General features: G+C 67.7%; 44 protein-coding genes (2 of these 44 only partly in view). 36 read left to right on the top strand and 8 right to left on the bottom strand.

Annotation, left to right across the window (positions count from 1 at the left end; translation table 11 throughout):
* The 3 genes from AC0VYM_RS24670 to AC0VYM_RS24660 all read left to right on the top strand — a co-directional run.
* On the top strand, positions 1-304 hold the 3' end of the coding sequence (locus AC0VYM_RS24670; RefSeq protein ID WP_475456031.1) for a hypothetical protein. Its footprint begins 761 nt before the window's first position; the window shows 304 of its 1,065 coding nt (coding positions 762-1,065); its start codon lies beyond the left edge, outside the window; the stop codon is at positions 302-304.
* A gap of 163 nt (positions 305-467) precedes the next feature.
* Positions 468-1,097 carry a hypothetical protein gene (locus tag AC0VYM_RS24665; RefSeq protein ID WP_475456029.1) on the top strand — a complete coding sequence of 210 codons (630 nt, stop codon included), beginning with the start codon at positions 468-470 and terminating at the stop codon, positions 1,095-1,097.
* Positions 1,098-1,871 (top strand): lysostaphin resistance A-like protein, encoded by a 774-nt coding sequence (locus AC0VYM_RS24660; RefSeq protein WP_475456027.1) that lies wholly within the window; start codon positions 1,098-1,100, stop codon positions 1,869-1,871. It abuts the gene before it with no gap.
* On the opposite strand, the gene AC0VYM_RS24655 is transcribed toward AC0VYM_RS24660, so the two are convergent.
* Positions 1,841-2,965: a DUF418 domain-containing protein gene (locus AC0VYM_RS24655; protein WP_475456025.1), complete on the bottom strand. Its 1,125-nt coding sequence runs from the start codon at positions 2,963-2,965 to the stop codon at positions 1,841-1,843. The two genes, AC0VYM_RS24660 and AC0VYM_RS24655, sit on opposite strands and share 31 nt — an antisense overlap.
* A 200-nt stretch (positions 2,966-3,165) precedes the next feature.
* Here AC0VYM_RS24655 and AC0VYM_RS24650 point away from each other — a divergent pair, with 200 nt between their 5' ends.
* The 3 genes from AC0VYM_RS24650 to AC0VYM_RS24640 all read left to right on the top strand — a co-directional run bounded on the left by AC0VYM_RS24650 (position 3,166) and on the right by AC0VYM_RS24640 (position 6,408).
* On the top strand, positions 3,166-3,774 hold the full coding sequence (locus AC0VYM_RS24650; protein ID WP_475456023.1) for a hypothetical protein: 609 nt from the start codon (positions 3,166-3,168) through the stop codon (positions 3,772-3,774).
* 360 nt (positions 3,775-4,134) lie between these two features.
* The gene (locus AC0VYM_RS24645) at positions 4,135-6,141 is read left to right on the top strand and encodes a hypothetical protein (protein WP_475456021.1); all 2,007 of its coding nucleotides are present in this window, start codon (positions 4,135-4,137) and stop codon (positions 6,139-6,141) included.
* A gap of 63 nt (positions 6,142-6,204) precedes the next feature.
* The gene (locus AC0VYM_RS24640; protein WP_475456019.1) at positions 6,205-6,408 is read left to right on the top strand and encodes a hypothetical protein; all 204 of its coding nucleotides are present in this window, start codon (positions 6,205-6,207) and stop codon (positions 6,406-6,408) included.
* Positions 6,409-6,516: 108 nt separating this feature from the next.
* Here the strand turns inward: AC0VYM_RS24640 and AC0VYM_RS24635 are convergent, their stop codons facing one another.
* Positions 6,517-6,798: a hypothetical protein gene (locus tag AC0VYM_RS24635; protein ID WP_475456017.1), complete on the bottom strand. Its 282-nt coding sequence runs from the start codon at positions 6,796-6,798 to the stop codon at positions 6,517-6,519.
* Positions 6,799-6,932: 134 nt separating this feature from the next.
* Between AC0VYM_RS24635 and AC0VYM_RS24630 the strand changes: the two genes are divergently transcribed.
* The 16 genes from AC0VYM_RS24630 (at position 6,933) to AC0VYM_RS24555 (ending at position 32,657) form a co-directional block, all read left to right on the top strand.
* Complete coding sequence (locus tag AC0VYM_RS24630) at positions 6,933-7,739, top strand: MerR family transcriptional regulator (RefSeq protein ID WP_475456015.1); 807 nt, start codon at positions 6,933-6,935, stop codon at positions 7,737-7,739.
* Positions 7,740-8,561: 822 nt separating this feature from the next.
* Positions 8,562-9,428: a hypothetical protein gene (locus AC0VYM_RS24625; RefSeq protein WP_475456013.1), complete on the top strand. Its 867-nt coding sequence runs from the start codon at positions 8,562-8,564 to the stop codon at positions 9,426-9,428.
* Between the two features lie 66 nt (positions 9,429-9,494).
* The gene (locus tag AC0VYM_RS24620; RefSeq protein WP_475456012.1) at positions 9,495-11,879 is read left to right on the top strand and encodes a hypothetical protein; all 2,385 of its coding nucleotides are present in this window, start codon (positions 9,495-9,497) and stop codon (positions 11,877-11,879) included.
* A gap of 39 nt (positions 11,880-11,918) precedes the next feature.
* Positions 11,919-14,993 carry a hypothetical protein gene (locus AC0VYM_RS24615; RefSeq protein WP_475456010.1) on the top strand — a complete coding sequence of 1,025 codons (3,075 nt, stop codon included), beginning with the start codon at positions 11,919-11,921 and terminating at the stop codon, positions 14,991-14,993.
* Between the two features lie 316 nt (positions 14,994-15,309).
* Complete coding sequence (locus AC0VYM_RS24610) at positions 15,310-15,612, top strand: hypothetical protein (protein ID WP_475456008.1); 303 nt, start codon at positions 15,310-15,312, stop codon at positions 15,610-15,612.
* A 168-nt stretch (positions 15,613-15,780) separates the two neighbouring features.
* Positions 15,781-17,082, top strand: coding sequence for a hypothetical protein (locus AC0VYM_RS24605; RefSeq protein ID WP_475456006.1), 1,302 nt, complete (start codon positions 15,781-15,783; stop codon positions 17,080-17,082).
* A gap of 366 nt (positions 17,083-17,448) precedes the next feature.
* Positions 17,449-19,011 (top strand): phage tail tip lysozyme, encoded by a 1,563-nt coding sequence (locus AC0VYM_RS24600; protein WP_475456004.1) that lies wholly within the window; start codon positions 17,449-17,451, stop codon positions 19,009-19,011.
* Positions 19,012-19,068: 57 nt separating this feature from the next.
* Positions 19,069-20,094: a hypothetical protein gene (locus AC0VYM_RS24595; protein WP_475456002.1), complete on the top strand. Its 1,026-nt coding sequence runs from the start codon at positions 19,069-19,071 to the stop codon at positions 20,092-20,094.
* Complete coding sequence (locus AC0VYM_RS24590) at positions 20,094-20,744, top strand: hypothetical protein (protein ID WP_475456001.1); 651 nt, start codon at positions 20,094-20,096, stop codon at positions 20,742-20,744. The genes AC0VYM_RS24595 and AC0VYM_RS24590 overlap by 1 nt, the downstream gene beginning before the upstream one ends.
* Before the next feature lie 132 nt (positions 20,745-20,876).
* The gene (locus tag AC0VYM_RS24585; RefSeq protein WP_475455999.1) at positions 20,877-21,860 is read left to right on the top strand and encodes a hypothetical protein; all 984 of its coding nucleotides are present in this window, start codon (positions 20,877-20,879) and stop codon (positions 21,858-21,860) included.
* On the top strand, positions 21,857-22,528 hold the full coding sequence (locus tag AC0VYM_RS24580; RefSeq protein WP_475455997.1) for a hypothetical protein: 672 nt from the start codon (positions 21,857-21,859) through the stop codon (positions 22,526-22,528). Before AC0VYM_RS24585 ends, AC0VYM_RS24580 begins: the two co-directional genes overlap by 4 nt.
* A gap of 51 nt (positions 22,529-22,579) precedes the next feature.
* Positions 22,580-23,080: a hypothetical protein gene (locus AC0VYM_RS24575; protein ID WP_475455995.1), complete on the top strand. Its 501-nt coding sequence runs from the start codon at positions 22,580-22,582 to the stop codon at positions 23,078-23,080.
* A 28-nt stretch (positions 23,081-23,108) separates the two neighbouring features.
* A complete protein-coding gene (locus AC0VYM_RS24570) occupies positions 23,109-24,038 on the top strand; it encodes an AAA family ATPase (RefSeq protein ID WP_475455993.1) in 930 nt (309 codons plus the stop codon).
* Between the two features lie 316 nt (positions 24,039-24,354).
* Positions 24,355-26,139, top strand: a complete 1,785-nt coding sequence (locus AC0VYM_RS24565) for an AAA family ATPase (RefSeq protein WP_475455991.1) — start codon at positions 24,355-24,357, stop codon at positions 26,137-26,139.
* Between the two features lie 155 nt (positions 26,140-26,294).
* Positions 26,295-28,622: a hypothetical protein gene (locus AC0VYM_RS24560; protein WP_475455989.1), complete on the top strand. Its 2,328-nt coding sequence runs from the start codon at positions 26,295-26,297 to the stop codon at positions 28,620-28,622.
* A 30-nt stretch (positions 28,623-28,652) separates the two neighbouring features.
* Positions 28,653-32,657 carry a type IV secretory system conjugative DNA transfer family protein gene (locus tag AC0VYM_RS24555; protein WP_475455987.1) on the top strand — a complete coding sequence of 1,335 codons (4,005 nt, stop codon included), beginning with the start codon at positions 28,653-28,655 and terminating at the stop codon, positions 32,655-32,657.
* Between the two features lie 71 nt (positions 32,658-32,728).
* On the opposite strand, the gene AC0VYM_RS24550 is transcribed toward AC0VYM_RS24555, so the two are convergent.
* A complete protein-coding gene (locus tag AC0VYM_RS24550) occupies positions 32,729-33,244 on the bottom strand; it encodes a VOC family protein (protein WP_475455985.1) in 516 nt (171 codons plus the stop codon).
* A gap of 509 nt (positions 33,245-33,753) precedes the next feature.
* Here AC0VYM_RS24550 and AC0VYM_RS24545 point away from each other — a divergent pair.
* Genes AC0VYM_RS24545 through AC0VYM_RS24530 form a run of 4 tightly spaced genes read left to right on the top strand, consistent with a single transcriptional unit; the run spans position 33,754 to position 38,752 of the window.
* Positions 33,754-36,096 (top strand): type IV secretion system protein, encoded by a 2,343-nt coding sequence (locus AC0VYM_RS24545; protein ID WP_475455983.1) that lies wholly within the window; start codon positions 33,754-33,756, stop codon positions 36,094-36,096.
* 37 nt (positions 36,097-36,133) lie between these two features.
* The gene (locus tag AC0VYM_RS24540; RefSeq protein WP_475455981.1) at positions 36,134-36,802 is read left to right on the top strand and encodes a hypothetical protein; all 669 of its coding nucleotides are present in this window, start codon (positions 36,134-36,136) and stop codon (positions 36,800-36,802) included.
* 4 nt (positions 36,803-36,806) lie between these two features.
* Entirely contained in the window at positions 36,807-37,979 is a 1,173-nt protein-coding gene (locus tag AC0VYM_RS24535; protein ID WP_475455979.1) for a C40 family peptidase, read from the top strand.
* A gap of 2 nt (positions 37,980-37,981) precedes the next feature.
* Complete coding sequence (locus AC0VYM_RS24530; RefSeq protein WP_475455977.1) at positions 37,982-38,752, top strand: hypothetical protein; 771 nt, start codon at positions 37,982-37,984, stop codon at positions 38,750-38,752.
* Positions 38,753-38,802: 50 nt separating this feature from the next.
* Here AC0VYM_RS24530 and AC0VYM_RS24525 read toward each other — a convergent pair whose 3' ends face one another.
* On the bottom strand, positions 38,803-39,354 hold the full coding sequence (locus tag AC0VYM_RS24525; protein WP_475455975.1) for a thymidine kinase: 552 nt from the start codon (positions 39,352-39,354) through the stop codon (positions 38,803-38,805).
* 523 nt (positions 39,355-39,877) lie between these two features.
* On the opposite strand from AC0VYM_RS24525, the gene AC0VYM_RS24520 reads away from it, so the two are divergent.
* A complete protein-coding gene (locus AC0VYM_RS24520) occupies positions 39,878-40,690 on the top strand; it encodes an ion transporter (protein WP_475455973.1) in 813 nt (270 codons plus the stop codon).
* 15 nt (positions 40,691-40,705) lie between these two features.
* Here the strand turns inward: AC0VYM_RS24520 and helR are convergent, their stop codons facing one another.
* Positions 40,706-42,859, bottom strand: coding sequence for an RNA polymerase recycling motor ATPase HelR (gene helR / locus AC0VYM_RS24515; RefSeq protein WP_475463206.1), 2,154 nt, complete (start codon positions 42,857-42,859; stop codon positions 40,706-40,708).
* Between the two features lie 483 nt (positions 42,860-43,342).
* On the opposite strand from helR, the gene AC0VYM_RS24510 reads away from it, so the two are divergent.
* Both AC0VYM_RS24510 and AC0VYM_RS24505 read left to right on the top strand, forming a co-directional pair.
* On the top strand, positions 43,343-43,657 hold the full coding sequence (locus AC0VYM_RS24510) for a hypothetical protein (RefSeq protein WP_352388647.1): 315 nt from the start codon (positions 43,343-43,345) through the stop codon (positions 43,655-43,657).
* A 60-nt stretch (positions 43,658-43,717) separates the two neighbouring features.
* On the top strand, positions 43,718-44,017 hold the full coding sequence (locus AC0VYM_RS24505) for a putative quinol monooxygenase (protein ID WP_475455971.1): 300 nt from the start codon (positions 43,718-43,720) through the stop codon (positions 44,015-44,017).
* 6 nt (positions 44,018-44,023) lie between these two features.
* Here the strand turns inward: AC0VYM_RS24505 and AC0VYM_RS24500 are convergent, their stop codons facing one another.
* The 3 genes from AC0VYM_RS24500 to AC0VYM_RS24490 form a co-directional block, all read right to left on the bottom strand.
* Positions 44,024-46,381 (bottom strand): tetratricopeptide repeat protein, encoded by a 2,358-nt coding sequence (locus AC0VYM_RS24500; protein WP_475455969.1) that lies wholly within the window; start codon positions 46,379-46,381, stop codon positions 44,024-44,026.
* A 246-nt stretch (positions 46,382-46,627) separates the two neighbouring features.
* The gene (locus tag AC0VYM_RS24495) at positions 46,628-47,749 is read right to left on the bottom strand and encodes a hypothetical protein (RefSeq protein ID WP_475455967.1); all 1,122 of its coding nucleotides are present in this window, start codon (positions 47,747-47,749) and stop codon (positions 46,628-46,630) included.
* Positions 47,750-47,855: 106 nt separating this feature from the next.
* On the bottom strand, positions 47,856-49,037 hold the full coding sequence (locus AC0VYM_RS24490) for a DUF695 domain-containing protein (RefSeq protein ID WP_475455965.1): 1,182 nt from the start codon (positions 49,035-49,037) through the stop codon (positions 47,856-47,858).
* Between the two features lie 129 nt (positions 49,038-49,166).
* On the opposite strand from AC0VYM_RS24490, the gene mnmA reads away from it, so the two are divergent.
* The 7 genes from mnmA to gatC form a co-directional block, all read left to right on the top strand.
* Positions 49,167-50,267, top strand: coding sequence for a tRNA 2-thiouridine(34) synthase MnmA (gene mnmA, locus AC0VYM_RS24485; protein WP_475455963.1), 1,101 nt, complete (start codon positions 49,167-49,169; stop codon positions 50,265-50,267).
* 131 nt (positions 50,268-50,398) lie between these two features.
* Positions 50,399-50,944, top strand: coding sequence for a DedA family protein (locus tag AC0VYM_RS24480; RefSeq protein ID WP_475455961.1), 546 nt, complete (start codon positions 50,399-50,401; stop codon positions 50,942-50,944).
* Positions 50,945-51,027: 83 nt separating this feature from the next.
* Positions 51,028-51,678, top strand: coding sequence for an HAD family hydrolase (locus tag AC0VYM_RS24475; protein WP_475455959.1), 651 nt, complete (start codon positions 51,028-51,030; stop codon positions 51,676-51,678).
* Positions 51,679-51,725: 47 nt separating this feature from the next.
* Positions 51,726-52,811, top strand: a complete 1,086-nt coding sequence (locus AC0VYM_RS24470) for a methionine synthase (RefSeq protein WP_475455957.1) — start codon at positions 51,726-51,728, stop codon at positions 52,809-52,811.
* Between the two features lie 94 nt (positions 52,812-52,905).
* Complete coding sequence (ligA, locus tag AC0VYM_RS24465) at positions 52,906-55,113, top strand: NAD-dependent DNA ligase LigA (RefSeq protein WP_475455955.1); 2,208 nt, start codon at positions 52,906-52,908, stop codon at positions 55,111-55,113.
* A gap of 211 nt (positions 55,114-55,324) precedes the next feature.
* The gene (locus tag AC0VYM_RS24460; protein WP_475455953.1) at positions 55,325-57,361 is read left to right on the top strand and encodes a putative bifunctional diguanylate cyclase/phosphodiesterase; all 2,037 of its coding nucleotides are present in this window, start codon (positions 55,325-55,327) and stop codon (positions 57,359-57,361) included.
* Positions 57,362-57,586: 225 nt separating this feature from the next.
* A protein-coding gene (gatC, locus tag AC0VYM_RS24455; protein WP_191274162.1) for an Asp-tRNA(Asn)/Glu-tRNA(Gln) amidotransferase subunit GatC crosses the window boundary here: on the top strand, positions 57,587-57,671 show its 5' end (the start). The gene runs 215 nt beyond the window's last position; 85 of the gene's 300 nt are visible here — the first part of the coding sequence; its start codon is at positions 57,587-57,589; its stop codon lies off the right edge, out of view.

Below are 57,671 nucleotides of genomic sequence, written 5' to 3'. Positions count from 1 at the left end.
CGTCGCTGTGGAGGCGCACATCCGCGCCCGGGTGGACCAGATCGTCGCGTACGGGCGCCTGGTGGACGATTCGGTCCTGGCCCACCGCGAGTGGGAACAGTGCCAGGAGGCGCTGGCCGCCATGGACGCCTACGCGGACCTGAGAGCCGAGGCCTCCCTGATGTCCGTCCCCTCCCCGGAGGTCGCGGAACTCACCGACACCGCCGAGGTGGCCCGCCGGGTGCGCGACGACAGCGTGGCCCGGGTCCACGCCGCCGCCACCGACCTCGCCGAGCTGCCCGAGCGCCAACCGGGACCGAAGTAGGCGCCGAACAGGCCTCGCGGGCTAGGCTGGTGCTCCCGTCTGCCGCCTGCTTCCCCTCGCCCTCCCCGGCACCGGTGATCGCGCGACGCCCGTCCTGCGTACGCGGAGGCAGCAGGTCCGGCCGACCGGCGCGAACCATCCTCGGACTGCACGGGAACGACTCATGAGCGACACCAGTAGCGGCACCACCGAAACCGAAGAACCCCGCGTGGAACGGACCGTGGCCTTCGTCGCGGACCCCGGGGCGACGACCTTCCTGCTGCGCGCGACCGTCGCCCGCCTGGTGGAGAGCCTGGGTGTCCAACGCGGACTGGTGGACCTGACCACGCTGCCCGGGGTCGCCGTCGCCCTGGCCCTCGAAGGCGAGGGCGTGCCCTACGACCTGCTCGACTTCGGTCAGCTGACCCCGGGCGGGGACCCGAACACCGAGCCCGTTCCGGTACCCGGGGAGGACGTCACCATGGCGGAGGCCCCGCGCCTGCGCGAGGCGGCGGCCGGAACCGTCAGGGTCGAACCCGACCGGATCGGTGCGCTCGACGCCAACCTCATGCTCATCCCGACGGTCCGCGAGGACGGGGCACCGCAGGCCGAGTTCGGCATCGGGACGCTGCCCGGTCTCGTGCTCGACCAGGCCGAACAGCTGGGGCTCCGCATCCTCGTGATGTGCCCTCCCGAACAGGGCGTGCGGCGGTACCAGGACGGCTCCTGGGTGCGTCAGATCATGCACGTGACCACCGAGCGGGAGGCCGCCGAGGCCAACCGGCGGCCCCAGGACGAAGCGGAGAACGCCTAGGTGGACGCTCCGAGTGTGCGCACCGAACAGTCGTCCTCCTGGTGGGCGATCGGCGCCCAGTGCGCAGCCGGGCTCGCCCTGTACGTCGCCGTCTCGCTCTCGGTGGCGCTTCTCTCAGGCTCTGCGGTCCTCGGCGCCGTCGTCTCCGGTCTACTGACTCTGGGCGCGGTCGTGGCCTGGCGGCGATGGCAGCGCGGCACCTGGGCACCGGGCCCGCTGTCCGCCCGTGCGCAGGATCCCGGGTTCTGGGGGCTGGTCCTCTTCGGCCTGGTGCTGTGCTTCTTCGGAGGCCAGTCGTTGGCCCTCTGGCTCCACGACCGGTACGGCTCCTCGGGCTTCGACTCCGTCCAGGGCGCCCAGAACGCGGTTCCGGTGCTGCTCCTGCTGTTCGCCATGGTCGTGGCGGCCCCGGCGGGGGAGGAGGCGCTCATGCGCGGCCTGGTCTACCCGCTGCTGCGCCGCCGCTGGCCGGTGGTCGTCTCGGCCCTGGTCAGCTCGCTGGTCTTCGCCGTCCTGCACGGCAACCTGGTGCAGATCGCGGTGGCGCTGCCGCTGGGAGTGCTGCTGGCCTTCGTCTACGAGCACGTGAACCGGCTCTGGCCGGTCGTCGTGCTGCACGCGCTGTTCAACCTCGCCTCGGCCCTGGTGCCGGTGTCCCTGATCGAGGTGCTGGCAACCCCGGCCGTGTTCTCGATCGCACTGTCCGGCGCCGCGGCCGTGCTGGCGGCGGTGCACCCGGGGCGTCAGCCGCGCGGGCTCGGGGTCACTAGCTGACGGAGCAGCCGCTCGGCGGGCCCGCGCACCCCGTGGCGTTCCGCCACCCGGCAGAGCAGCACCGTGACCGACCAGACGACGACCGCGACCACCAGCTGCCAGACCAGTGCCAGCGAGTCCGCCCCGCCCAGACGCAGCACTCCGGCAGTGGACGCCATGAGCACGGTCTGCGCCAGGTAGGCCGACAGGGCACGCTTCCCGGTGGCCGTCAGCGCCCGCCCGAGGAGGCCCGCCCCCACCGTGCGGCAGGAGGCGACCAGGGCGATGACGGCCAGACACGCGGCGCCCGCCAGGACCCCGGCCAGCCCCTGGTGCCAGGCGACCAGCACACGGGCCAGGATTCCGGTGCCGCCCGTGCCCGCCCAGAGCAGCGGGGTGACGGCGACGGGCACGACGAGCCCGACCAGAACCAGCACGGCCAGCCGTGGCCGGTACCGGTCAGGTCGCTCGATCGGACCGCGCCCGGCCAACCAGGCGCCGAGCAGGACACTCGGCAACACCATGGAGGTGAGCACCGTCGCCGGTGCCACGATGATCCACAGCGCGAGGTTGGTGGCGACCCCGAGCAGCCCGTCCTCGAACAGGAGCTGCGCGGCTGCACCGTACCCGCGCGACAGGGCCGCCTCCGGGCCGACCACCAGCAGGAAGACCGTGGAGAGCGCACAGACGACGGTGCCCAGCACCAGGGCCACCCGCCAGCGGCGGGCCGTGACGATCCCGGCGACCAGGATCGTGACGATCCCGTAGACCCCCAGGATGTCCTGTGCGAAGACCAGGGCGTGCGCCCCGCCGAACACCACCAGCCACATCCCCCGCCTGCGCAACAGCGAGACCGTCCTCCGTTCCGCCCCCTCCCGGTCGAGCCCGGAGTCCAGTCCGGCCCGAACCGACCGGCGCGCCAGCATGGCCAGGCCGAAACCGAGCAACAGCGAGAAAAGCGGATAGACCCGTGCGTCCACCAGCAGGAACAGCATCCCGGAGGCGACCTGCTCAACCGTCGTCGACGATCCGATGCCCTGCCGGAACCAGTAATGGGTGTTGGCCACCGCGATGAGCAGCAGCATCATCCCCCGCGCCAGATCCGGAACCAGCAACCGGGAAGCGGAGTGCGCCGTTGTGCCCGGAGCTGGGCTTTCCACCGATCCGACAGTGCGCATGCCGGGAAACTAGCAGCAGGGACATTCCCCAGGAACTACCGCTGTGCTTGGTCCGGGATTCCGGATTTCACCGGGGTGCGGTAAAACAGAGGGTGTTTGACCCCTGTTGTGCACCCGATTCTGAGGAGATCACCCCCGTGACCAGCATTAATCCTCCCGTGCGGCTGGCCGCTGCGAGTGCGATCTCCGTGTTCGCGCTGACCGCGTGCTCCTCCACTCAGGCGTTCGACTTCACTGCTGAGTCGTTCGAGCCGTCCGAGAGCATTGAGTTCCGAGTGCCTGAGGAGCTCCTTGAGAAGGCCACGGAGTACGCGGAGCGTCGCGTGCTCGATTCCGTCATCCTGACCTCTGTTGAGGCCGAAGACACGTCGAAGTGTGCTGTGCAGTACCAGTTCAACTTCGTCGATGGTGGGCTTGAGCGCCTTTTGGGTGCTTCCGAGAGCTTCGATGGGAGCGGCACGCCGACTCAGTTCGCGTTCAGGAGCTTGACGGGAGAGTCGGAGAAAGATGCTGCCCTGGAGGAAGATTTCTCTTCGGCGGTGGTGGAAATGGATTGTGCGACCTCGCCCTCCGACGATGACAATACCGTGAATGTGTCCTTCTTCCCGCTCACTGAAGACGAGTCCGACACATCAGCCAATTTCGCCAGGGTCGAAGTAGCTGCCATGCAGAGTGGTGAGCTCTTCGTGCACGAAATCTATACCAGCGGCTGGGAGCTAGACAGCAACGGCAACTGGGTTAGTTAGCGAGTAAAGTGCCTGTCTCGGTCTGCGTGCTCCTCACCAAGTTGACCATCATGTCTCAGATTAGTTTTCTCTGGGCGCTATGATTTCAGTGGCATGATTTGATGCGGTGACCGCGCTGTGTCTGATGTGTGAGAGGGTTCCGAGAGTGCACGATGTTCAGGTGTGTGGGATGCCTTTCGGGTGAGCCTTTGGTGCGGATAAGGCGAGTAGTGAATATAGGAAGAGCTCTCTCATGTTTACTCTTTGTTGCGAATGGGGAACTGTGGAACCATCGCACGATGGACCCGCTGAGTTGCACCAGGCAAAGGCTTCGTGGCGGCCCCTGCTGAGCCGAACGGCTGTGAATGAAAGGAGTGGACCGTGGTGAAGAAGCGGAGCCTGAACGCCCCCACACATGAGGGGCGAAGCGCGCCGGACTCGAGCGGGGGGCGGGGGCGCATCGCTGATATCGGTCAGCGAATAGGGGAGGCGAACCAACTACGTAGGGCGCGCAGGGAATACGACCGTGACCTGAAGGCCGGGCGGAAACAAGACAGGCGCGACGCCGCCGGTAGAAATGGTGATCCGCGTGCCAGGCTCAGACTCGAGGCGGAGCGTGAGCGGCGGCGGTTCGTCAGATCCCTGCGTAATTCGGGTATCGCCGCAGAGGGAATGAATCCGACCAAGCAGCGCAGGGAACTCAGGAACCTGCACCAGACCTTCGTGGGAAGGATGGTGCGCCGGTGCATGGCTCCGTTCCGCCGGGTCGTCAGCGCGAAGAACATGCTCGGAGTCATGGGCATTCGCGCCGCGATGTGGTTGGTCTCACCGAAGTTTCGGCCACATGTGGACAACTTCGCCAACCAGATGGTCCAAGCCATCCAGGAGGATCTCAACGGGCAGGGGCAGCGCCAGGCCGCGAACCCCGGTGGGGCGCCTCGGGCTGATCGTGGTCGTGGAGCCGAACATGGCGTGGGGAACACCCAGGAACGTGAGGGCCCGGGAGCAGGACGGATCAGCCAGGAACAGGCCGCTGTGGCCGGAGGAGCGCTCGGGGTCGGCCAACCTCGTGGGAGCAGGATCAGCCGGTTCCAGAACCTTCTGCGGGAGACCCTGGCACGAGGACAGCGTACGCCCGAGCCGTTCACCGAAGACAGCGCCGCGCTGGCACGGGTGGGCATCACCCAGAACGCCTACGACGAGATGCGCAGGCCCGGTGCTGACCAGGAGAAGGTCAGGGAGAACTACGAGAACGCCCTGGGAGCACTCGACGAGCGAGTGAGTGCCAGTGGGTTGGATCGCGCCGCGGTGGACCGCAACATGCGCGTCATCGTCGGTGAGCTGATGGAACGAGACCCTGAGCAGGCAGCCGTCTTCGCTGAGACAGGACACGGACGGCTCGTCAAGTCCACTCCGCAGACGGTGGTCATCCCGGGCACCACCCGGACCAAGCAGCTCTGGAACGGCGACTACGTCGACGCGTACGGTGGTTCCGAGACTTTCGACGGTCCGTTCACCCTGCGTGAGCCGATGAGTCCCAACGAGCACTGGTCCGCGGCCGCCGAGACCATATACGGCGAGCTCGCCAGCGCGAGGACTCCGGAAGAGTTCGGCGAGACCATGAGGCAGTACATCATCGGATCCGCGGCCCGTGAGTACCCGGAAATGGTCGGGATGACGGATGATCCGGAGGCACGCAGCCGGATGAACCGCTCCCGGGCGATGTTCGCCTCCATGAGCGATGACGGGCTCAGCGACCAGGACCAGAAGCTGGTGTACGCGGGCGCGCTCTCCGAAGCCACGAGGACCCTCGAGAACACGCACCCAGAGAGGGTGGCTGAGTGGCGTCGGAGCCTGGGTCCCGAGTGGGAGCAGCAGACCCAGCGCCTCATCGAGGAGTATCGGGACTTCGGCGAGAAGGCGCAGAGCGAACGAGAACAGCAACAGCAAGCACAGGACCGGAGCGAACCGGACTGGGAGGCCGCCCCGGGGTCCGACCTGGACAACGAGGCTGTTCCTGAGGCCACTACCGCCCCCGAAGCCCCCGATGCCGCCAGCGACCTGCCTGTGCCTGACCAACGCACGTCGTTGGACGAGGATGAACGCGACGACTCCACGGTGCCAATCGGAGACAGCCCTGAGGTTTCCGGCCCAACGGACAGGGCGGAGCCGACCAGCGGAGCGGACTCGCTCGACGACGGACGGGGCTCCGAAATGCCGGATCGGAAGACCGTGGTTTCGGGACACGGGCAACCGAACGCGACACAGGCGGCGTTGAGCGAGCGCCTGCGTAGCTTGGCCGCCACAGGTCCACAGACCTGGCCGACTGGCTCGGGCCAGCAGGGTCCAATGGTGGATTCGCCCCAGAACGACGGGCCGTCCCGGTAGAAGCCACCCGCCAGTGGCCGTGCGGTTCCGGATGGGTAGACAGTGACGACGGAAGGTGGAGAGATGGAAGAGCCGAAGGAACAGAAGGAATCCATCGTGGACGCGCTCAACTTCAAGGGGCTGCTCGGCGTCGTTCCCGGTGAGGACGACGAGCGGTGGGCGGAGTTGCAGCGGCAGGCAGATGAGCGCATCGCTCGAGGTGGGGGCATCGGTTGGGACGCGAAGCGGTCAGCCGAGACCGACGGGTTTCCGGATCAGAAGAAATGACACCCGCCATCGGTGATCTCGGGCCTGGAATCCGCTGAGGCAGGAGAATTCGTGCAGGGGGTGCGCGGGGGTGTTCCGACCGCGCACCCCCTTCGTGCGGGGAACGGTCTAGTTCTCGTCGAAGATGAAGAGCAGCAACAGCAGGTGGGGGATGATGATCGCGGCAACGGCCAGCAGTTGACCTCCCCAGTCGATCCCCAGGGGCTCGTTGATCATCGCGATCAGACGGTCGAAGACGGGGCCCGCGACTTCCACCACCGGGTCAGTCAGGCCGGACTGGAACACCAGCCAGAACAGACCCCACAGCATCACCACGGCGACGACCGCACCGATGAGACGGCGCAGATTGACCGAACGCCGACCGTGCGGGTTGGCTCCGTTCAGGGACATGGATTTCTCCTCGTTCGCTATCCGATGCGGACGCCACCCTATGGCCCTTTGTATAGGAAGAACCAGAACTATGGTCCTTCGCCCCAAGGGTCCGGATAACCTGAATTCATGGGGAAGTGTTCGGTGACCAGACGATGAGTGAAAACGCCATGGGGGATCGGGCCATGACGGTGGGAGCGGTGGCCTCCCTCGTCGGAGTCACCGTCCGTACGCTGCACCACTGGGACGAGATCGGGTTGGCCGTGCCGAGCGAGCGGAGTACCGCCGATTACCGGCTCTACACGGCCCCGGACATCGCGCGCATCCACCGGGTGCTGGTCTACCGGGAGCTCGGGGTCTCCCTGGAGGAGATCGCCCAGTTGCTGGAGGCGGACGCCGAGGAGGCCACGGAGACCCTGCTCCAGCAGCGGGACCGGTTGCGTGAACGCATCCGCAAACTGGATCGGATGGCGGACGCCCTGGACCGGATGGCCGAGGCTCGGAGGGAGGGGGTCCTGCTGTCAGCGGAGGAGCAGGTCGCCATCTTCGGTGCGGACTGGCAGCCCTCCTGGGCCGTGCAGGCCCGTGAGCGCTGGGGTGACACTCGACAGTGGGCGCAGTTCGCCGAGCGCGCGGCGGAGCGGACCGCCGAGGACTGGCGACAGATCGCGAAGGAGGTCGCGGCTCTCAACGCCGATCTGGTCGAGGCGTTGCGGGCCGGGTCAGAGCCGGGGAGCCAGGAGGCGAACGACCTGGCCGAACGGCATCGAGGATCGATCGGCGTCTACTTCGACTGCACGCACTCCATGCAGGTCATCCTCGGCCAGACGAACGTGGACGATCCCGGGTTCCGCGCGCACTACGACGGTCTCGCACCCGGTCTGGCGGTCTGGCTGCGCGACGCCATCAACGCCAACGCTCGAGCCCACTGCGTCGATCCGGAGAAGGTCGTGTGGGAGTGAACCGGAGCGGAGGCGTGCAGGGCGGGCCGTGCCCTGATCCGAGTTCTGATTACCACTCATTCGGGTTTTCTGTGAAGTGCGCCACATGGCCGCTTTCGGTCATGTGCTCCTCTCTGTCTCCCGCCTTCCCTCGTTGAGCCTGTGACCTTGGGAAATGCCCAGGGGTGCTGTGTGAACCCCTCTTTTTGGCTGGAACAGACATCCGCAAGGGGAGATTGACCCTGTCAAAATGAGAACTGCGGATACTCGCAGCGCAACTCACACCACGCAAGGCGATCCAGCCGTGTGGGCACGAGAGCGGAGAAGCAGACCCGTGAAGTTCGAGTTCACCCCACAAGCGGAGTGGGACTCACCCCCGAACATGATCCTGTCCCCCAGTGTGAACGGTCGAGGGAGTGGCCCTCTCTCTCCCAGAGCTGTTCGCTTCGACTGGCGAGTGAATCGACACACGGGCGTACGCGGACTCCGACTGGGCGAACCCCCTGGTGAGACGTGTCCCGTACGCCGATGTCCCACTTTCCGAAGTCCGCTTCTTCGCTCCTGCTTACGTCCCTGAGTAGGAATGAGGACCCTCGTCCCGAAGCCGGTGGTGACGGCCGCCAGCGATCGGAACGTCGTTCCCTGACGAGACACTGTCTCCCAGGCCACCGACCACGTGGCCGGTCCGCGGAGGACCACCCCCAGTTCTCCGAGGGCATCCGGGGCAGTGCTCTACTCACGCAGGTGACTCGGGGGCGAGCGCCCCGACGGACGAACCGCGGGGACCCGGCCCCCGCAGTGACAAGGTGATGCCCGGATTCGAGCGGAAACGGAGTGTGTGTCGTGGCGAAGAGCGTCTTCAAGATCCCCACCAGCCTGAACCGGTCCTTCCTGGACCACGAGATCGCTCTGGCCGGTGGCGGGTTCCAGATGCGCCCGGTGCCGACAAAGGTGATCCTGTTCTGGCTGGTCTCCGTCATGCTCCTGTTCTGGGTCTGCACATCCACGTTCGTGTCCAGTGCCAACGGGGGGCTCATCTTCCTGGTGGTCGTCTGGTGGCTGACCGCGACCGCCTTCTTCGGTCAGTACTCCAACACCAAGGAAATGCGGTTCGCGTCCCTCCCCGCCCTCCTGGAGTACGTACCCCGCCCCTCACGCCGCGTCGTCACCCGGCGGGGCTCCGACCCCACCCCCTTCTCCTCGGTGACGGGCCTCAAGAAGGTCGACGAGACCGGCTACATCGAATGGGCGGACGGCGCCGTCGGCCAGGCCTACTTGGTGGTCGGTTCCGCCTCGGTACTGGTCTTCGAAGAGGACAAGAAGGCGATCCTCCACCGGGTCGACTCGTTCTGGCGCAAGGTCGACACCGACGTCGACTACATCTGGATCACCACCAAGGAACCCCAGCGGGTCTACCGCCAGCTCGGCAACCTGGAGCTGCTCAACCAGGCCCTGGAGATCCGTGACCCGGAACTGTTCGAGCTGCTCGACGAGCGTTACTCGATCCTCAAGGACTACGTGGGCGGACAGTTCAGCTCCATCCACCAGTACCTGGTCCTCAAGGCCGACAACCTGGAAGCGCTACGCCGGGCGCACACCCTGGTGCGGGCCGAGGTGGAGGGATCCAGCCTGATGATCAAGCAGGCCTCCATGCTGGGCGCCGACGACCTCTACGAAATGCTGCGGACCATCTACACCGCCGAGCGGTGAATCGGGACCGGACATGACGTTGCGCAGAGCACTGGCTGACGAACGCGGAGAGAGTGAAGGACGCGGATGAGCACCGGAGCACAATTTCCAGGTAGTGCGGCCGGGACCTCGCACGGGCATCTGCCGGGTGCGCTCTCGGCCGGTGACGCACCCGACCAGACCGCCCCCGAAGAGCAGGACGGTCAGTCGACGGGTGCGAAGGCTCCGTCCTTCAGCGAACTGTTCCCCGAGCTGGCTGGTCGGGGCCAGGACAACGACGAACAGTCCGGCACCGTTGGTGGTGAGGACGAGGGCATGAGCGCCAAGGAGCGCCGTGCCGCCAAGAAGAAGGCGGAGCAGCTCTCCGGTACCTTCGACGACTACCCCCACCTGCTCGCGATCAAGCCCAGGGAACGCTACGTCTTCCGTAGCGACTACTTCCATGTGGACGACCGTTACGCGTGCGTCCTCGGCTTCTTCCACGACGACGGGGCGCGCGACGACTTCGGCGCGTTCTGGGGGATCAACCGCATCCCCAGCGGGCTGCCAGACGGCGTCACCGTGGTGGTGCTCGAACAGATCCGCCGTATGGGCGAGAAGTGGATCGAGGAGAAGATCAAGACGGTCGAGAAGCTCGACCGTATGGAGGAGGGCGAGCAGGCCCAGTCCGGCACCATGACCTCGCGGCGCAAGTCCGCGAAGATCAGCGACGACATGGAGATCGTCGCCGGTGAGATCCAGGACGGCTCCAGCTACCTGCACGTGCACAACCGACTGCTGGTCCGGGGGCCGAGCCTGGAGGTCCTCGACGAGGCGGTCGAGCGGATCAGCCGCCTCTACATCGACCGCTTCGGCACCGTCAAGGTGGCCGCCTACCCCGGCGAGCAGCGCCAGGAGCTGACCAACCTCTTCGGTAAGAACGCCCGTAAACGGGGGAAGGGCTTCCACTTCACCAGCGTGGAGTTCGCCGGGTCGCACTCTCTGGTCACCAACGGCCTCAACGATCCGGCCGGCGAGTACGTCGGGTCCATGGTCGGTGACGTCAACAACTCCGCAGTGCTCTTCGACGTCAACGATTACGAGCACCACGTGGTCGTGGCCGACAACGGCGTCAACCCGGTGCTGAACCGGGCCCACATCCCCGACATGTGGGGCTCGAAGATCTCCCAGTCGGCCCTGCTGTCCAACGCCCGCGTCGTCCACATCATCCTGAACGGGGCGCGTATGGACGACCTGGGCCCCCGCCTGGACAGGCTCACCGCCCGGCTGGACATGAACTCGGGCGACATCAACATGTTCGAGATGTTCGGCAAGACCGAGGACGAACTGGGGATCTTCCCGGCCCACCTGGAGAAGGTCGTCCTCATGGCCGAACAGGCCTACGAGACGACCGACTCGGACCGCTCCATCATCCGGGGGTCGCTCAAGGAGACGCTCACCCAGTTCTACATCGACAAGGGCATGTGGACGCGCAACGCCAAGCACAACCGGGACCGGTTGCGCGTGGTCGGCATCCCGCACACGCAGGTGCCGCGTCTCCAGGACATCGTCACCTACTTCGACACCCAGTACCGGGCGTTGTCCAACTCCAGCGCCCGCGACGACGAGATGCTGCACGCCTACAACATCCTGCGTCTGGTCTTCAAGGACCTGCTGGACAACAACGGCGACCTGTTCAACACCCACACCAACGACGAGATCGACGGGGTGGCCGACGCCCGCCGGGTGCTCTACGACTTCTCCCGGCTGCTCAAGCGCGGCAAGGGTGTGGCGATGGCCCAGCTGGTCAACGTCATCGGGTTCGCCGTGGACAACCTCACCCTGGGCGACACCGTGATCCTGCACGGCGCCGAGAGCATCGACGACCGCATCAAGTCGTACCTCAACGAACAGTTCACCCACCTGTTCCTGCGCGGCGGCCGGGTGGTCTACCTGTACAACGACGTCGACAGGATGCTCGCCGACTCGGAGTTCAACCGCTTCGACGCCGCCGACTGGACGATCCTGGGCACGATGCGTGACGCGACCGTCACCAAGTACCAGCGCCAGCTGCACCAGGACATCCCGCCCGACCTGGAACGGTTGGTGACCACACGCGGTGAGAACCTCGCCTACCTACGCCGTGGCCACACCAACGTCGTCTTCCACATGGACCTGCCACTGGGAGTCAACCCGGCCCGTGCCGAACGGCGGGCCCAGATCCTGGGCGCGGCCCAGCGTGAGCACGACGACCGGGTCAGCCCGGACGAGACCTCGGCGGTCGCGGCAGCCCACGGCGACATGGCGGAGGAACGGGCCCGGCGTGTGGCCGAGCAAGGGGCCGAGGCACAGCTGGACGCCGGACTCACCGAACGTATGAAGCCGCGTCGCGGGAAGCGGACCACCAAACCGGTTCAGACCTCAGTTCAGGGCAAACCTGAACGGTCCACGAGCCCGTCGGACGAGGGCAGCCCCGGGAAGCAGGGCCGATAGATGGAGGTGCGAGAGCAAGAACAGCAGGAGGAACCAAACGTGAGTTCCTACAGGTCGCGGAACCTGCTTTCTGGCAGGTTCCGGAACGGGAGCTTGGTACGCCTGTCGGTGTGGGCGCTGCTCCTTGCCTTCCCCCTGGCCCTGCTACTGGGGGGGATGAACCCCGCACACTCGGATGAGGAGGACGACAACCTCGACAGCCTGTCGTTCTACCGGCTCTCCTCGTCGATGACGGCCCTGTTCTCCACCGCGCAGGAACCGGGCAACGACGACGTCAGTCTCGATGTCAAGGACTGGCCGACTGTCGTCAACAACCCGGCCAACGCGGGGGCGATGCTGGGATACCCCGACGAGCAGTACAACGTCATCAGGGGATGGTTCGACTCCCGGAACGCCCAGTCCTCCAACGAGGTCGGCTATGGAGCTCTGGTCGGTACGAGCGATTCAGGGTTCCCGGGGGAGACCGGGGCACGGGACTTCGCCCTGTACGGCGCCACGCTCAACGGCTTGGGGCTGGACTCCACCAGCACTGGGCTCACTCTCGGCTTCTTCTCCTGGATCTCGGGCGGGATCGTCTTCATCCTGTTCGTGGTCGCCGCCGGCATCGATTCGCTGTGGGCGTTCATCATTGACGCGCTCATCTGGGTCAACCCCTTCAGAATGCTCTATGGCGCGGTCGTGTCCCTTTCCGGGAGGGACTTCGCCCTCGGCATGACCGGTGGTGAGGGCGCAATGACCGGGTTCGGCGACAACGAAGCCCTTCCGGAGCCGCTGCGGTCAGTCGTGAAGCTGGTGGGTGCCGCGTTTGAAAAGCTGGCCATGCTGTCGTGGACCGTGATGCTCCCGCTTTTCGTCGGGATATTCATCTTCGGCCTCATCATGTTCAAGAACATGGACCGGGGTTCGGCACTAAAGAAGATCCTCATTCGGTTTGTCTTCATCGTCATCGGTATTCCCCTGCTCGGCTCCATGTACAGCCAGGTGCTCAACACCATGAAGGAGGCGACTGAAGGGGGAAACTCGGCCGCTTCCCAGGTGGTGCTCTCCACCTATGTCGACTTCGAGGGCTGGGCCACGAGGAACCGGCTGGCAGTGCCCGACGAGGCGAACATCCGGTGGAGCCAGCGGCACAACGCCCCCACCGGGAGGTCCCAGGCCGACGTGCAGAAATCCGCGCTGGCGATTAACTCCCAGGTCATGGGTTTTGACACCGGCAACATGCACAACCCGTTGGGGGGCGAGCGCAGTGCCCTGTTGGAGAACCCCGATGCGACGTTCGACCAGTCGTCCCACTTCTCCTCCATCACGCGCATGCTGGGTCGGTACATGGACGTTAGACACGTCAATGCGTCCTCGTTCGAGTCCGGGTCCAAGTCGACACTGACCGGTGCCCAAGTTGGGGAGGCGCCCGCTTGGTTCGACAACTACATCGGGGACCCAGCCGAGCTACTAGGAGAAGAGGCAAAAGAGGCAACCGAGAACCCGCTGCTCCACGTGAGATCGGGCGCGGGGCTGACCGCCAGCCCGGATGACCCAGACGACAAGAGGACTGCGGTCACGTTCACCAGTTCGGGGCAGACGACGATCACCTGCGGTCGCAAGATCACGGAAGGTGACGAGGGAAGCCCCACTGCCTGCAATCTCGCGCCGTTGGCGATGTACAACTACCTCAACGCCGAGTTCGGGCCGACCTCCTACAAGGCCTACTCGTCGGGTAAGTCCGGCAGTGAGGCGACCCGGTCCATCCACAACTCGGTGAACCTGGTGGGCACCGGGATGATGAGCTCCGTCTACTGGTTCAACGCTGTCGTGCTGCTGGGCGCGTTCGTCGTCATCGGGATCGGTTACGCCGTCGGGATGGTGGTCGCCAACATCCGGCGCACCTTCCAGATGATCATGGCGATCCCGTTCGCGATGCTGGGTGCGATTCAGGGGATCGCCAAGGTCATCGTCTACACGGTCGCGATGCTCATGGAGATCCTGGTCACGATCTTTCTCTACAAGATGGTGCTGGCTTTCCTGCTCGCCATTCCCAGCTTTATCTCCGCCCCCTTCAACCAGGCCGTCTCGGGTAGTGAGGGACAGGACGAGGACCGGTCGGTCATCGTGGAGTTCCTGGTCAACACGGGCCTGCTCCACATGCTGGTCATCGTGGTGTCGATCATCCTGGTCATCGCCTTCACGGTCATGGCGATGCGTCTTCGCAAGAGCCTGGTCAAGGCAATCGAAGACGCCGTCACCAAGATGATCGAGAAGTTCACCGATTCCAGGGTTCAACCCGGCGGGGGTATGAGGTCGAGCCCGCCCGGTGGCGGTGGAAGGACCTCTGCCCTGGGCGCTACTGGCAGCAAGGCGATGAGCGCAGCCAAGGGTGGCAGGAGCCCCAAGGGTGGCGCGAACGCCGGTGGAACCAACAGCGGTGGCCCGGAGGGAGCCTCCGCCGCCTCGTCGAGCAGTAACGAGACCAAGGTGAGCGGGGACGTGGACACCGACGGTCAGTTGGAGGGGCCCGGGGCGGGAGGCGCGGGCGCGGGACTTGCCCCGAGTGCGCAGGACCAGAACGCCGCAGGAGAGTCCGACCTAGGCAAACGCGTCGAGAAGGACGGTCTGTCCGATGAGCCCGGGGAAGCCTTCGTTGACTCCTTCAAACAGTCCGCCTCCGACTACGCGGAGTCCGACAAGGAGCGGTTGAAGGCGGCCACGGGCACTGCGGGCGCCGTGGGTCACGCCGGAGTCGCAGTCGGCCGTGCCGCGGCCCAGGACTACACCGGGGCGGCGGAATCGGCGGGCAAGGCGGTGGAGAAGGGAGGCCAGGCCCAGGCGAGCGCCGGACGGGCTGGTCAGGCCTCGGAACGGGCGCGCAAGTCCTCACTCGACAACCCGCAGACCAGTGCCAAACACGACCGGAGGATCCAGCAGGGTCAGCAGGCCGAGCAGGCTGGCCGCATCGTGTCCAACGTCGCCGGGATGGCGGGGAGTACCGGTGGCGGAGGAAGTAAGGGTCCGCAACCGCAGAAGACCCCGAAGAAGCCGCCCAACTCGGGTGGGGCCAACTCCGCCGACCGAGCGGCGAAGCAGGCCCGTAACCAGAGGAGAGGGCCGAAGCGATCGTGATCTTGGCAAACGAAAAAACCTTTGACGACTGTTGTGATAGACGGAGGTGAAGTTGCTTGTCTCCGGTTCGACTGATTGGTGAGAGGCAATACCTTCGTGTTCGCGATTCCCCCTTCCGACGATCTAAAAATGTGATGGACGAAGTTGCCGCCCCCAAGACGTGGCAGTTAGAATCAGCTCCGGAGCGTCCGCATTTTTGTGTGCGGAACCCCCAGGTACTGGCACCCTCACCCGCCCCCAGGCCTGTTGATCTTTCTGCCGTCAGACCCCCGATAAGTCGAACCAGGCCCGGACCAGAGGACAAGGACAAGCGACAATGAACCTGAGTGACCTCCCTTCCGCATCGTGGGACCTTCTCTCGTTTCTTGACAACGCCACCAGTTACGTGAAGGGGGCGGGCGGCTCCCTCCTCGCCCTGATGGGTACGGCCGGAGTCGTCTGGGGCGGCGTTCTGCTCATCAAGAAGCTCATGGCCTCTCAGCAGGACCAGACCAGCTGGGTCAAGATCCTCGCGCTGATCCTCATCGGGGGTGCCCTCATGGTCGGTGGTTTCAGCCTGATCTCCCAGATCGCCGCAGGCGGACAGACGACCATCGAGGACCTGGGCGGCGGCGGGTGATCCTTGCGGCGCTCGGTGGACCGAGACGAGGAGCCACCGCACCATCGTCCTGGAACATGGTTGTGCATCGGTAGGTACCAATGGGGGTCGGCGGCGCGAAAGGCCGCCGACCCTTTGCGCATTCCGCAGTTCAGTACATGATTGAGCCACACGGCAGGAGCACGTCACGTGAGTTTGAAAGAAACGATCACGACGTACGCGAAGAAGATGAAACTGGGCCCCCACCACGCCATCGAGCGCTTCGGGATCATGACCACCTGTTTCTCCGTGACGTTCGCACTGCTCCTGGTCGGAACCATCGCCTCCGCCACGGTCAACAACCGGGCCAAACTGAGCGAGACAGCGCTGTACACCACCTCGTTCACAACGTCCAGGACCGATCTGACCGGCAGTGTCGAGGGGATCTACACCAACAGCGACGGGGACCGCGCCCTGGTCCTCATGAGGTTCCGTGACGCCAACTCCGGATCGTTCTCCGCTGACGCCGCGAACTACCAGGCCTTTCTCACCGGCTCCAACGAACAACTCGCCACCGAGTCCCTCAGCACGAACATCACCGGTTCCATCATCCTTTTCGGGTCCACCGGTTATCTGGGAGTCGTTCTCGATTCCGACGCGCCCTTCGCCCAACAGATCATGAACCTGACCCTCCGCGCCAACAGCGAACTGGTGTACGCGGAGGAGTCGAGCCGGGAGTTGCGTGAGGATCTACGCGATGACGGAAGCTTCGCCGAGTTTGATCAGTGGCGGGTGTTCATCAATCCAGGGGCCACCGGCACCGAAGAGGTGACCTCACTGGACGGCAATCGCGTCGACCCCGTGGCCATCTACTACGAACTGGTGGTGGCCGATCAGGAGCAGGAGATCCGCAAGGAAATGGACGAACAGCTCCTGCAGATGCGGGCCCTCCTCAGCCGTATCGATGAATACGACGGTGAGATGAGTCGGATCAACGTGGACGGCGTGTTCATCGAGCCGCCCGAGGTCCCGGTACAGATCGCCGGTGACAGCGTCACAGGTGAGGCTGCGGAGGGGGACACGGAGGCGACCCTCGAGTTGGAGACCGAGTGGGTGGACCCGCGCGGTTTCGACTTCAACTGGCGTTCGGGTTCCGTCCACGAGGGCTATCTGGACGCGATCATGCCCCCGGGTGAAACCTCCTACGTCACCTTTCTTGGCGATAAGGCGCGGCCGGAGGAGGAAGACAGTTCCATGATCTCCGCGAACGAGCTGGAATGGATTCTGACTGACGGGAATGACCTGAAGGAATACGGTAGTTCGGACCAGCTGATGAAGCCCCTGCGCGACATCATGAACAACACGACGCAGGCTTACCAGGATTACCAGCGGCTGAAGAGCTCCTATCAGGTCGAGTCCCACGGCAGTCTCCTGGAGCTGGAAGTGATGTTGCGCGGCGTCGACTCGTCCGGGTCGGTCAACGCGGATGAAGAGGTCCTGCTCACGTACTGACGTCGGCCAGCGGCACGGACGGATCCCGAGAACCAGACGGTCCCTGAAGGAAAAGGAGAGGTCTTCATGACTGGAGTCGGTGGTGGGGCCGGGGGGCCGAAGCCCCCGGAGCCGGGCGGGTCGGGCAAGCTCCCTGGTACTGGGGCGAGCGGCGCTGTCCCGGGCGGTGAGGACGCCAAGAAGGGGATCCCGGACCCCAGTGACGTCGGCAAGGGTGTCCCGGGCTTAGGTGGGCCCGGAGCAGGCGGAGCTGGAGGCGACGAAGCGGCCAAGGGCCTGGGTGGGGCCGGGGGGCCGGGCGGAGCCGGTGGTCCGGGCGGATCGGGTGGGCCAGGTGGGCCGACGCTGGGGGCAGCCGGTACCTCCATGGCTCCCAAGGACGGCGCCAAGGACAGCATGGCCGGGGCCGGCAAGGGCGCCGGGGTAGCCATGGCCGTGCCCGCGGTCGGTGTCGGGGCCCAGCTCATGGTCCTGATGATGTTCCTCAAGTGGCTCAAGCAGATGATGGCCGCGGCGCTGGCCATGCTGATGAACATGCTGCAGATGCTCTTGCAGCTCGTCATCATGGTCGCCAAGTTCGCGGCTGGAGTCGCCCTGATGATCGGTGGCGCGATCGCCCTGGCCCTGGGCGGGGGCGTGGTGGCCGGGGCGGCCATCGGGATCGGTGCGCTGTTCGTGGCCGTCGCCGTCGTCGCCGCGGTCGCGGTGGGGGCCGCCACCTCGGGTACCACCGCCGCCCAGCACGAGGCACCGCTGGACGACTGCCGTCCCCAGGCCGAAGCGATCGTCCGCGAGATCGATGACAACGCCGATTCCGGTGAAAACAGCCAGCAGAAGGAAGAGGTAGCCCAACAGGTGTACTCCGTTCTTTCTGTCAGTGGTATGCCGGATGAGAACATTGCTGGAATTCTCGGGAATTTCGAAAAGGAATCGAGAATGGATCCGACGATGATTGAGTTGGTCGGCGGAAAAGGTTATGAAATCGACGACGTAAAGCGGAATGCCGAAGAGAAGGGTTTCAAGTTCTCCGAGCTTGAAAATGGGGAATATGATCACATCCAACACGGAGTTGTCCTGTTGGGTATCGGCCTGGGGCAGTGGAGTAACGGTCGCAACACCAACCTGTTGGACTATGCCGATGGGATTGGTGGCGAGTGGCATGAGATCGAAACCCAGATGGGCTTCTTGATATCTGGTGACTCGGATGCCTACACCAACGTCGTGGAAGGCCTCATCAACGATGACTCCCCTTCAGTCGGCGGGGCCACCCGGACCTGGCTGGAGAAATGGGAGATTCCAGCGAAGATCGATGCGACCGAGCTCGCTGAGCGCGAGGGATACGCGGATGTGTGGTTCGCGAAGATGGATGGTTGGGAGGCCGACAAGGACCTGGCCGACTCCATCCTGGAGCAGGCCGAGGTCACGGTGGTTCAGGCCAACCAGAACCGCCGCGAGACCGCGATCCAGGAGTGCCGCACCGCCAACACGGGTGGTGGGAGCGTGGTCCAGGCTGGCGAGACGGTTCCCTGTGACTCCCTGGGGCGCATGCACCCGGACGCCTGTGACATGCACAAGGTTCTGCAGGACGAGTTCGGCGGCTTCTTCCTGACAGCTGGAGGCCAACGCAACGAGCCGAGCAGCAACCATCACAACGGCCAGGCCATCGACTACATGATGGCGCCGGAGAACGAGGTCCCTTCCGCAAAGATGCGCGAATCCGGGACCACCGTCGTCAACTTCGTCATCGCGAATTCCGAGGAGCTCAACATCAGCGGGATCCTGTGGAACGAACGCAAGTGGGCGGCCGGAAACGACCCCGTCGGAGAATGGAGCGACGAGACCACCCGGTACGCGGGTGGTCGAGGAAGCAACACGCAGAACCACGTCGACCACATCCACATCAGTGTGGGGCCGGATCCCTTCAAGTAACCCTTGAGGGCGTGACTTGCGGCCGCGAAGGCACAGGAACCAGGAAGGAGCGCGACGGTGTCCGACGAAGAACACGAGGAACGTACCAACCGTGACGAGGGCCCGTCGGGTGACGGCGCCCCATGGGAAGGGCCGGGGGCGCCGGAGAAGAAGCCCTGGCGTCAGCTGAGCCGTGAGGAGGTGATGGAACGACTCGACCACTTCGAGGCCAAACAGCGGGCCAACCGCCGGAGAATGACCGGCGACGACGTGCAGGAGATGCTGCGCGAGCGACGCGCCGAGCGTCAGCAGCGCAGACACGAACGCAAGGAGCGACGCGCCGCCTCCCCCCGGCCCCCGCGCGACGTCGGCAGGACGGTGCGGTTGAGCCTGGGCGGGGCGCTGTTGGTCGGGGCGATGGGTTTCGGGTCCCTGGCCGCCTCCAGCAGCGACACCACCCAGGCCCGGGCGCAGACCAACGAGCAGTCCATCGCCATGCTCAGGGGAGACATCCGCGCGCTGGAGAACGAGACCTGGGACGAGGAGGACGTCGTCGCCTTCCAGGACCAGCTGGACCAGGCCGTGTCCGAGGCCTGGGACAAGGGCGCGCAGGTGGCCGAGGCGCAGAACACCTACCAGGAGATCTTCGCGGACATCGACGACGAGGAGCTCTCCGGGGATGGAGACGCGAGCGAGGTCTACGCCCCGGTGGGTGATCACCGTGCGGAGCTCATCGACTTCTTCGCGGAGTCCGCTCGGATCATCGAGGACGAGGACGTCTACTACCCCGGAGCCGACGTGTTCTACGGCCCCGGGGAGATCGATGTCCTCGCCCCCTGGTACACCCGGTACTCCGACGAGAGTCGTGGGGATTACGCGGACCCGTCGGCGAACTCCTGGGAGCTGGTGGCCGTCACACCTCGGGGCGGATCGTCCCGCACCGTCAACGTGGCCTGGCTCAACCGTGACGCTTCCAGCGGTGACCTGCTCGCCTGGGCCCGAGCCACCTACAGCTCCGACGCGGGGACGTTCCACAGCCTCTACGTGGGTGAGACGACGATCGGTGAACGCCCGGCGGGGCAGTCGGACGAGGAGGAGGACTGATGGGACTGCTGCAGCGCAACGCCTTTCCGTTGGTCGCGGCCGGCATCCTGGCCGTGTCGAGCATCTCCTTCGCACTCACCCGTGGAGCTCAGGAAGACGTCCTGGCCGAGCAGGAGCAGCAGATCGTCGAGCTCGACGACCGCAAGGCCGAGCTGGTGGCCGAGCAGGAGGATCGTGGCCGTCTGGCCGCAGATGACGTGGTGGGTACGAACGTCCACCGGCTGACCGCCGACGAGGAACTCATCGGGGAGGTGTTGGGCACCGCTCTGACGTGGGAGAGCCACGCCGAGTACGAGGCCGCCCGCACCACCATGACGAACATCCACGGCGTTCCCGAGGACTCGGCGTTCATGACCGAGTTCCTGCCCGCCGCGCCGGTGAACGTCGAAAGGGGGGGTGAGGAACACGCGCTCATCGATCTGCTCGGACTCGACTCGCGGGTGAACAGTTTCCAAACCGACCTGATATCGATTCAGGGCACCGAGTACGCCTATCTGGTCGTGGTCGACGTGCGCACCACCTCCGACGACGGTGAGGCCAGCGCCCTCAGTACCGCGACGGTGTTGTTGACCACCGACGGCGAGGGCGGGGTCGCGGATCTCGAGGGCTACGCCACCACCTCCCGGGTGCGTTCCTCCGGGCCGGAGTGATCCGGGACGGGCGTGTCGGATCCGTGCTTCGCCGGTGCCTAAAGCACGTCCTTCTCACTATTGTGTCAGTCGATAACCGTTCCGTTTTGCGAGGAAGTATGACCTTGTGCTCGCCTAAGGGGGGAGGTCAACGTGGCAGACGATGAACTCGGGTCCGAAATGCCCTCGACCCCACCGTCGTTCTCCGGGAACTCGACCGGTGATCCGAACCGAGGGCCGGGTGACACCTCCGTCACCGGGCGGGACAAGTCCGCTTCCAGGCGCGCAGGGGGCGGATGGAAGACCCTGCTGTTGCGCGTCGCGTACTGGTCAGGCACCGCACTGGGGATCCTGGGCGGGCTGGTACTGCTGGTCGTCGCGGCCGCGATCAACTCCCATCACCAGAGCCAGCTGACGGATCAGGCCCAGGACGGGTTCGACGCCCAGCGGAACATCAGCGTCGCCGAACAGGGGCTGGAGGACCTCCCCAGCGAGGAGGAGGCCGGGCGCTGGCTGAGGCAGGCCACCAGCGTGGGCGAGACCGTGGCCGAGGTGCAGAACACCTACCTGGAGCAGGCCGGACCGCTCTCCCTGGACGGGCTGCCCGAGAGGACTCCCGGGCTGGGCGAACGGGACGAGTGCGTCACCTATCTCGACGAAAGGCCCACGTCCCCGCGCGAGTACACCAACGAGGAGCTCACCACCTGTGCCCAGGCGTTGCGTGAGTCGGAGATCGGCGGGCTCGACCGGCACCTGACCCCGCACTTCGCCGCGCACGTGCGCGATGACGACGGTCTCAACGCGGTGAGCCAGTGGCACTCCGAGGTCGCGGCCCTGGACGAGCTGGAGGAAGGGGCCTTCGCGGCCGACTACACCTGGTCCTCTCATGAGGCGAAGGTCTTCGAACGGGACGGGAGTATCCCGATGGTCTGGACGCTGGCCCACGAGGAGACCGGCCAGATGGTCGCCTGGATGCACGGGACCTACGACCCGGTGGTCAAGAAGTTCGATCGGATGGTGCTGGGAACGGTCGCCGTCGGTACCGACGAGGAGGACGCCGACACCAAGGGTCCCGACGCGGACGCCGGTGAGGACATGACCGACGGTGAGGACGAGGGCGGGGGTGACCAGGGATGAGTCTGGCCGAGATCGAAGCCTACGAGCGTGAGCGCGAGCTCCGCCGGAAGAGGATCCGTCTCATCCTCTCCTGGACGCCCCTGGCCGTGGCCGTGCTCCTGCTGGTGGTCGGCGGGTTGACCGTGTGGTCCGCCTCCTCCGGGCACGACGAGGACCGGGCCCAGGTCGCGACGCTGGTGGAGGAACTCCAGGAGGAGGACGCGCAGGCCCAGGCCGAGTTCCGCGCCGGCTGGGTCGAGGCGCTGGAGAGCTCCTCCTCCGTGCGCGTCGAACGTGTGGAGGCCGACAGCGAGTGGATGCACGAGCTGTTGCTGGAGGTCGTGGAAGCGGAGGGCGGTGCCTCGGTCGAGCCGAGGGTGCCCGTCGAGGAGGAGTCCCTGCTTCCGGCCCAGGAGCTGGCCGACGACGGGGTGCCCGGCCTGGGCCCGGAGGCGAAGGCCAGCCTGGGGGAGTTCTCCCCGGTCGTGGTCGAGAGCAGGAGGGCCGACTACTCCTACTTCGCCTACGTGGAGGTCTTCGACGCCGACGACGTTCCGGAGGACGGAAACGACGAGGAGGACCCGGTACCCGCCGTCGCGACGCTGTCAGTGGCCTGGACGACCGACTACGCGGGTATGGTGACCCACTTCGACGTCCAGTGGACCGACGAAGCCCCCCAACACTCCTGATCCGACCTCACTTCCCATCCCACCACGCCGCCTCTGCCAGGAGAACCACCCATGAGTCCCGCTCCATCGTCGGCCAGGAAGAAGACGAAGTCCAAGGCGGCCGCACCGGCCAAGCGAGAGAAGAGGCAACCGGACGGGAAGGACTCCGTGCCCGGAGGTACCGAAGCCGATCAGGCAGGGGGCAACAGCACGGGACGACCGCCGCTGGGTACGCGCGTCCGTGCTCGTCTGGGAGAGTCCGGCGCCAGCTCGCTGCTGGTGTTCGCACAGGTCGGGCTGATGCTCGGCGCCGCCGCCATCGTCTACGTGGCGGCGATGTTCGCCGCGGTGACCGTGGTCCCGAACGTCTTCCTCATGGTGTCGGCCGGGAGCGGGATCGGCCCGGCCTCGCCCCTGGAGATGCAGGTGACGTACTGGCTGACGCCTGCCCTGTTCCTCAACGGTCTGATCTTCGTCCTGGTGGTGGTCGGGGCGCGGTGGCTCTGGCGTGCCCAACGTCGACTGGGTGAGAAGGCCCGGCGGTCTCTGCTGGGAGAGGAAGCCGGTCGGTGACCCCCCGTACCAAGGAAAGGCGATCCGCGTGAAAATCGCACCACTGAAGCTCACGGACCCGTGGCTCCACCGTCTGGCCCGAGACAGCGAGGCCGACACGGAGACGCTGAGCGCCGTGCCCTGTGAGATCTCCGTGCGCATGGAGACGGTGGCGGTCCTCCACCACGGCATCGACCAGAACCACCGGCCCTACCTGCACCTGAGCGGTCAGATCGTCCAGGTTCAGCCCGACGTCGCTCTGCCCTACGGCATCACCGCGCTGCCGTTCCGCTCCGGGTCGGAGCCGACCTTCGACGCCTTCTACGAGTTCGACACCGAACAACTGCTCGAACTCGTCCGCAAGGGTTACTTCGGCTCCCGGTTCCAGGTTCCGGAGTCGATGACCGGACTGGTGTGGGAGCTGCCGGCCGAGGTCGACTTCCTCCTGGTGGCACCGGAGCGCATGCAGCAGCCGCCGCTGGCTTTCGTGGGCGTGCGCAACCAGAGCAGCACCGAGTTCAACGAGGGAAACAGCGGATACACCCTGGCTGAGTACTTCCCTGACTACTCGATGGAGGATTCGGAACCGGTGCTGGACGACCGCCAGCCTGCGGTGTCCCAGCGCTCGGATCAGATCGAGGACCTGTTCGCCGACGAGGAGTTCGACGCGGTCCACCGCGGCCACGCCTCTCCCCGTGCGTCCGCGTCGGTCGGGAGCGCGACGGAACAGGTGCCCAAGGGTGTGTTCGACCGCGTGCTGGAGGGGGTGGAGGTCGAGCGCCGTGCCGCGGAGACCACCATGAGGCCCGGGGTGGACTACGTCGAGGACACCCCCGAGGGGTTGTTGCGGTCAAGGATCCAGCCGGGTGTGGCGGCGGCGCTGTCGAACTCGGCACGGAAGGCCGGGCCCGACGGGCGCGGCTCCGAGCCCGTGAACGAAGGAAGTACCGACGCCGGGGACTTCCTCGACCTGGACTAGGGCGAAAGCCGGGAGGCAGGCGGTCCGTGCGCACGAAGTGCTCGGGTTCGGCCCGACCTCCTCGGAAAGTCGGCGCCCGACGCGGTGAACACGATCGCGAAGTCACGCTTTCTCCCCTCGGCTTTCGTGCATGGCGGGGCCGCCTTCCGCCCGTTTGGAAGGCGGTCCTTGGCTTCAATTTCGGACGTCATCAAACAAGACTTCCGGTTGGTCCTGCTTGAAGGCCTGCATGCTAGAATCATGACGATTTATGAGCATGAATTGAGTGGCATCGAGACAAAGTCGTAACCTTCTCGCCCGCTGAAGGTGGTGTTGGTTGTTCACCCGGTCCGACGGTTCCTTCGCTGAAGGGCTCAACGAGCTCTATCCGAAGCTGGCCAAGTTCAGTGACCCCCTCAAGCCCGCCGAACGTGAGATCGTCGGTCGCGAACACGAGATCTCCCAGCTCATGGCCGCGATGTCGCGCCCTGAATTGTGCAACGCGCTTTTGCTGGCTCCCCCCGGATCGGGAAAGACCGCCCTGGTCCAGGCGGCCATGTCCGCGGACACCAAGCGTCTTTACCTGGAAGTCGACCTAGCCCGGATGATCGCCGGTCTGAGCACCCCCGACGAAATGGCGGCGCTGCTCAAGGGCCTGTTCGACGAGGCCGAGCTGTTCAGTACCGAAGAGCAGGTCGAGCTCGTACTGTTCATCGACGAGTTCCACCAGGTGGTGCAGCTCAGCGCCGCCTCGGTCGAGGCGCTCAAACCGGTGTTGGCGGCCTCCGGCGCCCGCGGTATCCGGGTCATCGCGGCCACGACGTTCGACGAGTTCCACAAGTACGTGGCGCCGAACCAGCCGCTCATGGAACGCCTCCAACGCATCAACGTGAGCCCGCCCGACCAGGGCACCACCGTCAAGATCCTCAAGGGGATGGCGCGGCGGTACGGGGTGGAGAACCAGTTCTACGACGACCACCTCTTCGAGCTGATCTACGAGTACACCAACCGGTACGTGCCGGCCTCGACCCAGCCGCGCAAGTCGATCCTGGTGCTCGACTCGATGGTGGGCTGGCACCGCCACACCGGACGCCCGATGGACCGCGTCCTGCTGGCCGACGTCCTGAAGGAGTCGACCAACGTCAACGTGGCCTTCAACGTCGACGCGGTCCGGATCAAGCAGCAGTTGGACAGCGCGGTGTTCTCCCAGGACTTCGCCACCAGCGTGGTCGCCAAGAGACTGCAACTGTGCGTGGCCGACCTGAACGACAAGACCAAACCGATGTCCTCGTTCCTGCTCACCGGTTCCACCGGTACGGGAAAGACCGAGCTCACGAAGCAGTTGGCGAAGCTGCTGTTCGGTGACGACCAGCGCCACCTCATCCGTTTCGACATGTCCGAGTTCGCGCGCGAGGAGTCGCTGGACCTGTTCCGCTCGGAACTGACCAAACGCGTGTGGGACATGGGGCACGCGGTCCTGCTCTTCGACGAGATCGAGAAGGCCGCCTCCGCGATCACCCGTGTGCTGCTCCAGGTGCTCGACGACGGCCGCCTCTCGAACGACAACGGTCGCCAGGTGTCCTTCCTCAACACCTACATCGTGCTCACCACCAACGCGGGCTCGGAGATCTACGAGACCATCGCCCAGTACAACGAGGACGACACCGGTTCGGGCAAGGAACTGGTGGAGAAGATGAAGGAGATCCGGCGCTCCATCGCCACCACCCAGGGCGACAACAAGTTCCCGCCGGAACTGTTGGGTCGAATCGACGCGATCGTGCCCTTCCAGCCGCTCTCGCGCGAGACCCAGCGCAAGATCGTCAAGAACAAGCTTCGCCAGATGCGCCGCGAGATCATGGTCAAGCACGGTGTCCGGGTCGAGATCGCGGAGCGGGTGCTCCAGTACCTGATCGACGACCACGCCGACACCGACTCCAACGCGGGCGGTGCGCGCGCGGCGATCGCGAAGATGACCGACGAGGTCACCGTCTCCCTCGCGGCCTTCATCAACGCCCACCCCGGAGAACGCGTCCTGCGGGTGGATGTCCGTGGAGTGATGCGCAGCGAGAACAAGGGGCTGCGCAAGAGCGATTCCTATGTCGAGGTGACCGCGGCCCGATAGGAAAACACAACACGGTGGCCAGGGGATTCCGCGTTGGATCCCTGGGGCGGAAAAAGTGGTTGTGCGGGACGGTGGAATACCTCCTGAATGGAAACACCGGATGACCGACGAAGCCGATTCGGCAGATCGTCACACGAACGGGAGAGGATGTGCCGATGGGATTCATGGACAACATGCGGCAGCAGGGGACGGACAACGGCACGTCCTCTGAGGGTGCGGAGGCCGTCGAAGCCCCGCCGAGCGGTGACGGAAAGAAGCGTCGCAAGCGGAGGAAGCCCGAGGAGATGCTGGCGAGCGTGGTGCGGGAGAGCACCGTCAACGCCGCAGTGGACCTGCTTCGGCAGAACGAACGTTTCGCCCTGCCCGGCAACGGCTCCTGGGTGGCCCTGGCCCTGCCGGTGGCCAACATCGGCGGGCTGAGCAAGAAGCAGCAGAGGGACGAGACCAAGGGCTCGCTCATCGAGCTCATCAACCACGACCTCATCCAGACCATCACCACGAGGTCCCTCCTTGACGAGGAGATCCTCGGCATCATCCCCACCAGGCAGAGCCTGGAGCGTATGGAGGAGTACTCGCTGCTCACCAACGCCACCTACTACTGGATGGTGCTGAGCCCGAGCCATGACGGCCAGGAGTTCGTGGTCAACCCCCTCAATGACAAGCCGGTCACCTACGCCGACGCGGTTTCCGTCGCTCACGGCAGCCGCAGCATGTCCGAGTACCTGCCGCACGTCTGGGCCTGGACCCAGGCCATCGACACCCCTCCGGCCCCCACCTCCTCCACCGGCCCCACGGCCTCCATGAATTCCGGGAACGGTCCCGTGGTCCACCAACCCGAGCCGCCCACCGCGTACGCGCCCCCGCAGCCCCCGCCCACCTCGGCCCCCGCCGGAGGCGGCGGTTTCGGCGGACCCGCCCCCACGGATCCCAGCCCCTTCCCCCGAGCACTGCCCCCGGAGACCGAGGCGAACACCGCACACACCGCACCCGGCGACGACCTCCACCGCGACGGTGAGGGTCCGCTGATGTTCGAGGCGGAGTCCGACGACGTCCTCGACGAGGGAACCGGTGGGAACCAGGTACTGGACCCCGAGGACGACCTGCTCGACGACGAACTGGCCGAGCTCGAGGACTACCTGGAGGACGGGGAGGCGACCGAGGAGGACGGGGACACCGCCACCTGGGAGGAGTACACCGAACAGCACCAGGACCGGGAGTTCACCGAGGACGAGGTGCGGGAGACCATCGCACGCCGTTTCCTCTCCGGAGACCTGGACCTCTCCGTCGCCCTGGACGAGTTCGAGGCCACCTTCGACGCCAAGGCTCCGGCGGTACTCCTGGAACTGGACGACCAGTCCACCGGAAAGCCCACCGACTGGCTCGGGGAACAGGTCCACCAGCTGGCCAGGCAGGGCAACGCCGAACTGGCCAAACTCCACCGCAAGCACCGCGGAGAACTCCGCAAGCTCTTCGTCGAGATGATGAGTCTGCACGCGGAGTCGGTCATGCGCGAGGTGGACGAGGAGCGCGAGGGGTCGGTCTACCAGAGGCTCGCGGCCGCCTCCGAACAGGAGTACCGGGAGCTCAAGACCAGGGCTCCCGAGGAGATCAGCAACCAGCGCACCGAGATCACCCGACGCTATGAGGAGGACGCCGACAGCCGGGCGGAGCTCGCCGCCGCCCAGGCCAGGCAGGTCTTCTGGGACCGCTTCCGTCCGGAGTTCGAGCGCAGGATCGCGGACGTGGCCCTCGAAATCGAGCACCGCAACGAGGAACGCCACGTCCACCAGCGACAGCTGGTGCTGGAGATGCGCCGCAAGGACGCGCACACACGGATGCAGCTGGGCGTCACGCGCGCCTTCGAGCTGCTGTCCGAGCGTGAGGCCGCCCAACGGGAAGCCGAGGCGGAACTGCTCACCCGGTGGAACACCAGGCTCACGCGCTACATCGACGACAACCGCAAGCAGGACATCGCCCGCGCCGAGGCGCTCGCCGCGCAGCTGCAGCTGGACAACAGCATCGAGAAGATCCAGGCCCTGAACGCCCAGCGCACGGCCGAGCTCAAGGCCGAGCACGAGGCGCAGACCCGCAGGCTCAACAGTGAACTCAGTGCGGTGACCGCGGAACTGGAGCGCACCCGCGAGCACGCCGAGGCGCGGATGCGCGAACGCGAACTCGAGTGGCAGCACAAGGCCGAGACCAACAACCAGATGTACTCCGGTCTGGCGGAGCGGACCCGCGGTCTCACCGACACCATGCACCAGGAGTACGCCAACCAGCTGATGGCGGTGAACCGCGCCAACCAGGCCAGCATCGAGGAACTGGACCGCGCCAACCAGGTCCAGCGGCGCGCGAACAAGATCCTCTTCGTGCTCATGGCCGTCTTCGCCCTGGCGGCCATAGGCGTGGGCATCATCGTCGGCTGGTGGATCAGCTACAACACGCTCAGCAGCGCGATGGTCCTCCCGGTCTGGTTCGACTAGAAAACCGCTCGCATCAAGGAAAGGCGCACCATGGCCAGGAGGAGCTCTAGCCCCAAAGCGGGTGCCTGGGACAAACTCTCCTCTCGCAAGACCGAGGACACGCTCGCCAACCGCAACGTCTACGAATCCCAGCAACTCGACCGCACCAGGATCGAACGGGGGCGGACCCGCACCACACGCACCGTCCTCGCCGTCGTGGCGGGTGTCCTCGTGGCCGGGCTGGTGTGGTCCGTGTGGTCGTTCGGACAGCAGACGGTGACCACCGTGGCGGCCTCGTTCAGCGAGCCCACGGTCCCCGCCTTCACCGAACGCGAGCGGGTCTCGCCCACGCGGTTCTGCTTCAGGGTCCTGGACGAGACCGGCGCCCCGATGGCCGACCAGCCGTGCTACGACACCGAGGCCGAGGCCCTGGAGGAGACACCCCAGTGGGTGCTCGACGACATGGACGCCCAGCAGGCGGAGCTCGACGCTGCTCGCGCGGGCCAACCCGACTCCTTCGCGGGCTGGTTGCTCCACCCGACCGGTGCCAAGACGGGCGTCAGCCTCGGCGGGGGACTGGTCACGTTCGCCCTGGCCTTCATGCTGCTCATGCGCAACAGGGACTCCCAGAACCTGCTGCACGACACCAGCGACATCAACCAGTACCACGGTGACCAGCACATCGCCCTGCCACAGGAGATCGTGCGCAAGTTCGACTGGTTCCCCGACGCCGGCGCGCACTCGGCCGTGCAGCCCAACTCGATGATCAGCCACGTCATGATGACCAACAAGGGCCTCAAACAGGTCCCGGTCGCCCAACGCGCCACGGAGGACGTCCTCGACTCCGACGGGGACATCGAGTACCTCAAGGGCGAGATCCTCCGCGATGACGAGGACCGGGCGATCACCAAGAAGAAGCCGCTCATCGACGAGAGGTTCGGCGACGACCTGTTCGAGGCCTCGGGCCTGCCGAAGGACAAGTCGCTCCGTAAGCGGTTCGACACCACAGGGGTCCCCTACAACCCCGACGGCAAGGACCGGGAGAAGCTCGGGAAGTACAAGACCGTCGCGGACATGATCAACGACGACTGGACCTTCCCCGAGTACGAGGTGCAGCGCCCCGCCGGCGCCTACATCGTGGACACCGCCCCGGTCAACACCATGGTGCTGGCCATCACCCGGGCCGGTAAGGGCCAGACCTACATCGAGCCGATGGTCGACATGTGGTTGCGGGAGAAGCGCCCCAACAACATGGTCATCAACGACCCCAAGGGCGAGCTGCTGGTCAAGCACTACGTGCGGGCCACCATGCGCGGCTTCCAGGTGGTGCAGTTCAACCTCATCAACGCCATGAAGACGGACATCTACAATCCGCTCGGCATGGCGGCGGAGGCCGCCCGTGAGGGCGACTCCACCAAGTGCGCGATGTACATCGAGAACATCGCCGACGTCTTCTTCCCGCTCGACGGCGGCGAGGACCCGGTGTGGCCCAACGCCGCCAACAACGCCTTCAAGCGCGCCGCCTACGGCCTCATCGACTACTACCTGGAGGAGGAGCGCGAGCTCCGCGACTACGCCGCCCGGGTGAACATGGACCCCAAGGTCCTGGAGACCAAGCTCGACGAGCGGTGGGGCAAGGTCACGCTGTACAACTGCTACCAGCTGTTCGTGCAGCTCTCGGCCAAGAAGGTGAAGAACCCGGTCACCGCGGTCGAGGAGAAGGCGCAGAACGGCGAGTACGGCAGCCCGGACGACGGCACGTTCCGCGAGGAGGAGGCCGTCTCCGAGATGGAGGAGGCCCAGCGCCGCGAGTTCCTGTGGGAGGGCAAGGAGGAGCTGGACATGCTCACCCTGTTCTTCAACGCCACCAACGGGCTCCCGCCCAACTCGATGCGCACCCTGGTCGGCAACGCCGACAACGCCCTGCGGGCCATGGGCGCGGCCGAGAAGATGCTCGCGTCCGTGTACGGAATCGCGATCACCGCGATGAGCTTCTTCACCGACCCCACCATCTCCACGCTCACCTCGGGCACCCCCAGCCAGAACACGGACCTGGGCGGGCTGAGCTTCCCCCGGCGGATGGGCGTGCGGTTCGCGACCAACTACCTCAAGCGCGACCACCTGATCGGTGCCCAGGCGAGGTGGGACGCCTTCGCGGACGCCGGGTTCACGGAGTCGCTGGGTCAGGAATTCGAGCACGACGACATCGTCTCCCGTGAGGGCTGGGCCCGCTTCTACTTCAGGGGCAAGTTCGCCAACGACGTCGCCTACGTTCGCCTCCGTCTGCTGAACCCGCAGAGCGGCATGCTGATCCGTACCTTCTACTTCCGGTACACGAAGGACTACCAGACCTCGCTCAACGGCCGGTTCTTCATCACCGACCCGGTGACCGACAAGAAGATCGTGCGCAACGGCATCCTGCTGGAGCTGAAGAAGGGCGGCGACGGCAGGTTCGTGCCGGAGCACACCACGTATCCGCAGATGCGGCTGACCAACATCACCGGGGACCTGCCCGAGAAGGAGATGGGCCAGGCCAACGCCATCATCAACACGATGGTGCGCTACTCGGAGCAGCCCAAGGCGGTCTTCCTGGTGACCCCGCCGCACCTGATGAAGTACGCCAAGCTGATCCTGATCCTGATCAAGCAGCTCGTCGACCTCAACTTCGACAAGTCGTACATGACGAAGGAGAACCAGAAGCCGCTGTACAAGACCCGGTTCATGCTCGACGAGCTGGGCAACCTCCAGTCCGAGGGGCACGGCATCTCCGGCTTCGAGACGATGCTGTCCATCGGTCTGGGTCAGGACCAGCAGTTCACGCTCATCCTCCAGACCCTCCAGCAGCTGCGCGAGGTCTACGGCGAGAGCGTGGACAAGATCGTGCAGGGCAACACCTCCAACATCGTCTTCCTCAAGAGCACCGACGACTCGATGCTCGAGACACTGGAGAAGATGTCGGGCAAGCGCCACACCACCTACATGGACTCCAAGACCGTGACCCAGGACAAGGGGCACCTGGTCAAGTCGATGAGCGTGGAGGGCAAGGTCTCCTACACCATGGCGACCAAGGAGGAGCCGGTCATCTCCTACAACGACCTGGCCTTCATCTCCGAGCGCAACTCGATCGTTTTCCGTGCGGGCGACTCACCGGTGTGGAACCGCAACGAGATGATCCTGCCGATGAGCTGGCGGCTCTTCAAGGACACGATCGTGCACCCCGGTCACGACTACACGCTCCAGACCATCCCCACGCTGTCGAGCGCGGTGGACTTCGACGTGCGGATGAACCAGCCCGACTTCGAGGCGATGCTGGCCAAACGCATGCAGCAGGCCGAACTGGCCGTGACGTGCCGTGAGAAGTACCAGAGGGCACACGGACTGTCCGCGGTGGACGTCGCCCGGTTGGACCCCGACACCTACGCCAACGAGGTCATGGAACTGGTGGACGCCGCCCGCGGCGAGGAGTACGCCGAGGAGCGGGGCATGGGTGCGTCCGAGGAGGTCAACCCGGAGGACCTCCAGGACGACTTTGACCTGGACGACATGGACTGGGAGTTCGACGAGGCCCTTCAACAGCTCGTCGACGTCCAGCAGTCGCGGATGGACGACTTCCGGACGATGCGTTACGCGGGCAGGCTGGTCAGCCGCGACATGCTGGTCAACTTCTCCTCCGACCCGGAGCGCCCGCACGCGGGGGCCCTGGACGGGACGCTGGACGGCCAGATCGTCGAGGCCTACAAGTTGGCGCGGACCGCGATGGAACAGGACGGCGCCCACTTCTCGGTGGGTCCAGACGGCGCCCTGCGCAGCGCTGACGGCTCTCGGGTCTATATCTCCCAGCGGGACGAGTCGGAGGCGATGCGGCGGCTCCAGAGCGCGAATGAGAGCGGCCGCGAGCGGGTGTACACCGAGGACCCCCAACAGCTGGCCGACCTGCACGGGTTCCAGGTGCACGGGGCGTTCTACGAGTTCCTCGCGGAGCGGGACGACTGGACGGAGCTGGGCCGCGGTGAGTTCGACAGGGCGATGGCCCGGGTGATGCGCGAACAGGAGTAGGCGCTCGGAGACGGTGAGCGAAGGAGGGGCGTGCGGCCGACCGGCCGCACGCCCCTCGTCGTGGTCCTTAGTCAGGCTTCGGAGGTGTCGGGTCCCTTGATCCCCGACTCACGGAGGAACCGGGCCTCCGCGCTCTGGGGATCGTAGGGACGGGCCGCGGTCATGATCACCCGGGTGTTCTCCGGAGTGGTGACCTCGACCTCGACCGAGCCCCAGGGCATCTGTCGCGGACCGGCTGTCGACCCGGGCCGCTGCTCCTCGCAGGCCGCCACGATTCCGTCGATCTGGTTCAGTACGCAGGAGAAGCTCACGCTCGTGGCGGAAGCCCGCTCCGGGCGCTCACCCGGCACGAGCAGGACGTCCTGGAACGCCCAGCGCCGGAGATGGACGATCTGGCCGGGGACCGAGTAGAGGTCGAAGAACCCGAGGCCGTTGATCCAGAACTCCATGGACGCCTCCAGATCGTCGGTGGGTACGGTCGCGAACATCGGCATGCCGTAGATACCCCAGAAGAGTTCCGGAGGCGCGGTGTCGGGGCCGGGCTGGGGGACGGGGCTGACGCTGAACGCGTGGAAGATTTCGCTCATGGGGCTCATCGTGGAGCCTCACGCCGCGTGAGGGTCAAGCCGATGCGAGGCCCTCCGTTTCGGTCCTTCTCCAATAGGGGCTGTGGGTTCTGCGGAAGGCCGGGTCGGTACCGGGTCTCAGTCCGCTTGGTTGCCGTATGTCCACTTTTGACGGCGAAAGGTTCTGTGACGCCCCTCATACTCCACATCTGGTGAGCAAATTGTGGCCTTGAGGTTTTTGGGTGTTACGGCCCGCCTTGGAAGCCCGTTACCTGCGTAAACGAGGAGAACGCGCCCCTTTGGTCACGTGTCTCCGGCCTGTTCCGGGGCACAGACCGAAAAACCGGTCGCGTTGCAGCCACCTCCCAACCCGGTGATGGCGCACCATAGAGGATGGGGTAAAGACATGCGGGGGCCTTGTGGTCGCGCGCGGTCGCCCGCCTGACGGTGCGGCGGTGCGTGTGCGGTCGGGAGGCCCTGGTGTCTGCCAACGATTTTCCCGCACGAACCACGACGCAGGAGCTCAGCAGATGAGGCATCAGCACGTCCACCGGCGGGGTTGGCGACGCATCCTGATGACGTTCCTGATGCTGTGCGGACTCATCCTCATCCCATTGAGCTCCGCACAGGCGAACCCCATGTGCCCGGGCAACCCGGCGCCGCTCCCGGAGTCCGCTGGCAGTGGTTCGGACGGCCTCCTGGTTCCGCCGCAGTCGCAGTCGGCGGCCCGGAACTCATCCGACGGGATGCCTCCAGACGCCAGCATGTATGGACAGTACGGAACCGCCGGGCAGCAGTGGCACATGATCACGGAGTCCTGTGTCGACAAGATGGCGTTGGGTGCCCAAGCGACTCTGGCAAATTCTGCCTGGGATCTTTCGAAGACGATCAATCAGTCAACCATCACCGTCTACCAAGCTGCGAGTTCGGACGGCCTCCTCTCAAGTTTCTCGGAAGCGGTTGAGAGTGTAGTCATCACGCTACGGGAAGGTATTTGGCGACCTCTGATTCCGACCATTGTCATTCTGGGTGCGATCTGGCTGGGATGGTATGGCCTGATCCGCAGGAGGATGACGCTCACCATCGAATCTTCGGTGTGGATGGTCGCCGCGACAGCGCTCGGAATGTGGATTCTCATCAATCCGGCTCAGGTGATGGGCCTGGGGAGCACGTTGGTGAACTCCGGGACTCAGTTGGTGACCAGTACCGTCGGCCAGGTGCCCTACGGGGGAGGTTCGGGCACGTGTCCGGCTGGGGCGGCTGCGCCCGAGAAGGCTGAGTGGGAGTCCGAGGCGGACTTCCAGGTACGGCGCAACGCGGACATGATGTGGTCGAGTCTGGTGTGTCAGCCGTGGGTCGCGGGGCAGTTCGGCAACGATGAGACTGGGCAGAGCGTCGCCCGAAGGCACGCTGAAGAACTGATCGCCGCTCAAGGAATCAGCAGGATCGAGCAGCAGCAGATTGTCGACGGAGAGGTTGACGCGAATGAACTGATAGCTGCTAAGCAGGACTCATACGGAGACATCTCTTCGAGGGTTGAGGAATCATTCCCGAGCGTCTACCCACTGTTCTCTGGTGAGGATCAGAGCAGCCGTCTCGGCGTGGCAACTCTCGCCCTCTTCGCCTCGGTCTTTGCTGGGGGGTTGATCCTTGCGGGTTCTGTGGCGCTTATCGTGCTGAAGATCGGGTTCATGTTGCTCTTCATGCTCGCCCCGGTGTTCCTCCTCATCGGGATCCATCCCGGCTACGGACGCATGGTTCTGCTTCGCTGGGTTGAGCTGATGGTGGGTTTCCTGCTCAAACAGATCTTCGTGGTCCTGCTCATCTCACTGCTGGTCATGAGCTACGGGATCGTGATGTCGACCAGTCTTGGGTGGGGGTTGCAGATGATCCTGCTCGCCCTGTTCACTCTGGCGCTCTTCATCTACCGGAAGACGTTCGCCTACCTCTTCGCCTCGGTGAACGCGAACACCTTCACCTCGCGCATCGTGACCGACGCCGCTCGCAGCCAGGCGCTGGACAAGAGCGCGATGGTGCTTCCTCCGGTCGCCTACCTCAAGACACAGAACTGGGGCCGTCGCCGGGGCGGCATGATCGCGGGTGCGGCGGCAGGTGTTCCTGCTGGGGGCGGCACGGCTCCGGGGGCCACCGAAACCCCGGAGGAGGTCCCCGAGGGCGGCAGCACCCGTGCCGAGGGCGCTCGTGTCCGTGGAGTCGGCGGCTACGGGCGGGTCCGGGGCAACGACAACGCTCCGCCGCTCAACGTCAGTCGGAGTGGTGGGGCTGGTGCTCCGCGCCCGACCACCGGTTCCCGCAACGGTGATCAGGCCCCGAGTCTCTCCGGGAGTGGTGGTGCGGGCGGAGCCGGCAGCGGCGGAGCGATCCCGCCCCGGCCCGCTGGCGGCTACACCGGAACGGGCGACAGTGGATGGGCCGCCGTCTTCGGCACCGGTGGCGGAGGCGGTGGTGCGAACCGCAACGGCGGAGGCGGCTCCGACTCCCGCTCCGGTGGGGGCGTGTTCGGGGGCGGAACGAGCCACTCCCGCGCGGCGAGCGCGGATCGCCCCGAGCCCAGCACCGGGCGGGGAATCTTCAACGGGCGTGAGGACACTCCGGCACAGGGCAACCTCGGCGGCCGGAGTTCGCGTTGGGGCGGCCCGAAGGAGAAGCGCGAGCGCCCCGCCCCACAGCGGCCAGCCCTTCCGGCCCCCGCAGATCGCGGCAGGCGGGGCGACGGTGAGGGCGGCTGGCTGACCGGTTCCGGCAAGAGCAAGGACAACGCCCCCATCACCCCGTTCTGGGGGGAAGGCGGCGCGGCCAACACCCGGGATCGTAAGCGTGACGTCCCCTTCTGGCTGAACGACGACCAGTGACCCGGTCACAGAGCAGACGACAAGGCAACCGACCACCATGCCCAACCCTCTCCCCGAACGCACCCAGCGACTGGTCGTCATCGGCCTGATCGCCGCCCTGGCCGGATTCGGGATCTACTTCAGCCTCGGCGGGTTCGGGGACGACCAGGCGGAGGATCCCGGTGGTCCACCCCGTGATCCCGGTTCGGCCCAGGGGGAGGCTCCCTCCTCCAACCCGGGTTCCCTGGCCACCGTCCCGCCCAGCCCGATCCCGACCACCGCCGCCGAGGACCTGGACGTCCTCGGCTGGTTCCCCTTCTCCGAGGAGGAGTTTCAGGCGGCGGGAGCGACCGCACAGGCCTTCGCTGAGGCCTACGGGACTATCGACTACTCGCGGGACCCCGAGGCCTACTACGCCTCGATGGAGGCCCTGGCGACCGACGAGTACGCGGAGGTGCTCTCCGACGCGAACCGGGTCGGTGCCTTCTGGGCGGAGATGAGCGAGGCCGAGGCGGTCGCGGAGGGGCGCGCGGAGGTCCAGGAGATCCGGACCTTCGGCACGGACTCGATCACCTTCGTGGTCACCGCGCAGTCCATCACCGAGACGGGTGCCTCCGAGTTCGACGAGGACCTCGGAGACTTCGCCGTCACCCTCGTCCGCGACGGCGGAACCTGGGCGGTCTTCGACTTCCAACCTGCCGACGCAGGACAGTTCGGGGAGGAGTGAACGCTTGATCTCCGCTCTTCGTACCGCGGCCCCCAACGAACGAACGGGTTCCTGCCTGACCAGAGTCGCCGTCCTGGCGGCCGTCGGTGTGGCCGGTCTGGTCTTCCTGACCCTCATGGTGATCCCGGCGCTCACCACCAGCACCCAGGTGGGTTCCTGGCTGGCCTCCGGAGTGGTGTGCGCGCCCAACGCCGACGCCGACCAACCGGACAGCAGCGCCTACGCGATGGACACCATCCCGGAGAACTACCTGGAGCTGTACAAGGAGGCGGGGGAGGACCGGGGGATCCCGTGGAACATCCTGGCGGGGATCGGTCAGGTGGAGTCCCATCACGGGCGCTGGGAGGGCCCGGGGATCACCGAGGGCCACAACGACTGGGGCGCCTCCGGTCCCATGCAGTTCGGATCGCTGGACGGGTCCGCGGCCGGGAACAGCTGGGGCGGTGAGCCGATCCAGCCGGTCGACGAGCGACCGGAGCTGGGTTATGGGGTGGACGGCAACGACGACGGCATCGTCAACGTCTACGACCCGGCCGACGCCATCCCGGCGGCCGCCGACTACCTCCTGGCGCACGGCCTCGAGGACGACGTCCGGCAGGCGATCTTCGGCTACAACCGCGCCTGGTGGTACGTGGACGACGTGTTGGAGTGGGCGGAGCGGTACGCCGACGGCGACTTCAACACCTCCAACTCCATCCGGACCGCGGTGCTCTGCGAGTTGGACGAGGACGGAGTGCCGATCGGTCAGGCGCCGGACGACCTGACCCAGGCGGTCGTGGACTGGGCCCTCGACCAGCGTGGCAAGCCCTATATCTGGGGCGGGACCGGGCCGGACGGATACGACTGTTCCGGCCTGACGATGAAGGCCTACGAAAGCATCGGGGTGACGGTTCCACGGGTTTCCCAGGACCAGTGGAAGTTCGGCCCGGAGGTTCCTCAGGGTGAGGAACAACCGGGTGACCTGGTCTTCTTTGATGTGACCCGCGCCGGAGAACCGCCGGGACCCGGTCATATGGCAATGGTGATCGGGGACGGCCTGATGGTCGAGGCCTGGTGCACCAACTGTGGACCGATCGCGGTGCGCGAGTACGATGACCCCAATCGTGCGGACATCGTGGGGTTCACCCGTCCGCTTGAGCACCCCGAAGTGAAGGCTCAGCTGGAGGCGCAGGCGTAACCGTGGCGGACACCGAGGAAAAGGACGCGAAGCGCGGCAAACCAGCGAAGAAGGGCCTGCACGGTTGGAAGGCGGCCCTCACGGTTTTCGGCTGCGGAACGTTCGCCGCCTTCGGTGTCTTCGGGGCCATTGTCGGTGTGCTGGGACTCTTCGTCAGTACGCTCTCGTCAGGAGCCGGATCTGCCGCTTCGGGCGGAAGCCCGCCCGTGGAGCAAACCGGGAATCCGATCATTCGTTTGGAACCAGGTGAGCTCAATCTTTGTGAGCAGGATGTTCAGTATTCCCACGGGCAGTTCGAACCAGGATTCGTGAGTGAGAACTTCGTAGACCCTGCGCTTGACGGGAACGAAGAAGACAGGGTCGTCTCGGACCATTGCGTATGGGAGATCTACCCTGCTGGCGATGACATAGCCGAACCATGGAAATTTTCATACTCCTACGAAGCTGTGGTGAGTAATTCTGGAGAAGAATCACAGGAAGAGGTTGCCTCGAGTCGATACGATGAACTTGTGAATGGCTATGCGGATGATGTCGATAATCTGAAGGAATCAGCTGAAGGTGGACTGAGTGAAAGGTCCTACTTTCACTACGGAACCAGTGGCTCCGGAGACTACGTATACTTCCTGGTCGGACAGACTAGAAGTACCGTCTACACGATCCACTTCGAAGCTCCGGAAGGAAATGGCGAAGTTGAATCTACGTGGTTCAACAATGAAGCCAGGGCCGTGGCCGTCAAGGTGGAGCCCGCGCTGAAGGTCCTCGTGCCCGAGTGACTGTAGTGAAGGCGAAGAGTCGTTGATGCCGGTGGGGTACGACCTGACCCCTACGCCACGCCTGCCATGAAGTGGTGGCGGCACAGGGTCGTGTACGACTCGTTGCCGCCGATGTGGACCTGCTCGCCCTCGTAGATCATGACCCCGTCGACCACGCGGGCGTTGTGCGTGGCGCGGTTCCCGCACCAGCAGCGGGCGTAGACCGGCAGGATCTCTATCTTGTCCGCGAGCTCGACCAGTCTCTTCGACCCCGGGAACAGCGCGCCCTGGAAGTCGGTCAGGATCCCGTAGCAGTACACGTCGATGCCCATGCCGTCCACGACGCCCGCCAGCTGTCCCACCTGCTTGAACGACAGGAACTGGGCCTCGTCGCAGATGACGTAGGAGGCCTTGCGGTCAGCGACGTCGTCGTACAGGTCCAGGGAGTCTCCGACCTCGACCGCCGGTGAGGTCAGGCCCAGCCGCGAGGAGATGATCCCCGAGCCCGCGCGGTCCTGTTTCGTGTACAGGACGCCCTCGCCCCCGCGGGAGTGGTGCTCCTGGAGGGCCATGGTGCTCTTGCCCGAGTTCATCGAACCGGTGAAGTACTTCAGCTCCGCCATGTCTCTTCCTCGGTCGCGGGCGCTGCTTGGGGGAGGCCCGACTGCCGTCGAGGCCAGCAGCGAAGATATCAGCGGGGAGTGGGGCCCGGTCACACCCGTCGGCACCCTCCTCTTCCGGGGCCGCGCGGCGGGGCGAGGGTTCGCGGGCGGTTGCGGGGGTTGGGCGCACCGAGATGGTGTCGGTCCGAAACCGGGTGGGGTCGGCGTGTGGGAAGTCGCACGCGCGGGTGACCTCCTGCGGTTATGGGTTCGTGACGTACCGGGGGGTAGGGGAGCGTAGCGTCCTGGGGTGCGTGGTTCTCCCGTGGTGCCACCGGCTGGTCGCCGTTGGCGCTCCCGGGCCTCCGAGGGTGGGTTGGGAGCGGTTCCGCGTAAAGGATGACGCGCTCGGTGTCGTCCGAAACGGCTTCGATATATTTGTGCGCGCCTTGTCCTCATTCAAGGTGCGGGCGTGAGGGGGAAAGTGACGTTGCGGCGGGATCAGGTCACCCAGATCGTGGAAAGCCGTTGGTTCTCCAACACCATGCTTGCCGTGATTCTGGCCAATGCCGTCATATTGGGCTGGGCGACCTATGGCGGTTCCGCCCTTCCGTATCTGGAAGCCGTCGAGCGGTTCGTGATCGGTCTGTTCGTCGTCGAGATGATCCTCAAGCTGTACGCCTGGCGCGGGGGTTTCTGGCGGGACGGCTGGAACTGGTTCGACTTCGGGGTGGTCGTGGTCTCGCTGATCCCGGCGAGCGGGCCCTTCGCGGTGCTGCGCATCCTCCGTGTCCTGCGGGTGCTGCGTGCGATCACCGCGGTCCCGCAGATGCGACAGATCATCGGGGCCCTCTTCAAGGCGGTGCCCGGCATGGGCACAGTGATCGGCCTGCTGCTCATCGTGGTCTACACGTCCGCGATCCTCGCGCAGCAGATGTTCGGTGAGAGCGTCCCGGAGTTCTTCGGTGACCTCGGCACCTCCCTGTACACGATGTTCCTCCTCATGACCACGGAGAACTGGCCGGACGTCTCGGACGAGGTTCTGGCGCACCACCCGTACGGCTGGATCTTCTTCGTCGTCTACATCGTGCTCACCGCGTTCATCATCCTGAACCTGGTGATCGGTGTGATCGTCACGTCGATGGAGCAGGAGTACGGCAAGGGTCGCTGGGAGGAGGACCAGGAGCTCGAACTGATCCAGCACAACGCGGTCATGGAGCGGCTGGTGGAGCTGAGCGAACAGGTCCAACGGCTGGAGGGCAGGCTCCCGGCCGAGGGCGCCGCCGAGGCCTCCGTCGTGGGCGGTGAGGCCCGCGAGGCGGAGACCGGAGAGGGCGGGACGAGGGCCCGGGAGTGACGGGCCCCCGAACCCTCAGGGGCTGCGCAGGATGACCAGCCGCTGGGTCGCGCGGGTCATCGCGACGTAGCGGTCGACCGCGCCCTCCACTCCTTCTCCGAAGCGCTCCGGGTCGACGAGGACGACCAGGTCGAACTCGAGGCCCTTGACGAGGTCCGGGGTGAGGGAGCGGACGCGGGGCGTGGCCCGGAACGCCGGATGGCCGATCACACAGGCGGTCCCCTCCGCGTTCTCGGCGATCCAGGGGTCGATGACCTCCCGCAGGTCCGACAACGGTCCGTGCCGCACGGGGATCCCGCTGGCCCGGACGGAGGTCGGCACGTTGGCGTCCGGCAGCTCGGCGCGGATCACCGGCTCGGCCTCCGCCATGACCTCCTCCGGGGTGCGGTAGTTGACGCTGAGGGAGGCGAGGGTGACCCGGTCGAAGCCCACCCGCTCCAGCCGTTCCCGCCAGGGCTCGGTGAACCCGTGCCGGGCCTGGGCGCGGTCACCGACGACGGTGAAGCTGCGGGACGGGCAGCGGAGCAGCAGCATCCGCCACTGGGCGTCGGTCAGCTCCTGGGCCTCGTCGACCACGATGTGCGCGAACGGTCCGGCGAGCAGGTCGGGGTCGGCGGCGGGCAGTCCGCCCCCGTCGACGAGGGTGTCCTGGAGGTCGCGGTGGTGCAGCATCGTCACCAGGCCCTCGCCGTCGTCGTCGGCCTCCAGCAGGTTGTCGATCACGGACGACCGGCGCTCGTGCTCGGCGGCGACGGAGGCCTCGCGGCGGCGTCGGCGTTCGGAGGCCTTCGGATCGCCCAGTCGCTGGCGGGCGGCGTCGAGGAAGGGCAGGTCGGACACGGTCCAGGCCTCGGGGTCCTCGCGCTGGAGCCGTCGGATCTGGTCGGCCTCCAGCCACGGTGCGCACAGCCGCAGGTAGGCGGGGACGGTCCACAGGTCCCCGACGAGGTCGGTGGGTTCCAGCAGGGGCCAGGCCCGGTGCAGGGTGGTGAGCAGTTCCGCGTCCCGGAGCAGCGTCGCCCTGAGCGTCTGCGGGGTGACGTCCTCGTCGGCCCGGTCGGCCAGCTGGTCGGACAGGATCTCCACCAGCTCGTCGAGGATGGGCTCGCGGGCCTCGTTGTGCGCGGTGCCCGAGTCCACCGACCCGAACGCCTCGGCCCAGTCGGCGGCGCTCAGCCGGAGGTCGCACCAGGGGGTCGAGACCGTCGTCCCCGTCTTCGGCGGTCGCTCGTAGAACCGGACGGCCGGTTCGATCGCGTCCACCAGGTGCGCGGACTCCTTCAGGCGCGCGGCCTCGGGGTCGGCTTCGGTCCTCGTGGTGCCGCCCTCGGGGACCAGGTCGCGCACCGTGCAGGTCTGGACGCCCTCCTCACCGAGGCTGGGCAGGACGTCCGCGACGTAGGCCAGGTACGGCTGGTGGGGGCCGACGAACAGCACCCCGCCCCGGCGGTGGCCCAGGCGCGAGTCCGAGTAGAGCAGGTGCGCGGTGCGGTGCAGGGCCACCACGGTCTTGCCGGTGCCCGGGCCGCCGTCCACGACGAGGGCGCCGCCGGATCCGGCGCGGACGATGGCGTCCTGGTCGGCCTGGATGGTGCTGAGTACGTCGCGCATCCGGTCCGAGCGGTTGGCGCCCAGGCTGGCGATGAAGGCTGACTGGTCGTCGAGCGCGGCGTGGCCCTCGAAGCCGTCCTCGGTGAAGACCTCGTCCCAGTAGTCGCTGACGCGGCCGAGGTTCCAGCGGTACCGGCGGCGGCTGGCCAGGCCCATGGGGTTGGCGTGGGTGGCCGCGAAGAAGGGTTCGGCCGCGGGGGAGCGCCAGTCGATCAGGAGGCGCCGACCCTCGAGGTCGGTGAGGCCGAGTCGGCCGACGTACACCGGTTCGAGGTCGTCGGCGCCGACCATGCGGCCCAGGCACAGGTCGGAGCCGAAGCGGCGCAGCGTGCGCAGGCGGGCCGACAGCCGGTGCACCTCCATGTCGCGGTCCAGGACCTCGCGCACCTTGCCCGTGGGTGCCCTGCGGCGCTCGTCCAGCCGGGCGGAGAGGTCGCTGATCGACTGTTCGAGGGTGTCCCGGACGGCGGCGAGGTGCCGTTCGTCGTCGGACACCAGGGCCGGGTCGGCCTTGGGAGAGTCCGAAAGCTCGAAGACGCTTCTGGCCTGCTGTTTCACAACGTCCCCCGTGTCGTTGGTTCTGCTCACGGTGGACCATTCTGCGGGGCGAGGGGGGTCTTGCGGCAAGCCCCGGGGTGAGCTATAAGTTAAGAGTGGCGGGGAGTGTCCTGAGACCCCCGCACCCCACCGACCTCCGCCGGGTGCACGGCGTGGCAGGTCGGATCCCTCCTTTCGAAGGTCTCCTCCGGCGTGCCGCGCGGCCCTGACGGGCGGCCCCAGCTCCGGACCGCCCACCCGGACCGAACCCGAAAACGGGCTCACCGAGCGCTCTCGGACAGAGACCGGTGTCGGCGTTCGTTGGTCTGTCCGTTTGCGGGGGGAACATCCTCTGTCGCGTCGTGTGTCTGTTTGGTGCCGAGAATGTTCTGGGTCGGCCTCGATCTTGGGTTTTCTCTGTTCTCCGGGCCGAAAGCGTTGTAGGAACGACGGGAAAGCCCAGCGAACGCTGCGTGCCCCCAGCTGAGGAGAGAGCGGACATCGATGGACGTTGAGCCCGAACACGACGGTCGGACCCCCAGACAGCGGGACCGGGACCGCAAGTACCGGGAGCACGTCGCCAGAGTCCAGCGCCGGGACCGGCTCGACAGCTGTGTCACCGACGTGCGACTGATCTACCAGGCCCTGCGGCACCGGGCCGAGCGCGGTTCCCCGGAGTGGAGCGAGTTCGACCGGCTCTGGCGCTACCACGGAGAGGTCGAGAAGACCGTCTCCCAGTTCACCGCCGCCGAGCAGGACCAGATCCTGGACGAGTACCCGAGGCTCGCCGCCCACCTCCGCGCCGAGTACCGGCTCTGAGCCCGACGGGTGCCGTGTCGTCCTCGGAACCGGGGGCCGCGCGTCGGTAGTCTGCCGACCATGACCTTCGCGAACGTCGGCATCCTGGAGACCGCCCCGGGCAGGCGGGACGAGGTCGTGGCCGTCCTGACCCGGCACAACCCCGAACTCGGGGCGGCCGGATGCCTCTCGTACGAGGTGGGCGTCGACGACGCGGCACCCGACACCGTGTTCGTCACCGAACTCTGGGAGTCGCAGGACGCGCACCGGGCCTCCCTGGAACTGCCCGGGGTCCGGGCCTCCATCGTCGAGGCACGGCCCCTGCTCGCCGGGATGGACGGGCGGCGCTTCACCGTGGTCGGCTCTCCCCTGCGGTCCTGATCAGGGTCAGATCCAGGACTGGTTGAGCGCCTGGGGGCCGGTGGGTTCGTCGTTGGGGTCCACTTCGTGGTTGCCTCCGTTTCCGTTGGTCCCGTCCTCGCGCGCGCCGCTGTCGTCGGGGTCGCGGTCGCTCGGTCGGCGCTGCGCCCGGGCCCGGCGTTCGCGCCGCAGCCGTTCCAGCTGACGCAGGCTGGACAGGGTGTCGGGGTGTTCGTGGCCCTGCACGCGGCGGCGGTCCGCCACCAGCTCCTCCAGGGCGCCGACCGCTCCCTCCGTGTCGTGCGCGCGCGCCTGCCAGCAGGCCAGGTTGTGCCTGCTGGTCAGGGTGCCCGGGTGGTCCTCGCCCAGCACCTCCTCCTGGACCGCGACCAGCTCGCGGAGTTCTTCCACCGCGCCCTCGGGGTCTCCGGCGACACCGCGCCAGTGGGCGAGGTTGTGCAGGGTGCTGAGCGTGTTGGGGTGGTCGGGCCCGAGGTGCTCGCGCTGGTCCGCGAGGAGTGCTCGGGAGGCCTGGACCGCCGTGACCAGGTCGCCGGACTCGGCCTGGCACACCGCGAGGTTGCCCCGTGTGCTCAGGGTCTCCACCCGGTCGGCACCCACCACGCGGTCCAGGTCCTCGAGGAGCCGCCGGTAGCGGGTGATCGCCCCCGCGGTGTCGCCCGCCTGCGCGCGGAGGTAGGCCAGCCCGTGCCGGGTGCGCAGCGTGTCCAGGTGGTCGGGGCCCAGCACCCGGAGCTGGCGTTCGTGGAGGTCCTCGAAGGCGCGTTGCGCCTGCGACAGGTCCGCGGCGGCCCCCGTCCAGTACGCGAGGGGGTCCGTGATGACGGGCGCCCCGCCCTGGCCGCCGTGCCGGAAGAAGTGCCCCGTGTGCTCGGCGGGGTGGGCCCCGGGTTCGAGGGTGTGCGCGACCGCCTCGGTCAGCACCTCCCAGTACGTCACGGCCCACTCCACCTGCCGGGACGTGTCGAGGCCGCTCCCGGCGCGGAAGAGCACCGGGTGGATGCCCTCCTCCCACAGCCAGCTCCACACCCGGACCCGGCCCGTGGTGCGTTCGCGCAGCACGGCGGTGTTCGAGCGCAGGCGGCGGCCCAGGGCGGAGTCGCGCGCGGTGTCCGGCCACACGTCCACCAGCCCGTCGGCGATGGCCCGGACCGCCTCCCGGGTGGGCCGGGTGCGGGTGTGTTCGAGGGTGGCGCGCTGGGTGAGGAGGTGGGCGACGATCACCAGCGGGGTGTCCCGGACCACCAGGTTGAGGCGTTCCAGCGAGGCCAGCGCGAGACGGACCTCGTGGCGGGTCAGGGTGCGCGCGGGGAAGGTGCGCCGCCCCAGGTAGGTGCGGATGGGACGGGAGACGGCGACCTGTTCGGGCGTGGCGGCGGAGTCGAGGAGGGCGATCAGCCCCATGAGGGGACGGGCCACCCCCTCGGGTCGGTGGGCGTCGGCGCGTTCCAGGGCCAGTTCCCAGGTGACGGCGACCGGCGAGTCGGTGTCCCAGTGGGGGAAGGACGTGCGGCGCTCGGCGGCACGCCGGTGGAAGAGGGCCAGGTAGGCGGCGGGGGAGAGCTGGAGGTCGGCCATGTACGCGGTCGCCTGCGCGAGGGCCAGGGGCAGGTGGTCGAGGGCGGTGGCGAGCGGGCGCAGGTCGTCGCCGGTGTGCGCGATCCCGGCCTCCACGAGTGAGGCCCGGAGGTAGCCGTGCGCCTCGGCGTCGGAGAACCCGCGGACGATGTGCGGGAGGGGGCCGTGGGGGGAGGGATCGTGGCGGGTGGTGACGATCATCCGGCCGTGGGCGCGTTCCGCGGGCGGCCACAGGTCCTCGACCTCGGTCGGGTCGGTGAGGTCGTCCCACACCACCAGCCAGCGGCGTTCCTCGCCGTCCACGGGTTCGTGCAGCCAGGAGAGGAACTGTCCGGCGGCGAGCTCGGGGTCGTCGGGGACGCGCGCGAAGAGCTGCCGCGCGGCCTGGGCGTAGGCGAACACGACCCCGTCCCGCGTGGCGGCGTCCGCCCACAGCAGGACCTCGGGGCGCTGGGACGGCACGGGGTGGCGGCTGAGGGACCGGACGTGGTGGGCGGCGAGCTGGGTCTTGCCGACCCCGCTCGCCCCGGCCAGCACCTGGTGCGGGGCGGGGGACCCGAACCCGCCCAGGATCGCGTCCAGGGTGTCGGAGAGGGCACGCCGACGGAGGTGTTCCGCGGGTTCGGGTACCAACCCCACGCTGATCGGCCAGTTCACCGGGTTTCGGCCGGTGTGGAAGTCAGTTCCGGGGGCCGGAGTTCCCGTGGGGACGGGGAGTTCGGGGCGCGCGCCGAGGTGGTGGTCCTCGGCGTTCGCGCCGTTGCCGTGTTCGTGGCCAGAGCTCAACAGCCACACCCTTCCCGGGGTCCGAGGGAGTCGCGCGCCCAGCGTGCTTACGTGTCGTATGCCCCGATCGTGACTCGGGAACCCCGGGGGCAAAGGGGTTTCGGTCGATCCAGTTCCCATCACGGAGGGGAGTCAACCCCATCGTTTGCGCAATCCCAGGTCAGTGCTCCGTGGCCGTCGCCCGGCGGTGCCCGGGGCTTCGGAGAACTCTTCGTGAACGAGGGCGTCCGCCCGCCCCCTGAGGGCTCAGCCGCCCCGGAGGACGTCCTCGATCAGGGCGGCGCGTTCACCGGGCGCCTCGGCCCGCAGGGTGCGGGCCACCGTGAACAGCAGTTCCGGGGCGACGGCGCCGCTGGGGTGCACGCTCGCGATGGAGCCGTCCTCCAGCCGGGTGCGGACCTCGCTCAGGCGCGGGGTGTGACCGCCGTCCTCCGTGCCGCGGTGCACGACCACCATCGAGTCCTGCACGGAGCACTCGACCCCGGGGAAGCCGCACCCGCCGCGGATGCCCGCGTCCCGTTGTTCCGGGGTCCAGCTCAGCACGTGCAGGGACCCGGGGGCGTTCTCGTCGGACCGGTCCGCGCCCACGCCCGGGCCGGCGGCGACCGCCCTCGTGGCCGGGGGACCGTCGGGGGCGACGCGGTGCGGGGCCGGTTCGGTGCCGTCGGCCCGGGGCGGGACCTTTCGCTCCGGCACCGTGCCGAGGGGGTCGGAGCCCTCCCCGGCGACGTAGGTCATCCGCAGGCCGCCGTGCACCTCGTGGACCCCGACCGGAGCCCACGTGGGATGGTCCAGGACCGCGATCGTGTGCCCGAACTCGCTGATCTGGCTGATCGAGCGCCGCTCGGTGGAGCGGTCGCGCGTGTGCTCGGCGGCCATCGGCAGCATCAGCAGGCCCGCCGCGGCCACCGCCATGCCCGGCAGGACCCCGTGCCGCTCGTGGCGCTGGCCGAACAGGACGCACGCGCCGAGCGCGGCCGTGGCCACGACGGCGCTCACCACGGCGGCGTTCACCGGGGCGTCGCCGGGCACGGGGGAGAAGGTGGGCGACTGCAGGGCCATCACCAGGGGAGTGGCCAGGGAGGTCCCGGCCACCAGACAGGCGCACGAGGCCGGGTGCCGCACCCCGGTGCCCCGGAGCACGAGCGCGGAGAGCAGGACCATCAGGACCGTGCCGCCGACCGCCACCGGGGTGACCAGCAGGGTCTCCAGTTCCGGACGGCCCAGGCCCAGGCCGAGGGCGAGCTCCCACACGGCGGCGGGGAACAGCGACATCAGCGGCGCGCCCACCAGGCACACGACGAGGATCGCGCCGACCGCGGCGACCCGGGGTCGGCCCGTGGTCGTTCGTGTGAGCACGCCGTCCATCAGACCCGAACCATCCTCCTGCGCGGGGACGCCACGTTACGCCTGTCTTCGCCCACACGCCAGGTGCGGGAACCGGGTTCGGTTCCCCAGACGGCCCCGCACGGCCTCAGTGCCCCAGTTTGCGCACGTACGGGCGCCTGGCCTGGTCGAACTGCTGCCACCTGGGGTCCAGCTGGGTGCGCAGCTGCACCTTGCCCTCGGGCCAGTCCTTGAGCATGTCCTCGAACTCGGGCAGCACGCCGGAGTCCGGGTCGAGGTAGTAGACGTACATCCGCTGCCCGGCCACGGTCTGCTGCATGAACAGCGCGCCGTTGTCACCGAGCAGGCCGGACAGACGGGCCTCCAGGTCGGCCAGCGACACGACGGAGGTCTCCTGGGGGAGCCGGTCGGCGTCGGCGTCCGCGTACGGGACGAGGACCTGCACGAACAGGGAGAGCGCGGGGAAGTCCCGGCGGGTCACGGGATGGCGGACCTGGACCTCGATCGGCCCCTGCAACGGCAGCCTGCCGTGGAGCGTCACCCAGCCGTCGGTCCCGCCGAGGAGGTCACCCATCTGCTTGGCCACGGCCGGCATGGAGGTCGGCGGGAGCGGGTCCATCGGACGCTCGTCCAGCGACGTCACCTTCCCCACCCAGCGCACGAACTGGTCCTCACCCAGGGCCAGGAGGGTGACGTGCTCCGCGACGGCCTGGCGGGTCTCGCCGGACAGGAACATGTTGTCCGGGTGGTAGACGCCCACCTCGATCCGGCTCGTGTCCTGGTTGACGCGCATGGACACGGACACGTGGGACAGGTCCAGCTCGTGGTCGTCCCAGCGCACGGTGTTGCCGAGCTGGTCGTGGTCGGCGGGGCGGACCGGGAGGAACCGCCACTCGGCGTCCTCCGGGGCCGACCGGGACCAGCGCTCGGACTGCACGCGCGCCTCCTCGGAGGCGCCGGGGCGCAGGGTCAGCGCGTAGGAGGGGGCGTCGGTGAACCTGGAGGGGTCGTCCAGGGACGCGAGCTGTTCCAGGAGCTTGGCCGGGTCGACGTCGGCCGACAGGTCGAGGTCCTCCAGGCCGCCCTGCGGCTGGGGTGCGGGTCCCACCTCCCAGTCCAGGTCCGGGTGGATCGCCTTGACCAGCGCGGAGACCCGCTCGGACACCTCGGAGGGGGCCGGGGTGTCGGACTCGACGGACTCGGCCAGGGGCGAGCGCACGGTGGGCCAGGCGTCCCAGAAGGCCGTGACGGCGGCCGTGGACGCGGAGTCGGAGGTGTCGGCGGAGCGGCGACGACGGAACAGAGCCATGCCCATGATTTTCGCAGAACCAGACGACCACCCTCGCCCCGCCCCGGTGCGGGCGCGTCCCAGAGCACACCGCCGGGCGGGCCCGGGCGTGGCCCCCTCCTCCGCGGGGCGCATAGGCTGGGGGACGTTATGACTTTGCGTGTACTGGCCGCCATGTCCGGCGGGGTCGATTCCGCGGTAGCCGCGGCCCGTGTGGCCGAGGCGGGGTACGACGTCACCGGCGTTCACCTGGCCCTCTCCAAGAACCCACAGTCCTACCGCACCGGCGCCCGGGGCTGCTGCACCGTGGAGGACTCCCACGACGCCCGCCGGGCGGCGGACGTCATCGGCATCCCCTTCTACGTGTGGGACATGTCCGAGGAGTTCGACCGCGAGGTGGTCCAGGACTTCGTCGCGGAGTACGAGGCGGGCAACACCCCGAACCCGTGCCTGCGCTGCAACGAGAAGATCAAGTTCGAGGCGGTGCTGGACCGGGCCGTCGCGCTGGGCTTCGACGCGGTCGCCACCGGGCACCACGTCCGCAAGATCGACGGCCGCCTGGTGCGCAGCGTCGACGAGGGCAAGGACCAGTCGTACGTGCTGGGCGTGCTCAACGCCGAACAGCTCGACCACGCGATGTTCCCGCTCGGGGACTGCACCAAGGACGAGGTGCGGGCCGAGGCCGAGCGCCGGGGGCTCTCGGTGGCGGACAAGCCGGACAGCCACGACATCTGCTTCATCGCGGACGGTGACACCGCCGGGTTCCTGAACCGGCGCCTGGGCGAGAAGCCGGGGCCGATCCAGGACGAGGACGGCAACGTGGTGGGCACCCACAAGGGGGCGCACGCGTTCACGATCGGCCAGCGCAAGGGCCTGGGGCTGGGCGGAGCGCCGAACCCGCGCTACGTGCTGTCCATCGAGCCGGTGAACAACACGGTGACCGTGGGCCCGCGCGAGGCCCTGCGGGTGGACGAGATCGTCGGGACGCGGCCGGTGTGGAGCGGCGGCGGTCCGCTGTCCGAGCCCACCGAGTGCCACGTCCAGCTGCGGGCGCACGGCGAGGTGTACGCGGCCACGGTCGTGCAGCGTGAGGCCGAGGACGGGCCGGAGCTGCTGGTCCGGCTGGCGGAGCCCGCGAGCGGCGTCGCCGCCGGTCAGGCCGTGGTGGTCTACGACGGCGACACGGTGCTCGGGTCCGCGACCATCCGTTCGACCGCGCGTTCGGAGGCGCGAGGGGCCGCGTCGGCGTGACGGTCGGTGCTCGAACAGGGGCGAAACCGTCACAGTAGGACACACAACACGCGCTTTCTCGCCCGCGACCCTTGCCGAAGTTAGGTAAGGCAATGCAAAGTTGTGGGGTCAAGGTGTAAGGGGTCCGGTCCATGCCGCAGTTCGCGTTTCTCGAGGGTCAGCCCTTCTGGGTCATCTACTGCACCCTGCTCGTGGTGATCCTGCTGCGCGCCCCCGCGACCTACTGGATCGGCCGGGGCCTGGGAGCCGGGGTCACCCGCAGCCGCATGGGCCGACGCCTCGGGCCGAAGCTGGACTCCGCCAAGCGTCGCATCGACCGCTACGGCGCGCCCGTGGTCACCCTCAGCTTCTTCACCGTGGGCATGCAGACGGCGATCAACCTCTCCGCCGGTGCCGTGCGGATGCGCTTCCCCCGCTACTTCGCCGCCGTGTTCGTCGGCGGTCTGGCCTGGGCGGGCCTGTGGGGCGTGGTGATCGCCGGGCTGGTCGGCACCTGGCTGGAGCTCTTCCTCAAGTCGCCGTGGACGGCGGTGGGCGTGGTCGTGGCCGCCGTCGGGGCGGTGACCGCCCTGGTGGTGCGCGCGCGCCTGGCCGCCCGCTCCCGTGGCGACCGGACACCGGACGCGGAGCCGGCCCGCGTCAGCGAGCCCGCCGAACCCGACGCGCACCGCTCCTGAGGGGCGTGCGTTCCCGGGCTCCCCGAACACTCCGGAGGGGACCGAGCCGCCTCCCGCGCGCCCTCGCCCTCTAGCGTGGGGGCATGCGTATCTCTGTTGACGCCGTCCTCTTCGACATCGACGGCACACTCGTGGACTCCACCGGCGCCGTCGAGCGGACCTGGCGGCTGTGGGGCGAGGCCCACGGCATCGACCCGGAGGAGATCCTGGCGGTCTCCCACGGCAGGCGCTCCGAGGACACCGTCGCGATGTTCCTCCCCGAGGCCCAGGTGGCCGAGGCCACCGCCGAACTGGAGGAGCTGGAACTGGCCGACCTCGACGGCGTGACCGCTCTGCCCGCCGCCCGCGAACTCCTCTCCGCGCTGCCCTCCCGGCGCTGGGCCGCCGTCACCTCGGGCTCACGCAGGCTCATGCGCACCCGCCTGGAGGCCGCCGACCTGCCCGTTCCCGAGGTTCTCGTCACCGCCGACGACGTCACCGAGGGCAAACCCCACCCCCAGGGCTACCTCAGGGCCGCCGCCGCGCTCGGCTTCGACCCCGCTCGCTGCCTGGTCGTCGAGGACGCCCCCGCCGGTGTGCGCGCGGGACTGGCCTCCGGCGCCGCCGTTCTGGCCGTGGCCACCTCCCACAGCCGCACCGACCTGGAGGGTCTCGGCGCCACCGAGCTCGTCGACAACCTCACCTTCTGCACCCTGGAGACGACCCGTGGCGGGCTGGTCCTGAGCACCCCCTGACGCCGCCGACGAGCCGCGCCGGGCCGGTTGCCCTAACCTTGGGCAACGTGAGTCAACAGCAGCCCCAACCCTGGCCCGTCGCGTCCGCAACCGGAGTCGGTTCCTGGCCGGGGGAGGACCCCGACGAGGCCATGCGGACCATCGTCGGCGAGCTCCCCGACCTCCCGCACCTGCCCGAGCTCCCCGCACGGGGCGCCGGCGCCGACATGATCGGACGCGCCGCCGGTCTCCTCGTGGACCTCCCCGTCGAGGTCCAGCCCACCGGATGGCGGGTCGTCGACACCCCCGGCCGCGACCTCGCCCGCGCCGGAAGCTTCCTCTCCTACGACATGGACGCGCTCACCGAGCACCTCCACGCCTACGAGGGCCCGCTCAAGGTGCAGGTCGCCGGGCCCTGGACCCTGGCCGCCGCGATCGAGCTCCGCAACGGCCAGCGCGTGGTCTCCGACCCCGGGGCCCACCGCGACCTCGCGGAGTCCCACCTGGAGGGCGTCCTCACGCACGTCGCGGACGTGCGGCGCCGCGTCCCCGGCGCCCGGGTGATCGTCCAGGTGGACGAGCCCACCCTGCCCGCCGTGCTCCTCGGCCGCCTCCCCACGGCCAGCGGCCTCAGCGTCCTGCCCGCCGTGGACCGGGTACGGGTCGAAGCGGTTCTGCGCACCCTGTTCGCCGCGATCGCGGAGAGCGGCGCCGTGCCCGCCGCGCACTGCTGCGCCGCCGGGGTGCCGGTCGACCTCCTGCGCCGCAGCGGCGCCCGCGCTCTGAGCCTCGACGCGCGCCTGCTCACCCGGGCGCACGACGAGATGGTCGGGAACGCCGTCGAGGCCGGGGTGGGCCTCCTCCTCGGAGTCGTCCCCCCGACCGACCCGCCCGCCCCCACACGGCCCTCCGGAACCGCCGCCGACGCCGCCACGGCCGCCCGGAGGTCCGCCGGAATGTCGGACCCGGCGACTATCGTCGACCCCGTAAGAGAGCTCTGGAACCGGTTGGGATTCAGCCCTGACCTGCTGTCCCAGGTGGTCGTCACCACGCCCGCCTGCGGGCTGGCGGGGGCCTCCCCCCGGCACGCCAGGGCCGCCCTGGAAGCTGCCCGGGGCGGGGCCCGGGTCCTGCGGGACGAGCCCCGCAAGTAGCGACGGCGGACGCGGGGTCCACCCCCGGCCCCCACCCCCCGGTCCCGTCCGACACCCCCGATCCGGCCCCGTGAGAGCGACAAGAAAGGCAGCCGTGAGCGCGCCCGACAACACCACCGTCCCCGACGAGGTACGCGCCCGCCACGCCGAGCTGTGCCGTGAGCTGGACGACCACAGCTACCGGTACTACCTGGGCAAACCGATCGTCTCCGACGCCGAGTACGACCGGCTCATGCTCGAACTGCGCGGCATCGAGGACCGGCACCCGATCCTCGTCAGCCAGGACTCGCCCACGCAGAAGGTCGGCGCGCCCATCAGCGTCGACTTCGCGGAGGTGGAGCACCTCGTCCGGATGGAGAGCCTGGGCAACGCCTTCGACTCCGAGGAGCTCTCCGCCTGGGCCGACCGTGCCTCCGCCGAGGTGCCGGTCGACGCCTACCTGTGCGAACTCAAGATCGACGGCCTGGCGGTCGACCTCGTCTACGAGCGCGGACGCCTGATCCGGGCCGCGACCCGGGGCGACGGCCGCGTCGGTGAGGACATCACGCTCAACGTGCGCACCATCGGGGTGGTCCCCGAACAGCTCGACGAGAGCGTCCGCCCCGCCCCCGAGCTGCTGGAGGTGCGCGGCGAGGTCTTCCTCCCGGTGGAGGACTTCGAGGAGCTCAACCGGCGCATCGCCGCAGACGGCAGCCACGCGCCGTTCGCCAACCCCCGCAACGCCGCCGCCGGTTCGCTGCGGCAGAAGGACCCGAGGGTCACCGCGACCCGGCCGCTGTCGATGATCGTGCACGGCGTCGGCGCGTACACGCCCGCCGCGGGGGAGGAGACCGCCTTCACCAGCCAGTCGCAGGCCTACGCGCTCCTCGGTGAGTGGGGGCTGCCGCTCAGCGACCGCTACCGGGTCGTGGGCACGATGGACGAGGTCCGCGAGTACGTCGCGTACTACCAGGAGCACCGGCACGACCCCGCCTACGAGATCGACGGCATCGTGGTCAAGGTGGACGACATCTCCCTCCAGCGGCGGCTGGGCTCCACCAGCCGCGCGCCCCGGTGGGCGATCGCGTACAAGTACCCGCCGGAGGAGGTCACCACCAAGCTGGTGGACATCAAGGTGGGTGTGGGCCGCACCGGCCGCGTCACCCCCTACGGCGTGATGGAGCCGGTCGTGGTGGCCGGGTCCGAGGTCGAGTTCGCCACCCTGCACAACGCCCAGGAGGTCACCCGCAAGGGCGTCCTCATCGGGGACACCGTCGTCCTGCGCAAGGCGGGCGACGTCATCCCGGAGATCGTCGGTCCGGTGCTCGACCGGCGCGACGGCACCGAGCGCGAGTTCGTCATGCCCGAGCGCTGTCCCGAGTGCGGCACCGAGCTCGGTCAGCAGAAGGAGGGCGACGTCGACCTGCGCTGCCCGAACGCGCGCTCCTGCCCGGGGCAACTGCGTGAGCGGGTCGCGTTCATCGCCGGTCGCAAGGCCCTGGACATCGAGGCTCTGGGCTACGTCGCGGCCACCGCGCTCACCCAGCCGCTGGAGCCGGTCGAGCCCGCACTCAGGGACGAGGGCGACCTGTTCGACCTCACCGTCGAGCAGCTGCTGCCGATCCGCACGCACGTTCTGGACCCGGACACCACCGAGCCCAAGACCGACCCGAAGACCGGCGAGCCCAAGGTGGTCTCCTTCTTCGCCAACATGAAGGGCGAACCGAAGAAGACGGTCGAGAAGCTGTTCGAGCAGCTGGAGGAGGCCAAGAACAAGCCCCTCTGGCGCGTGCTGGTCTCGCTGTCCATCCGCCACGTCGGCCCCCGCGCCGCCGAGGACCTGGCCCGCCACTTCCGGTCCATGGACGCGATCCGCGCCGCCTCCGAGGAGGAGCTGGCGTCGGTGGACGGGGTCGGTCCGACCATCGCCCGGTCCATCCACGAGTGGTTCGCCGTGGACTGGCACGCCGAGATCGTCCGAAAGTGGGCGGCCGCGGGTGTCCGTATGGAGGACGAGGGGCAGGAGCCGGGCTCCCGGGTGCTGGAGGGAGTGACCGTCGTGGTCACGGGTTCCCTGGAGGGCTTCACCAGGGACGGCGCCAAGGAGGCCGTCGCGGAGTGCGGCGGCCGGGCCACCGCCTCCGTCTCGAAGAAGACCGGTTTCGTGGTGGTCGGGGACGCCCCCGGCTCCAAGTACGACAAGGCCGTGAAGCTCGGCGTCCCGGTACTCGACGAGGCCGGGTTCCGGGTGCTGCTGGAGGACGGCCCCGAGGCGGCGGAGAAACTGCGCATCAACCCCGTGGGGGAGGCGGCGGAGGAGTAGGCTCCGCCGCACGCCCACGATCGCGAGCGTCCCTCCGGGGCGCGGGCAGGGACCCGAGCCGGGTCCCTGCCCTTTCTGGCTCGCGAATCTCTTCACGGATAGTTCATGTGATGCGACAGTTGGTGACGAAACCCCGTAAGCTGTGCGACAACACCACCGGATACGGACAGAGCCCTATCCGGGATAACGGTCATCAGTCACGAGGTCACCGATGAAGGACCCCATCAGCACCCGGGACATCGGCCCCCGGGTCGGGACACCGCTGTGGCTCTACATGGCGGCCGCCACCGCCGCGGGCGCGGCACTGCTCGGCGTGTCCAGCGTCGAACTCGGTCTCGAACAGCTCACCAACCTGGCCAGGGAGCCGCTGGTCTGGGTGCTGCTGTGCATGGTGATCCTCGGTGAACTCAGACCCATCGCCATGCCCGGCCAGGCGCCGGGCAGCGGTGCGCCCACCTCGCTGCCCTTCACCTTCGCGCTGGTCATCTTCTACGGGCTCCCCGTCGCCGCCCTCCTCCAGTGCGTCGCCACCGTCGTCGCCGGGGTGGCCCGCCGCCACGCGCCGCACCGCACCGCCTTCAACGCCGCCCAGTACGTGCTCTCCCTCGGCGTGGCCGACGCCGTCCTGCGCCTGACGCTCCCCGAGATCGTCACCTCCCCGTGGGTCCCGGCCGGGGGAGAACTGGTCGGGGTCGCCCTCGCCGGAGCCGCCTCGTTCCTGGTCAACCGGGTCCTGGTGCTCTGTGCGGTGGCCATGCACGAACGCGTGCCGCTGCGCCAGGTGATGTTCAAGGGCCTGGGACAGCAGGTGTACGTGAACGCCGTCCTGCTCAGCCTGTCGCCGCTCATCGTCATCGCGATGACCCACTCGGTGCTCTACGTCCCGCTGTTCGCCTTCCCCCTCGGTGCCCTCTACACGAGCGCCCTGCTGCTGGTGAAACGCGACCACCAGGCCAACCACGACGAACTCACCGGGCTGGCCAACCGCAAACTCCTCACCGTCCGCGCCCGGCGGGAGATCGACCAGGCCCACCAGCGCGGCACCCGCGTCGGCCTGCTCCTGCTGGACCTGGACCGGTTCAAGGAGGTCAACGACACCCTCGGCCACCCCACCGGCGACCGTCTCCTCCAGACCCTGGCCCGGCGGCTCATCCACAGCGTGCGCCCGAGCGACCTCGTGGCCCGTCTGGGCGGCGACGAGTTCGCCATCCTGCTCCCGCAGGTGCGGGACGCCGCCACCGCCCGGGAGGTGGCGCTGCGCCTCAAGGGCGCGCTGGCCGAGCCGGTGCGGCTGGACGGCATGGACTTCGACCTCCAGGTCAGCACCGGTATCGCCCTGTACCCGGACGACGCCCCCGACTTCGAACTCCTCATGCAGCGCGCCGACGTCGCCATGTACGTGGCCAAGGCCGACCGCACCGGCGTGGAGTGCTACGACCCCGGCAAGGACCGCAACTCCACCGCCAGGCTGAGCATGTACAGCGAGCTGCGCCGAGGGCTGGCCGAGGGCGCCCTGGAGATGCACTACCAGCCCAAGGTGGACCTGGCCGACGACCGCCCCGTGGGCCTGGAGGCCCTGGCCCGCTGGCGGCACCCGGTGCGGGGCCTGCTCACCCCGGACGAGTTCATGCCGGTGGTCGAGCACTCCAACCTGTTCCGCGCCTTCACGGGGCAGGTCCTCGACATCACCCTGGCCCGGACCGCGCTGTGGCGGAGCCAGGGCCAGCACCTTCCCGTCGCGGTCAACCTGGGCGTGCGCGAACTCCTGGACCCGGACCTGCCGGAGACCGTCGCCTCGGCCCTGCGCGAGCACGGTGTCCCACCGCACCAGCTGGTCCTGGAGATCAGCGAGCGCACCCTCATCGAGGATCCCGCCGCCGCCACGGCGGCCGTCGGACGCCTGCGCACCCTCGGTGTGGGCCTGGCGCTGGACGACTTCGGCACCGGCCACTTCACCCTCGCCCAGCTGGCCGGGCTGCCACTGGACGAGGTGAAGATCCACGAGTCCTTCACCGCCCGCCTGGTGGACGGCACGGCCAACGGCCACACGGTGGTGCGGGGGGCGATCGCCCTGGTCGGCGCCCTGGGTATGCGGGCCGTCGCCGAAGGCGTGCAGACCCGCGAGCTGGCCGAGGCCGCCCGCGACACCGGCTGCCACTCCGCGCAGGGGCACTACTTCGCCCGCCCGATGATCGCCCGCGACGTGGTCACCTGGGTGGCCGCCCACGACACCGGCACCCCCGTCTGAGGCCCACGGAATCGCCCCTCCCGGCCCGGACAGGGTGGGCCCGCGTTCCGCACGGGTGGGCACTGGGAGGGGTTTCGGGACATGGGTGCTGGCTCCGCACGGCGACGGATCCCGCCGTGGGGCCGGTGTGATGGGCCTCAGGTGAGGGAGAGCGGCACCGGGACCGGCGGCGGGACAATAGGATTGTCCTGATCACCCGTCCGCCGAAGAAACGGTTCTCACCTGATGACCGCCATCACCCGTGATGAGGTCGCGCACCTCGCCCGGTTGTCGCGGCTGGCGCTCGACGAGAGCGAGCTCGACACGCTCG

The organism is Nocardiopsis sp. iso_237 (genome assembly GCF_056173345.1).
Note: the sequence above shows the minus strand (reverse complement) of the source record. Positions and strands in the feature narration are given on the sequence as shown.

Coding starts and splice junctions, on each gene's coding strand:
- AC0VYM_RS24460 (WP_475455953.1), top strand. CDS start 55,325: ATGAAGGACCCCATCAGCACCCGGGACATCGGCCCCCGGGTCGGGACA.
- AC0VYM_RS24630 (WP_475456015.1), top strand. CDS start 6,933: ATGAGTGAAAACGCCATGGGGGATCGGGCCATGACGGTGGGAGCGGTG.
- AC0VYM_RS24520 (WP_475455973.1), top strand. CDS start 39,878: ATGCTTGCCGTGATTCTGGCCAATGCCGTCATATTGGGCTGGGCGACC.
- AC0VYM_RS24475 (WP_475455959.1), top strand. CDS start 51,028: ATGCGTATCTCTGTTGACGCCGTCCTCTTCGACATCGACGGCACACTC.
- AC0VYM_RS24545 (WP_475455983.1), top strand. CDS start 33,754: ATGAGGCATCAGCACGTCCACCGGCGGGGTTGGCGACGCATCCTGATG.
- AC0VYM_RS24600 (WP_475456004.1), top strand. CDS start 17,449: ATGGCTCCCAAGGACGGCGCCAAGGACAGCATGGCCGGGGCCGGCAAG.
- AC0VYM_RS24580 (WP_475455997.1), top strand. CDS start 21,857: ATGAGTCTGGCCGAGATCGAAGCCTACGAGCGTGAGCGCGAGCTCCGC.
- AC0VYM_RS24550 (WP_475455985.1), bottom strand. CDS start 33,244: ATGAGCGAAATCTTCCACGCGTTCAGCGTCAGCCCCGTCCCCCAGCCC.
- AC0VYM_RS24590 (WP_475456001.1), top strand. CDS start 20,094: ATGGGACTGCTGCAGCGCAACGCCTTTCCGTTGGTCGCGGCCGGCATC.
- AC0VYM_RS24665 (WP_475456029.1), top strand. CDS start 468: ATGAGCGACACCAGTAGCGGCACCACCGAAACCGAAGAACCCCGCGTG.
- AC0VYM_RS24575 (WP_475455995.1), top strand. CDS start 22,580: ATGAGTCCCGCTCCATCGTCGGCCAGGAAGAAGACGAAGTCCAAGGCG.
- AC0VYM_RS24610 (WP_475456008.1), top strand. CDS start 15,310: ATGAACCTGAGTGACCTCCCTTCCGCATCGTGGGACCTTCTCTCGTTT.
- mnmA (WP_475455963.1), top strand. CDS start 49,167: ATGACTTTGCGTGTACTGGCCGCCATGTCCGGCGGGGTCGATTCCGCG.
- AC0VYM_RS24505 (WP_475455971.1), top strand. CDS start 43,718: ATGACCTTCGCGAACGTCGGCATCCTGGAGACCGCCCCGGGCAGGCGG.
- AC0VYM_RS24525 (WP_475455975.1), bottom strand. CDS start 39,354: ATGGCGGAGCTGAAGTACTTCACCGGTTCGATGAACTCGGGCAAGAGC.
- AC0VYM_RS24640 (WP_475456019.1), top strand. CDS start 6,205: ATGGAAGAGCCGAAGGAACAGAAGGAATCCATCGTGGACGCGCTCAAC.
- AC0VYM_RS24490 (WP_475455965.1), bottom strand. CDS start 49,037: ATGGCTCTGTTCCGTCGTCGCCGCTCCGCCGACACCTCCGACTCCGCG.
- AC0VYM_RS24555 (WP_475455987.1), top strand. CDS start 28,653: ATGGCCAGGAGGAGCTCTAGCCCCAAAGCGGGTGCCTGGGACAAACTC.
- AC0VYM_RS24635 (WP_475456017.1), bottom strand. CDS start 6,798: ATGTCCCTGAACGGAGCCAACCCGCACGGTCGGCGTTCGGTCAATCTG.
- AC0VYM_RS24495 (WP_475455967.1), bottom strand. CDS start 47,749: ATGGACGGCGTGCTCACACGAACGACCACGGGCCGACCCCGGGTCGCC.
- AC0VYM_RS24540 (WP_475455981.1), top strand. CDS start 36,134: ATGCCCAACCCTCTCCCCGAACGCACCCAGCGACTGGTCGTCATCGGC.
- AC0VYM_RS24620 (WP_475456012.1), top strand. CDS start 9,495: ATGAGCACCGGAGCACAATTTCCAGGTAGTGCGGCCGGGACCTCGCAC.
- AC0VYM_RS24510 (WP_352388647.1), top strand. CDS start 43,343: ATGGACGTTGAGCCCGAACACGACGGTCGGACCCCCAGACAGCGGGAC.
- AC0VYM_RS24480 (WP_475455961.1), top strand. CDS start 50,399: ATGCCGCAGTTCGCGTTTCTCGAGGGTCAGCCCTTCTGGGTCATCTAC.
- AC0VYM_RS24560 (WP_475455989.1), top strand. CDS start 26,295: ATGGGATTCATGGACAACATGCGGCAGCAGGGGACGGACAACGGCACG.